Genomic DNA, 42,396 nt, shown 5'->3' with positions numbered 1-42,396 from the left:
CATTGAGGATAATTTTCGCTTCCCCTTTGGCGAGCCAGGGGTTACCGGCCACCATCCCACCGAGTTGCGTCTGAGTGGGGTTAGCGCTGTTATTGAGGATAACGCCTGATTTATCCACATCAAACTGGCGGTAGGTATTGTGCGAAACCCCGTCGGCACCGGGTGTTTGGATATTGACCTGCGGCGTGCCGTTGGCGCTGTGGATAATCGTCGGTTGCTGATGGCCCGGTGCCTGCCCATCCGCCACGATGTTCGCCTGCGCGGTGAGCGAAATGCCGCCAAGGGCTAGCAACAGACTGAATCGTAACGCGGTGAGTCGGCAACGACACGCCGGTAGCGATGGGCGACGAATGCGGCACCCGGTTCGTCCTCGTCCGGCACGCGCTATCTCGGCCACCACCATCCACATCTGGCGGGCCTGATTAAAGATAAGACGATACAACTGCTTGTTCATGACGTTTGCTCCACTCACACGCTACACGCTGGCAGCCTGGTTATTTGAATTAATACTGCCAATACAGGTTGAATCCGGCAGAGACGGGGGAGGTTTGGAAACCGGCGGGTTTGGACAGCGGAACACCAATAAACAGGTCGTAGCTCACGCCTTTCAGGCTGCCGCGCCAGCCCAGGGCACTCCCCGCCAGGTGTTTACCGAGTAAGGCTTCACTGCCCCGGCCGCCCACTTCGCCATAATCCATTGCCAGATACAGCGACTGCCCTTTCTGCTTCTGCGGGGTTTGCCAGTCCAGACGCGGGTGATGGGAAAACAGGGGGTTTCCACTGGGAATGTGGAGGACACCGCTTTTTCGGGCACAGACAGGCGAACATCCGCAGGGGGTGGCGCCAATTGAGCCTCCAGCGCTTGCTGACGTGCCTGTTGATGGATCAGTTGTTGATCTGCCATGTCTGCGGCCTGACTGCCTGGCATCACGCTACAAAAAACCGCAAACACTAAAATACTGCTTTTCATTGTCTTTCTATCCCACAATTTCGAAGCAGCATTAACCCTAAATTTAATTTAGAGATCAATGTTAATAGGTTATTATTAGTCAGGTAACTAAAATAGGCTGGGTGGTTAAGATATCAGCAAAAACAAGGTGTTATAGTGTATTGCAAAAAACAGACCAATGTTATTATTGTGTTGCGAATTGTATAAAAAACAGATTAATATTAATCATTTAATAACCAACACTAATAATTTCAAAATAATTTCATTTTTTGTTTTAATTTCGTGATACACGTCACATTTTTTCTTTTAATTTCGAAATGAAACTACATTGAAATGTGACATTTATCGTTAATTAGTGATTGGGTATTACCTTTTATGATTAGGTCAGGTGATGACTTTTAGCTCAGTTAGCAGAACAGGCACTGTGTTATTGCGGATTGGGAGACATCTATTTTAGGTAGAAAAAAGGCTTCATTTATGATCTGATAATCGTCGCCAAACAAACCATCAAAACCACGGATGAAGCCTGTGACGATTATTCCCCGCTGTTTCGCTGCTCAAAGCGGCTCAAAATACGGAGATTTGGCTCTGGCCAATAATAGATAATCTTCTCCAAAGCGCCTGGTCGGAAACCTGTTTTTGGCTGGAAAAAGCCCCAGCGTATTTATGCCAGAACGCGTTCAAAACACCGTAAAGAAAATCATGTAAAAACAAAACATTGGATGCCTGTTCTGAAAGGCTTAATGCTTAAGATCCTGTATATGATTGATTAAATAAGATTTCAAAAGAGCAGATCACTGGAGGGAACTCAGTCCGATTTTGACGATCTGATTAATCGTCAAAAATCACCAAACGGACTGCGTTATGTCTATCATCGCATCGATACTCCGAAATGAACGACGTGACACGGAACCACTGTTGTCAATTTATGTGGCAATGGCTTCAACATGTAAAGGTATTCATGGAAGCAGTATCATGACAACAGCAAAAATCGGGAAGGGTAAAAATGGGTGTATCACTATTATGAAAACCTATTTATTGCGTTTGGTTTTATTCTGTTAAATTATTTACATGATTATTATCTGAATTTTATTTTTTTAAATATTATGGTTTTTTATCTGTAAATATATATTGCACCGCAAGGTATAATAATCGCATGTTAATATTTCAAGACAATAAATATGATGTGGAAATAATCATTTCATGTTGAATAATTAACTTGTGGTGGAGAAGATATAATTTGTGATCTGCTTATAAGAATGTGACGATATCATGGCCTTTCATTATTTTATTGACGTGAATCAATGCTATTGTTACCCGTATCGTTTAATAGATACATTACTTCAACAAAACTAACGGATATGCCATGTCATTAAAAATAACTGTACTCCTTGAAAATAAAACATCTGACTCATATTTGATAGCTAAACCTGGTTTGAGTCTTTTACTTGAGGATGGTGAAGAGAAGATAATTTTTGATACCGGCCCGGATGGCAGTTATCTCGAGAATGCGAACCGGATGGGCATATCTATTGATGATATATCCAAGATTGTTATCTCTCATGGTCATTCTGATCATATCGGAGGTGTTAATTATTTTCCTCATAATGCCAAATTAATATGTCATCCTGATGCATTAAATGAAAGATATTATGGCGTTATGTTTAAAAGGCTTGCCTTAAAATTTAAAAAAATATCGGGTAAAATTAATAAAAGAATCAAGAAGAAAGTTTTATTTCGTTTGACGAAATCGCATTTGAACATAAGTGATCGATTTGTTTTTTCAGGAGAAATAGCTAGTGATCATCGAAAGTCCTATGGTTTAGTAAGACGAAGTTCCTGGGCTAATGATTATATATTTGATGATAGCGCTTTAATTTGGAAAAGTGATCAGGGGCTTGTGATTATCGTTGGATGTGGTCATTCTGGTATTTGTGAAATAATTAACCACGCTAAAGCGATTACAGGTGTGGATAAAGTATTTGCAGTAGTCGGTGGATTTCATTTGAGGAGAGCGTTACCTACAGAGTTATTGAAGATCAGAGAATTTTTCATAAAAGAAAATATAAAAGAAGTCTATGGCTGTCATTGTACCGGTAGCTGGGGAAGGCTTTGGCTACCCAATGCTAAAGGATTAAAAACAGGGCAAGTATTACAGGTAGGGTAATATGATGAAATTGATTCAGAAAACGGTTTTTCATTGTTTCCTAGTATTGGATGTTAAATTTTTATTTTCTAAACCATTTGGTTTATGAATAACGATTAATGAATGTTTTCATTAATGATTTTATTTGCATTATTTTATCATAGAGGATTTTTCCGGTATTTTATCGGAATGGTTTATAGAATTACGGTTTCGTATACATCATGATTGCCACTTTTAATAGTAAAAAAGTGGCATGATGCATTTTCATATTATACTTTATCTTAATGTTTCCTATATTTAATATTGATATTTCAATTCTATTGACTCGGTTTATTATTAATTTTATCTTTTACTGATTCCTGTTTTAGGTTATTTTACTTCCTATTAGGCTATCGGGAAAAGTAATTTAATAAAGGGCTTTCCTGATCGTTCAGCCAGGCCATAAGGCTTTTTACTAAAATATGCTTTAAGATTTATAGAGTTCTTTCTAAAAGAATAAGAAGATAAATGCAGATTTATTTACCGTATTCCGTGATATTCAATTTGTTAAAATAAAGGATTATTATATGAACTTAATGTTGGTATATTGTCTATAAATAAGTAGTACTCAGTTGTTTATATTTGTTTGATTGGTTTTAATGTATTGATTTATAAAGTTATTCATTAAATCCTACCACTCGTTGGTTGAGAGTAAGACAGGGGCTATGGTTATGAATCAAGGTCAATTCTGGCAACGGCCAGAAAGAAAAAAACGTTATTTTTCAGTAATTTTTGCTTCTTTGCTGATGCTTGCGGGCTGTGACCAGTCTGACAGCGCTGATAATAATAAAGCTGCTCAATCGCAGTCCACAGAAATTCAAAGCGAGAAAGCACCTCAACAGTCAAATACTCCACCAAAATCAGTAAAACAGAAAGATGCGGCATCACTGGCTGAACTGGCAAAACGTTATGCCGGTAAAGAGGTGACAATTCTGGATGCCTCGGAAGTTCAGCTTGATGGTGCCAGCGCGATGGTGGTGACATTTTCTGTTCCTTTAGATCCAAATCAGAATTTTGCTCAAAATGTTCGTTTGGTAGATGTAAAACAGGGCAAGCTTGATGGTGCGTGGGAATTGTCAGATAACATGATGGAACTTCGCCTGCGCCATCTGCCGCCATCTCGTAAACTGCAACTGACCGTGGATAAAGGCGTTAAAGCCATTAATGAGCGTCAACTTGAAACGGCGTATGAGAAAATCCTGACAACTGAGACGATTTCTCCGTCTGTTGGTTTTGCCAGCAAGGGCTCTTTGTTGCCAAGTAAAGTCGCCGAAGGTTTGCCAGTGTTAGCGCTCAATGTGAATAGTATTGATGTTAATTTTTTCAGGATAAAAGAGACGGCGTTACCCTCTTTTATTGCTCAGTGGCAATATCGCAATAATCTGAACTCCTGGGAATCTGAAGATATTCTCAAAGATGCGGAATTGGTTTATACCGGTCGTTTCGATCTTAATCCAACGCTAAATACTCGCGAAAAATTATTGTTGCCATTAAATAACATTAAAACATTGCAGCAAGACGGCGTTTATATGGCTGTCATGCAGCAGGCGGGTAAATATACCTCTACTAATCCGGCGACAATGTTCACGCTAAGTGATATCGGTGTCTCTATGCACAGCTATCTGGATAAGATGGATGTGTTTACCCAATCTCTGGAACAAGGCGACAGCCTGAAAGGGGTCGAAATTCGTCTGCTGGATGAGAAAGGGCAATTATTGTCAAAAGCAATGACAGACGCTAATGGACACGCCAGCCTGGAGAAAAATACGAAAGCCAAATTATTACTCGCTACCCGTGACAACCAAACCAGTATGGTTGATTTGGTATCACCGGCGCTGGATCTGTCTGAGTTTGATATCGCCGGTCCACAAGGATACAGCAAGCTGTTTTTTGTTTTCGGGCCGCGTGATCTCTATCGCCCCGGTGAGACGTTGATTGTGAATGGGCTATTGCGTGATGGTGACGGCCGTGCAATCAAAAGCCAGCCAGTCAAAGTGGATGTATTAAAAACAGATGGTCAGGTTGTCCGTAGTTTTGTTTGGCAATCTGAAAACGGGTTGTATCAGTATCGCTACACTATTCCTCAGTCAGCGGCTACCGGACTCTGGTCGTTACGTTTTGATCTGGGCGATAACAAACCTCGTTATTACAAGTTCAATGTAGAAGATTTTATGCCGGAGCGTATGGCGCTGGAAATTAGCAGTGAGTCGCAACCAGTGATGAAAAATCACAGTGTCGATTTTGCTATCAAAGGGCGTTACCTGTATGGCGCACCCGCTGCGGATAATCGCCTGCAAGGGCAACTATTCTTGCGCCCAGACCGTGATGCAGTCGCCAAATTACCGGGTTATGAGTTTGGGGCTGCCACTGAAGAAAATCTCAGTCGTACATTGGATGAATTTGATTTGACGCTAAACAGTGGTGGTGAGGTGGCGCTGAATGTCAGTGCAGACAACTGGAGTTCAGTCTCTTCGCCGGTAAAAGTGGTTGTTCAGGCCAGTCTGCTTGAATCTGGTGGCCGCCCGGTGACACGTCGGGTTGAACAAGCGGTTTGGCCAGCAGAAAAACTGGTTGGTATTCGTCCGCTGTTTAAGCAGAAAGCGGTTTATGACTATCGTACAGGTCGTGACCAAAGCCGTTACAATGTGGATGAAAATTCACTGGCTGAATTTGAGCTGGTCTATGCGGATGCCAATGGCAAAAAATATGCCGCGAAAGATCTGACCGCCCGTCTGGTTTATGAACGCCGCGATTACTACTGGCGCTGGTCGGATGGTGAAGGTTGGCAGTCAGGCTATGATCAGAAAGATCTGGTGATGGCGGATGAACATATCCAGATTGCACAGGATGGTACTGCAAAGGTCAGTTTCCCGGTTGATTGGGGTTCGTACCGTATTGAGGTTGTCAATCCAGAGAATCAACTGGTTACCAGCGTTAATTTCTGGGCTGGTTATTCATGGCAGGATAATACCGGTGGCACCGGTGCCGTTCGTCCTGATCAGGTGAAACTGTCTCTGGATAAACCGGCTTATCGAGTGGGTGAGAAAGTCAAACTACATATGGCCGCACCACAGGCAGGTAAAGGTTATCTGTTGGTGGAATCCAGTGAAGGGCCGCTCTGGTGGCAGGAGATTACTGTACCGGCACAAGGTCTGGATGTGGAAGTTCCGGTTAATAAAGAGTGGCGCCGTCATGACCTTTATTTGACTGCCGTAGTTGTACGTCCGGGTGATAAGTCCCGTCAGGCGACACCAAAGCGCGCCATTGGGGTGTTGCATCTGCCGTTGGCGGACGAAGGCCGTAAGTTGGATCTGATGTTATCCGCACCGGAAAAAATGCGGCCAAATCAGAACCTGACAGTTAAAGTCAAGGTTACACCACAGCAAGGGCAGCAATTGCCTAAACAGATTAATGTGCTGCTTTCTGCGGTAGATACTGGCGTACTCAATGTCACTAACTTCAAAACCCCAGATCCCTATGAGGCTTTCTTTGGTCGTAAACGTTACAGCGTTGATCAATATGATGTGTATGGTCAGTTAATTGAGGGTGAAGGTCGTCTGGCAAATTTGCGCTTTGGTGGTGATGGTGATGAGAATGCACTTGATCGCGGTGGTAGAAAGCCATTGACCGAAGTAAAGATTATCGCTGAACAGGCACAACCCGTGACATTGAATGAAAAGGGGGAAGGAGAGATCGTTTTGCCAATTCCTGATTTTAATGGAGAACTGAGGCTGATGGCTCAGGCGTGGAGTGAAGATGAGTTCGGTCATGGTGAAAGTAAAATTGTCATTGCCGCACCCGTGATTACCCAGATGGCGTTACCTCGCTTTATGGCGGGGGGGGATCGTTCATCGTTGTCGTTGGATCTGACCAACTTAACCGAACAGACGCAAAATTTGACCTTAAACTTTACAGCTAATGGACTGATTAAATTAGAGGATGCGGCCAGCAAGGCAATAACCTTGGAAAAAGGTAAACGTACAACAGTGGAAATTCCGGTCACGGCTGATCAGGGTTTTGGTCAGGGAGAAGTTTCCCTGACGATTAATGGCCTGAATTTGCCCGGTGAAGTGCTGAAACCGTATAAAAATAGCTGGAAGATAGGAGTACGTCCGGCACAGCCAGCGGAAACCAGGCTGTTTGCTGAGGTTATCCGCCAGGAAGAAAATTGGCAGTTGCCGTTAGATGCCATATCGGGTTTAGCGCCAGCAACGCTTGAAGGCCAGTTGTTACTGACCAGTCGCCCGCCGTTACAGATTTCACGCTATATTCGTGAACTATACGCCTATCCGTATGGCTGCCTTGAGCAGACTATCAGCGGACTTTACCCGTCGCTCTATTCAAATGAAGCGGAGTTGAAAAAACTGGGTATCAAAACCGACAGTGATAGCAAACGCCGGACCAGTATTGATGAGGGGATTACTCACCTGTTGAGTATGCAACGTCATGACGGGGGTTTTGCCTTGTGGGACCGAACCGGTGATGAAGAGTACTGGCTGACGGCGTATTCCACAGATTTCTTGTTCCGTGCAAGCCAGCGAGGTTATAGCGTCCCCAAGGAAGCGCTGAATTCTGCCAATAACCGTTTGCTGCGTTATTTACAGGACAAGAATGTCATTAACTATCGCTACAGCCAGAATCAGGAAGCTATGCGGTTCTCGACTCAGGCTTATGCCGGTCTGGTGCTTGCCAGCCAGCAGAAAGCGCCGCTGGGTGCTTTAAGGCAAGTTTATGAGCGTCGTTCTCAGGCAGGAAATGGTTTGTCGCTGGTACAACTGGGGGTTGCATTGAAGCTTATGGGTGATAATACCAGAGCAGATGAAGCTATCCATTTGGGGATCAATAAAAACCGTAATGATGATGTTGGGTTGGGAGATTATGGCAGTTCCATCCGTGATAATGCACTGATTGTCGCACTGTTGACGGAAAACAAGATGTTGCCAAAAGATCGTGATGAGAAATTACTGGCTCTATCTGATGAATTGATATCCCGTGATTATTTCTCAACTCAGGAGAGTAATTCACTCTATCTGGCTGGGCGTTTCTTTATTGATACCTCAGAACAACCGTGGGAAGCGGTGGTTAATCAGCAGGTTCCACCGTTGAGTCGTGACAAGCCATGGGATCAGGTGATGGATGCAGAACAGATTTTGCGAGGCGTTGGTATCAGCAACCGTGGCAACAATACGCTCTATTCTCGCCTGAATGTCGTGGGTTACCCGCTGCATTCGCCGAAACCTTACACTAATGTGCTGAACATTCAGCGTAGCTATTTGGATATGAAGGGTCATCCGGTTTCCATTGACCGTCTGAGAAGTGGCGAAATGGTGGTGGTGAAGCTGGTGGTCAGCTCAGATAAATCGGTACCGGATGCGTTGGTGGTTGATTTACTGCCTGCCGGTTTAGAACTGGAAAATCAGAATCTGGCTAACAGCAGTGCCAGTTTGAGTGAGAGTGCCGCTAATCTCCAGGAATTGATCGGTGATATGCAACAGGCGACGATTCGCCATACAGAATATCGTGATGACCGATATGTGGCAGCAGTTGCGGTTGATCCATCTCGGCCTGTGACGTTGCTCTATCTGGCTCGTGCTGTGACACCGGGTGTCTACACTATTCCGGCTCCACAGGTTGAATCTATGTACGTGCCTTACTGGCGTGCAGTAGGTGCGACCCCTGAAAAACTGGAAGTTGTCCGCTAAACCCAGTCAGCCCTTATGCTCAGGCGTAAGGGCTGATTGCTCGTCAGGTATTCTTGCATGAAAACTTGCATGAAAAAAAGGCATCACCTTATTTGGCTGATTGTGCTGTTGCTGTTTCTGATCCCGGCGGGTTTATGGCTGGCAGATAAAATTTGGCCTCTGCCACTGCGTGAAGTCAAAATGGCGCGTATTGTCGTCGGTGAAGATGGGACTCCGCTTTGGCGTTTTGCCGATGATGAAGGGGTTTGGCGCTATCCGGTGACATTGGATCAAGTGTCACCGGAATATATTCAGGCATTGCTGACTTATGAAGATCGCTGGTTCTATAAGCATCCAGGGATTAATCCGATTTCGCTTGTCAGAGCGGCATGGCAGGATATCCGAGCCGGTAAAATTTTGTCCGGGGGGAGTACGCTTTCAATGCAGGTGGCTCGGTTGATTGATCCGCATTCACGTACTCTGGGCGGGAAGTTAAAACAGATTTGGCGCACTTTACAGCTTGAGTGGCACTATTCCAAAGATGAAATTCTCGGCATGTATCTCAACCGTGCGCCATTTGGTGGCACATTACAAGGTGTTGGTGCGGCGAGTTGGGCTTATCTGGGCAAACCGCCATCTGAACTTTCTGCGGGGGAAGCTGCTTTGTTGGCTATTTTGCCACAGGCACCCAGTCGTTTGAGACCGGACCGTTACCCTGAACGCGCACAGGCTGCCCGTGACAAAGTTATGCAACGGTTGGCGAAATACAAAATCTGGTCGGAAGAGAAAGTGGCTGATATTCGTCAAGAGACGCTGTGGCTGGCTCCCCGGCAGGTGCCACAACTTGCTCCGCTTCTTGCCAGGCGAATGGCTAAAGGTCAGCGTCAGGAAATTATCAACACAACCATTGACGTAGGATTACAGCGCCAGCTTGAGGATATGGCGGTGAATTGGAAATACCAGTTACCGGAGAAAACCTCGGTTGGGGTATTGGTGGTTGATCACACCGATATGGCGGTGAAAGCCTATATTGGCTCGCTGGATTTTCGGGATGACAGCCGTTTTGGTCATGTGGATATGATAAGTTCATGGCGTTCACCGGGATCAACTTTGAAGCCTTTTTTGTACGCAATGGCGTTGGATGATGGGTTGATTCATGGGGAATCACTGTTACAGGATGTGCCTCGTCGTTTTGATTATTACCGTCCGGGAAATTTTGACAGTGGCTTTAACGGGCCGGTCAGTGTCAGTGAAGCATTGGTTCGTTCCTTGAATTTAACCGCAGTGCAACTGCTCGAAGCATATGGTGCCAAGCGGTTTACAGCCAATATGCGTAATGTGGGAACAGTATCGCGTTTTCCTCCCGGCAGTGAACCCAATTTATCATTGATTCTTGGGGGGACGGCAACCCGGATGGATCAATTGGTGGCGGCTTACACCGCGTTTGCCCGTCAGGGGAAGGTTTCCCCCCTGAGATTTACACCGCAGCAGAAATTGCGGGACAGGCAGCTGTTTTCCCCTGGTGCCGCGTGGATAGTGAGGCGGATTATGGCTGGAGAAGGTCTTCCACAACCCGATGATATATTGCCGGCACAAGTACCACTGGCCTGGAAAACCGGTACCAGTTATGGCTATCGTGATGCTTGGGCTATTGGCTTAAATGCCCGCTATACTATCGGTGTTTGGGTTGGCAGGCCGGATGGAACGCCAGTTATCGGACAGTTTGGTTATGCCACGGCGGTGCCGATAATGTATCAGGTCAATAATCTATTGCTGGCAAATATGCGAAATGGGGCTCAACGTATCCCCTCTGATCCACGTCCGGCAAGTGTGAGTCAGGCAACCATTTGCTGGCCGGGAGGTCAGAGTCTGCCAAAGGGAGACAGTAATTGCCGCCAGCGTCGTCTGAGTTGGATCCTGGATAACACCATTCCGCCTACGTTGCCTTCGGTGGGGCAAGAAGGCATTTCGGGTATTAATGAACAGGTATGGCGGGATAAACAGGGGTTGCGTGTCGCGCCTGATTGTCCTGATGCTCAACCAGAAAATATTGCTTTATGGCCGATTAGCCTAGAATCATGGTTACCGGCGGAAGAGCGACGGGCACAACGCTTGCCTCGGGTTAACCCTCAGTGTCCACCGCTGAAATCAGATGAAGCTCCGCTGTTGATCGTCGGCATTCATAACGGAGATGTATTGAAACGGCTCCCCGGTCTTGGCAGCCTTGATTTACGTATTACGACGCAGGGCGGTAGTGGTGGGCAACAATGGTGGTTTCTCAATGGAGAACAGATTATGACTACAGAAAATAATCAAAAGCTTGTCCAGACATTGACTCAACCGGGGAAATATCAGCTTAGTGTTTTGGATTTGGGTGGGCAGGTTGATTCTGTTAATTTTACCTTGAAGTAAACGATTCAGGTAAAAGTGTGATTTGTACGAAAAAATGGTAATTTTCGCTAAGAAAAATTTAATGGAATGTTATGTTTTCTGTAGGCAACTGCTATTCAGGCCCCTATAATCAACGCCTCTTTTATCCCCGCTAGGGTTGCGGGATAAGTATTAGCCGGTTAACTTATCGGGATAAAAAATTAAAATTATCAGTTGCTGAAAGAAGAACCAAGAGGTTATCCATGACGGTTGAACGTACTTTTTCGATTATTAAACCTAACGCAGTGAAGAAAAATGCCATCGGGTCTATTTATGCCCGTTTTGAAAGCGCCGGGTTTAACATTATTGCCGCCAAAATGCTTCACTTGACCCGTGAACAGGCTGAAGGCTTCTATGCAGAGCACAAAGGCCGCCCTTTCTTTGATGGTCTGGTGGAATTTATGATTTCTGGCCCCATCGTGGTTCAGGTATTGGAAGGCGAGAATGCAGTACAACGTCACCGTGACTTGATGGGTGCAACCAATCCTGATAACGCATTAGCAGGCACTCTGCGTGCTGATTACGCAGACAGTTTTACTGAAAATGCAGTCCACGGCTCTGATGCCGTTGAATCTGCTAACCGTGAAATTGCGTATTTCTTCACAGAAGATGAAATTTGCCCCCGTAATTGATTTGTCGTTACCCGTAGCATCATCGCATTAAAGTTTGTACAATGCCGCGCCCCGTTGTTAACTCAACGGGGCGCTTATTATTTGTCACTAGGCTAAACTGATAGTGATACCCGAATTGAAACTTCGTGCGTTGAATTCATCAACACAGAGCCGAAAGTGTAACAACGAGGCGATATAAAAAAATGTCCCAACCAAATACTGTGGCACAATTTGCTGCTGCTGTCGTGTCTGAAACCCCAGAAAAGAAAAACGGGAAAATTAACCTGTTTGATCTGAATCGCAAACAAATGCGTCAATTCTTCACCGATATGGGGGAAAAACCCTTCCGTGCCGATCAAGTGATGAAATGGATGTATCATTACTGCTATGACGATTTTGAGCAGATGACGGATATTAACAAAACCTTGCGGGCGAAATTGCAGCAGGTTGCTGAGATCTGTGCACCTGAGGTAGCAGAGGAACAACGTTCAGCTGATGGCACGATTAAATGGGCTATCAATGTTGGCGATCAACAAGTTGAAACGGTTTATATTCCGGAAGATGATCGGGCTACGTTGTGTGTCTCTTCTCAGGTAGGCTGTGCACTGGAATGTAAATTCTGTTCTACCGCTCAACAAGGGTTTAACCGTAATTTACGGGTTTCTGAAATTATTGGTCAGGTTTGGCGGGCAGCGAAAATTATTGGCTCACTGAAATCCAGTGGTCGCCGCCCGATTACCAACGTGGTTATGATGGGAATGGGTGAACCTCTGCTTAACCTGAATAACGTGGTTCCTGCAATGGAAATCATGATGGATGATTTTGGTTTCGGTTTGTCCAAGCGCCGTGTAACGCTATCCACATCCGGTGTCGTGCCTGCGCTGGATAAACTTGGCGATATGATTGATGTCGCTTTAGCGATTTCCCTGCACGCACCGACAGATGATGTGCGTGATGATATCGTTCCTATCAACCGCAAATATAATATTGAGCAGTTCCTTGCGGGGGTGCGCCGTTATTTGTCGAAATCGAATGCAAACCAGGGGCGTGTGACAGTGGAATATGTCATGCTTGATCATATTAATGATAGCGTGGAACAGGCGCATCAATTGGCTGAATGTCTGAAAGACACACCCAGTAAAATCAATCTGATCCCGTGGAATCCGTTTCCGGGCGCGCCATATGGCCGCAGCTCCAACAGCCGGATCGACCGTTTTGCCAAAGTGCTGATGGGATATGGTTTTACAACTATTGTCCGCAAAACCCGTGGTGATGATATTGATGCCGCATGTGGTCAGCTTGCGGGAGATGTGATTGATCGCACAAAACGGACATTGAAAAAACGTCAGGCAGGTGAACCTATCCAGGTAAGAACAGTCTGAATGTTGGTATGTCCTGTCATGCAGTAACTGAAATTATTGCGACAATTACGTATCCTTGATGAAGTGGGGATGGAATGATAAGGAAATCGTTATCGGGAATGCTTGTTGCCGCTGTATTATTGGCTGGGTGTTCCAATCAACCGGTAAACGGAAATAAACAGCGAAAAGTCGCAGCAGAAACCCGGATCCAACTGGGGATGGCCTATTTGGCAGAAGGTCATTTACCGGCTGCCAGATATCATTTTGATAAGGTGTTACAGGCACAGCCAGACCATTATCAGGCTCAGTTGGGTATGGCGCTGTATGAGCAATATTCCGGCCAGCCGGAAGCTGCTCGTCAGCGTTACAAAATGGCGATGCAGTATGCGCCAGGAAATGATACGGTATTGTATCATTACAGCGTTTTTCTCTGTGAGCAGGGGCAGTATGAAGAAGCCAAAATTCTGTTGACCGGGAATAATGCTGACAGGCGTATTTGTTATCAGTGATTTGCCGCTAGTAAAATAGCAAATCTATTTCGCCGCGCAGGCCATTGTATAATGTAAGGATTATAGCAAAGAGCCAGCGCGAAGTTTTTCACAACTTGGACAGTACCGCGTCTTCTTGCTAATGAATACTGAAACGACTCCAGAACAAGCTCATTTGACAGCAGGTCAGCTCCTGCGTCAGGCTCGTGAACAGCACGGGCTAACTCAACAGACGGTGGCTGATCGTCTGTGTCTGAAACTTTCCACTATCCGTGATATTGAAGAGGACAATATACCGGCCAACATGGTGCCCACTTTCCTGCGAGGTTATGTTCGCTCTTATGCTAAATTGGTACAAATTCCAGAAGCGGAAATTCTGGCGATTCTGGATAAGCATACCCCGGCAAAAACCGCGAAAGTTTCACCAATGCAGAGTTTTTCATTGGGTAAGAAACGTAAAAAACGTGAAAGTTGGTTGATGTGGATTACCTGGCTAATTATTCTGGTAGTAATTAGTCTGACGGGAGCATGGTGGTGGCAAAACCACACAGCTCAACAGAAAGAATTGATTTCGATGGCTGATCAGTCTGCGGCGCAGGTTGCTCAGAAGAAAGTCCATGTGGCGGATCTAGCCACCGGGAGCAACGATCAGGCGACACAGTTGCCGGCCAGTGAGCAGCCATTATCTGCTGCTTCAACCGAAAATGCGGTGAAAGCGAATAATGCGAACACGCATCATGTGAATAATAGTGGGGAAACGGTTCAGCCTGTAGCATCAGCTCAACATCAGGCGCTGGAAACACCTAAAATTCAGCCACAGACTGTGCCATTACCTGCGAATCAGCGTACAGCTCAAATATCGAGGGTTGTGGAAAATACAGCCCCGGCAGTGGCCGTTAGTGATAAATTGGTGATGAATTTCAAAGCATCCTGTTGGTTACAGGTTGCGGATGCTAATGGAAAAACGCTGTTTAGCGGAACTAAACATAAGGGTGATAGCCTGAACCTCTCTGGCTCATTACCTTACCAATTAACTATCGGTGCCCCGACAGCAGTGGATGTGCAGTTTCGGGGGCAAGCCGTTAATTTAAGCAGCTTTGTTAAAACGGGTCGTATTGCGCGTCTTAAAGTACCAGGAACACAATAAATGCCTTTGTAATACGGCATTGTTCTCATTTATAAGTAAGCACATGGAAGTATGGGAGAAACACCAGTATGCATAATGAATCGCCGATAAAAAGACGCAAATCTACGCGTATTTATGTAGGGAATGTGCCAGTCGGGGATGGCGCGCCAATTTCGGTGCAGTCAATGACAAATACACGCACTACAGATGTGGAAGCCACTGTTAAACAGATTAAAGCGCTTGAGCGTGTTGGGGTTGATATTGTCCGTGTATCAATACCAACGATGGACGCGGCAGAAGCGTTTAAATTGATTAAGCAGCAAGCTGGTATTCCCTTGGTTGCAGATATCCATTTTGATTACCGTATTGCACTTAAAGTTGCAGAGTATGGTGTCGATTGCCTGCGTATTAACCCCGGTAATATCGGTAATGAGGCGCGTATCCGTGAGGTTGTGGCGGCTGCCCGCGACAAAAATATCCCAATCCGTATTGGTGTGAATGGCGGATCACTGGAAAAGGACATTCAGGAAAAATATGGTGAGCCAACCCCGGAAGCACTGTTGGAATCGGCTATGCGCCATGTGGATATTCTTGAAAGACTTAATTTCGACCAGTTTAAAATCAGCGTAAAAGCGTCAGATGTCTTTCTGGCGGTTGGCGCTTACCGTTTGCTGGCCCAGAAGATTGATCAGCCATTACATCTTGGTATCACAGAGGCCGGTGGCGCTCGGGCCGGTTCTGTAAAATCAGCCATTGGTTTGGGTATTCTTCTGTCGGAAGGTATCGGTGATACCCTGCGTATTTCTTTGGCTGCCGATCCAGTCGAAGAAGTTAAAGTGGGTTTTGATATTCTGAAATCATTACGGATTCGTTCCCGTGGTATTAACTTTATCGCCTGTCCAACTTGTTCTCGTCAGGAATTTGATGTTATCGGCACCGTTAACGCATTGGAACAACGCTTGGAAGATTTACTCACCCCGATGGATGTTTCAATCATTGGTTGTGTGGTTAACGGCCCGGGTGAGGCGGAGGTTTCCACTTTGGGTGTCACTGGTGCCAGAACAAAAAGTGGTTTTTATCAAGACGGAGTACGGCAGAAAGAGCGTCTAGACAATGCTGATATGATTGATCAACTTGAGGCCAAGATCCGCGCTAAGGCATCCATGCTGGATGAAAATAAGCGTATCGACATAAGTCAACTGGATAAATAATATATCCGATACTGGTTCATCGTTATTGATGAGCCAGTATTGTTTTGGTTTGTTAATTGAAGCTCGTCCGTATTCGCTTCTATAATCAACATCATTTTTGAATTATTAACAGGATAAGACGTGGCAAAAAATATCCAGGCTATTCGTGGCATGAACGACTGCTTGCCGGCAGACACTGCGATTTGGCAGCGTATTGAAAGCGTTTTGAAACGCGTATTGGCGAGTTATGGTTATAGCGAGATCCGCACACCGATTGTAGAGCAGACCCCGTTATTTAAACGGGCTATCGGGGAAGTGACTGATGTGGTCGAAAAGGAAATGTACACCTTTGATGATCGCAATGGTGAAAGTTTGACCCTGCGTCCTGAAAATACCGCAGGCTGTGTCCGGGCAGGTATTGAACATGGTCTGCTGTACAATCAGGAACAGCGCGTATGGTATTTCGGGCCTATGTTCCGTTATGAGCGCCCACAAAAAGGCCGTTACCGCCAATTTTACCAGTTAGGGGCTGAAGTCTTTGGTCTTCAGGGACCTGATATTGATGCTGAACTTATTTTATTGACCGCCCGCTGGTGGCGTGAGCTCGGTATTGCTGAACATGTGACGCTTGAACTGAACTCAATTGGTTCATTGGCAGCGCGGGCCAGTTACCGCGAAGCGCTGGTTGCTTTCCTTGAGCAGCATAAAGATAAGCTGGATGAAGATTGCAAACGTCGCATGTACAGCAATCCATTGCGTGTTTTGGATTCAAAAAATTCGGAAGTTCAGCAACTTCTTAATGATGCACCGGAACTGTTTGACTATCTTGATGCCGAATCAAAGGAACATTTTGACAGCCTGTGTGCACTTCTTGATGCGGCTGGGATCAAATACCGGATGAATCAGCGTTTGGTTCGTGGTCTGGATTACTATAACCGCACGGTATTTGAATGGGTAACAACGGCTTTGGGGGCTCAGGGAACTGTCTGTGCCGGTGGTCGTTACGATGGGTTGGTTGAGCAACTGGGTGGCCGTGCGACTCCGGCTGTGGGTTTTGCTATGGGCGTGGAGCGTCTGGTTTTGCTGGTGCAAGAAATGAACCCGGCATTTTTGGCGGAGCTATCAGTGGCGGAGGTTTATCTTGCTTCCTTCGGCGAAGGCAGTCAGCAGGCAGCATTGATTCTGGCTGAACAGATACGTGATGTCTTGCCGCAATTGCGCCTGGTGACTAACCACGGGGGAGGGAACTTTAAGAAGCAATTGGGGCGTGCGGATAAACAAGGCGCTAAAATTGCGCTGATTTTGGGTGAAGATGAAGTCCGTTCTGGTCAGGCAGCGATTAAAGATTTACGTACAGGCGAACAACAAACGTTGCCGCAAAGCGAAATTGCAGCTCGTTTGGCTGAATTGTTAGGTTAAGGAGAGACTCCGTGGAAGTCTATACCAATGAAAACGAACAAGTTGACGCGATCCGCCGCTTTTTCGCCGATAATGGCAAAGCGTTGGTTTTCGGGCTGGTGCTGGGCGCTGGCGCGCTGATTGGTTGGCGTTATTGGCAATCTCATCAGACAAATCAATTGCAGGGCAGTGCGGAAGCTTTTGAACAGGTAAATCGTGGATTAACTTCCGGTGCAAAAGAGAGTCATGCTGCTGCTGAGAAGTTTGCCGTTGAAACTAACAATAGTTATGGCGTGATGGCTCATATGCATTTGGCTCAACTGGCTGTTGAAAAGAATGAGTTAGCAAAAGCGGATCAATTTTTATCTGCGGCTGTTGGTCAAACAAAAAATGAAGATTTGCTGGCTCTGGCTAATATTCGTTTAGCCCGGGTTCAATTGGCGGAAGATAAGGCGGATGCCGCATTGAAAACACTGGAACAGGTGAAAGGTTCCGGTTGGGTTGCCATGGCAGAAGATATCCGCGGCGATGCGCTATTGAAAAAAGGTGATATTGCGGGTGCCCGTGCAGCTTATACCAAAGGTCTGGGATCAGATTCACCGCAGGCGATCAAATCGATGTTAAATCTTAAATTGAATAATTTATCCAGCTAAGGGGATCCTTTCAATGCAGTTGCGTAAAACACTCTTGGTTGGTCTGGTTGCTTCTGTTCTGTTAGCGGGTTGTTCAAATGAGCAGGACACAGTAACTATGTCACCGTTGCCACAGGTTGAGAATCAATTTAGCCCAAAGGTTGTCTGGGATAAATCTGTAGGTGATGGTGTTGGCCGCTATTACTCTCACTTGACACCAACCTGGCAGGGTTCTGTTGTCTATGTCGCTGATCGCCATGGTATCGTTAAGGCGCTGGACATTGATAGCGGTAAAGAGATGTGGTCGGTAAATCTGGCTGAAAAAGCCGGTTTTCTCTCTTCCCGTATCCCGGCGTTGCTCTCTGGCGGCCTGACCGTTTCTGGGAATCATTTATATGTCGGCACTGAACGTGCCAAAGTCATCGCGCTGAATACCGAAGACGGCCAGATTGTCTGGGGATCTGAAGTTGCCGGAGAAGCGTTGTCGCGTCCGGTGGTGACTGATGGCCTGGTACTGGTTCATACCAGCAACGGTATGTTGCAGGCATTGAATGAGTCAGATGGTAAAGTACAATGGTCTGTTAATATGGATACCCCATCATTATCGTTGCGTGGTGAATCAGCTCCGGCTGTGGCTTACGGTGCTGCGATCGTGGGGGGAGATAATGGCCGTGTCAATGCTGTGCTGATTTCTCAGGGGCAACTGATTTGGCAGCAACGTATTTCTCAGGTAACCAGTTCGACAGAAATCGGTCGTCTTAATGATGTTGATACAACACCGGTTATTTCTGAAGGCGTAATATATGCGATAGCCTATAACGGTAATCTGGTGGCACTTGATATGCGTTCAGGCCAAATCCTCTGGAAACGCGATTTGGGCTCAGTGAACGAGATGGTTGTTTCCAGCGATCATATTTACATTGTTGATCAAAACGATCGGGTGATGAGTCTGCGTCAAAGCGATGGTGTAACGCTGTGGACTCAGACAAAATTACAACACCGCAACTTGACAGCGCCTGAAATGTATAATGGCTATCTGGTTGTTGGTGATAGTGAAGGCTATTTGCACTGGCTGAATATGGATGACGGTAAGTTCGTTGCTCAACATAAAGTTGATAGCTCCGGCTTAATGAGCCGTCCGGTTGTTGCCAGTGATAAGCTGATGGTACAGGCGAAAGACGGTACGGTTTATCTGTTTACCCGTTGAGTACTTCTACACTGTCTGTTTATCGGAAATAGAGAATAAAGAGTTGTTATAATCCCACGGCTCCTGAAAAGAACAGGGGCCGTTTCGTCTTTTTAGTGTTTTGTTACGGCTAACGATGAGTAGCAAAATACTGATTTCAAATTTAGTCATGAGGCATCAACAAATGACACCTGTCGTCGCTCTGGTAGGGCGCCCAAATGTGGGTAAGTCCACGTTATTTAACCGTTTAACCCGTACAAGAGATGCGCTGGTAGCGGATTTTCCAGGTCTGACCCGCGATCGCAAATATGGTCGGGCCGAAGTCGAAGGACAGGAATTTATCATCATTGATACCGGTGGTATTGATGGCACCGAAGATGGTGTTGAAACCCACATGGCGGCACAATCTTTGATGGCAATTGAAGAAGCCGATATTGTTCTGTTTATGGTAGATGCCCGTGCCGGGTTGATGCCGGCAGATCACGCTATAGCAAAACACCTGCGCAGCCGTGAAAAAGCCACTTTTTTGGTGGCGAACAAAACCGATGGTATTGATATTGATACATCCGTTGCTGAATTTTATTCGCTCGGATTGGGAGATATATATTCTATCGCCGCTTCTCATGGGCGTGGTGTAACCCAACTTATCGAACGGGCATTGCTGCCTTTTTCCGGTAAAGACAAGGAAGAAGAGGTTGAGCTGACAGAGGAAGAAGCCAACGCAGCCTATTGGGCTGAACAGGAACGAAATGAAGCTGAAAGGGTGGAAGAAGAGGAAGAGGATTTTGATCCCTTAACGCTGCCATTAAAATTAGCCATTGTTGGCAGGCCAAACGTCGGTAAATCTACTTTGACGAACCGTATTTTGGGTGAACAAAGGGTTGTGGTTTATGACATGCCGGGTACCACCCGTGACAGCATTTATATTCCAATGGAACGTGATGGTCGCGAATATATCCTGATTGATACTGCGGGTGTGCGTAAGCGGGGTAAGGTTACTGAAACAGTTGAAAAATTCTCAGTCATCAAAACCCTTCAGGCGATTGAAGATGCTAACGTTGTACTATTGGTGATCGATGCCCGTGAAGGTGTTTCCGATCAGGATTTGTCGTTGCTAGGTTTTATTCTTAATAGCGGGCGCTCATTGGTTATTGCGGTCAATAAATGGGATGGCATGTCACAGGAAGATAGAGATCAAGTGAAAGAAATGCTTGATTATCGTCTTGGTTTTGTTGACTTTGCCAGAGTGCATTTTATCTCCGCTTTACATGGCAGTGGTGTGGGTAACTTGTTTGACTCGATTCTTGAGGCTTATGACTGTGCGACTCGCCGGGTAAATACTGCACTGTTAACCCGTATCATGCGTATGGCTGAAGAAGACCATCAACCCCCGATGATCCGTGGGCGCAGGGTAAAAATGAAATATGCCCATGCTGGCGGGTATAATCCACCTATTGTAGTGATCCACGGTAATCAGGTCGCTGATTTGCCCGATGCTTATAAGCGTTATCTGATGAACTATTTCCGTCGGTCCTTGAAAGTGATGGGGACACCTATTCGGATTCAGTTTAAAGAAGGGGCAAATCCTTTTGCTGACAAACGTAATACGTTGACACCAAATCAGATGCGTAAACGTAAGCGTCTGATGGCTCATTTGAAAAAGCGTTAATTCTAATAAAAAAAGGGGGGTGATTAACCACCCTTTTTACTGGCATCCCATATTTGAGTAATTATTTCTGGTGTATCTAACTCTGGAAATGTGAAGTGATACGCTTCATTTCCGGTAGCGATGCAGAGCAAATAATAATGTTGGTCAGGGTATGATGATAGTGGCATAGAATCAGAGAAACTCCGTTCTATAGTCTGAATAAATAGTTGTTTTTGGTGGGGAGACAGTGATTTTAAATTCACTGTTTTATCTTGCCCAAGACCAGGTGTAGCAGCAAATCCTCCTTGCAGAGAAATAGTGATTTTACTATCAGTTGTGAGCTTGATGATTTTATTATTCATGATATACCAGTTTTATACAGTTATTTTCTACGTTTCTACAGTATAGCGTGAAATTCGGCGTTAACAATTTTAGTATCTTTCATTAGCTATCTTTTTTTATTAATAGAGGCTGCCAGCTTAGGTATTATAAATAATAGAATATCGCTGGTATTAAACCAGCGATATGTTTATAGATTAAATTTTAGTTTCTCCCTTATCTTCTTTTTTATCTTCCTTTTTGTCTCCTTTCTTATCTTCTTCTTTCGTTTCCACTTTAATGCCCACTTCTTGCCAGCTGTCTATAGTGGCTTTTTCAACATCCTCATCAAATAAATCACGAGCATGTTTAACGGTTAACTTAGCGAAGGATAAGAAGGTAGTATCACGTGCAAGATCTTTATCTAGCAATGTGCTGTACCATATCTTTCCTGCTTTTTCCCAAGCATATCCGCCCAATTTTATCGCGAGATTATAAAAGGCTTTATTAGGAATACCTGAGTTAACATGAACACCACCATTGTCTCGGTAAATAGGATAGTCTTTAAAATCATCCATATGACCAGGCTGAGGATCTTTACCAAGAAGAGGATCATCATATGCCGTTCCGGGTTCTTTCATTGAACGGATCCCTATACCTTTAATACCTTTGACCAGTAATTCTTCCCCTACAACCCAGCTTGCTTCATCAGCTTTTTGTTTTAGATAATGTTGCCTTACCAGTGAGCCAAAGACATCGGCAATTGATTCATTCAATGCGCCGGACTGGAAGAAATAGATCAAATCAGCTGTTTTTTCGATAACACCATGAGATAATTCATGGCCAATGACATCGATAGATGTGGTGAAATTATTGAAAACCTTACCGTCACCATCACCAAACACCATTTGCCCTCTGCCCCAATACGCATTCATGTATTCTTTGCCGTAGTGCACGGTGGCAATCAATTTCATTCCTTTATCATCTAATGAATTGCGATTAAAAACTTCTTTGTAGAAATTGTAAGTTGCTTCCAGATATTTATATGCGTTATCAACGGCTACGTCGCCATTATCTGGATCACCTTCATCTCGTACTAAAGTTCCGGGTAATTTGGTTTCATTTTTTGCATCGTAAATACTACGATGTAGAGTATCGCTGACAACTTTATCATCGGTATTATCAATAGAGTCTGATGTTTTAATAACACTGTCCAACATTAAACTCTGGGTATGATTTAATGTCATTAATACGTTATCTTTTTCACTTTCGCTATTATTCTTATAAATATTTTGTAGAATATACGGCGGTATTAAACCTTTGTAGTTATTGTTTTGTATTTGCATAAAATATCTCCTGGAATAAATTATTAGTTATTAATTAGAGTACTCTTTAGGTACATTTTCATATTAAACACGTTTCCATCGGATAGTCATCAGGGCCAGCCTGCTTCTTTTATGTTAAAGGATTGTTAATAAATTGTTATATAATTTATGTGAGAGATTTCTGTATTGGCCGTATTAAAAATATAAATAGTTAGGAATAATTGTTTATAATATTCCTAACATGATAAAAAATCATATCCAGTTTTTTACTGGTAGAAAGTCGATATATAAAGCAGCTTCCGCAGACCCTGGTTCAGGGTGATAGTCATATTCCCAACGTACTAAAGGTGGCATGGACATTAAGATAGACTCTGTTCGTCCACCACTTTGTAATCCAAATAAGGTTCCCCTGTCCCAAACCAGGTTAAATTCAACATAACGACCACGGCGATATAACTGAAACTGTCGTTCACGTTCGCTCCATAATATGCTCTTCCTTTTTTCCACAATAGGCAAATAAGCAGAAAGAAAACCTTTGCCTATATCCTGAGTAAAGTGAAAGCAGTGTTCAAAATCAGGAGTATTTAAATCATCAAAAAATAAGCCACCAATTCCACGCGCTTCATTACGATGTTTAATATAGAAATAATCATCACACCATTTTTTATATTTTGGGTAGAGAGTTTCTCCATAGGGTTGACATATATTTCTGGCGGTAGTGTGCCAGTGAATAGCATCTTCCTCAAAACCATAATAAGGTGTTAAATCAAAACCTCCACCGAACCACCATACTGGCGCTTCACCTTCTTTTTCCGCAATAAAAAACCGGACGTTAGCATGGCTGGTTGGGATATAGGGATTTGAAGGATGAATAACCAGAGAGACGCCCATGGCCTGATAATTACGTCCGGTCAATTCAGGGCGATGAGCTGTTGCTGATGAGGGAAGCATGGTTCCTGACACATGGGAAAAATTAGCGCCGGCTTGTTCGAATATAGCGCCTTCTTTCATAATTCGACTGCGGCCACCACCGCCATCTTCCCGTTGCCAGCATTGCTCAATAAATTTCCCTTTGCCATCTGCCTGTTCCAGTTGCTGGCAAATTTCATTCTGTAATGAAAGGAAAAAAGATTTAATCTTATTGACATTTGGTGTGTTCATGATTCTTTTCTCATTATAATGCAGTGATTGCCATATTATACCTATTGGTGATAGAGAACACATTTTCGTATTGATTCCGGTGCTAAAGCGAAGATAATGTAAAATAGTTATTTCAATAAAAACAGGTTGGTTAGGAATGGAAATTCGAGTTTTTCGACAAGATGATTTTGAAGCTGTGATCACCTTATGGGAACGCTGCGATTTACTTAATCCTGGTGTTGATCCTGAAATGGATATTGAGCGTAAGCTGACCCATGATCCTGACCTGTTTTTAGTCGCAGAAGTGGCGGGTGAAGTGGTTGGGACTGTTATGGGTGGTTATGACGGTCACTTTGGTTCAGCTTATTATTTGGGTGTTCATCCTGAATTCCGAGGACGGGGAATTGCGAATGCATTAATTTCCCGGTTGGAAAAGAAGTTGATTGCCCGAGGCTGCCCGAAAATCATGTTTATTGTTCCTGAGGACAATGATGCCACGCTTTATATGTGTGAAAAACTGGAATACGAAGATTGTCATCAAGAAAGTGTTGTTTTCAGCAAGCGTTTGATTATTGATCAGGACTATTGATCTGAGGCATGTGGCTGAATGAGTCTCATTCAGCCACAAATCACTAGTGCAATTTAGTCACTTTTTTCACATCAACTGTTACAGAACTCCACTCTTTATCGACTTCACCTTCAAGGCGAACTTTATCCTGAGGTGTTATTGTTTGACCATTCCAGTATTTGTGATCAATTTCGACTTCAATAACGCCTGTGTTATCACGGAATATGAAGTGATCGCCACGGATACGGGATTCGATATTTCCCTCCAGCACGACCCAACTGTCATCCCACATATTTTTAACTTGTTCAGTGGTTGAAATTCTTACATTGTTATCGATAAAACCACCTAGTGGTGCTGTCTGGGTTTGAGGTTGGGTAACATTTGGACCAGAAAAACCACCAGATTGCATATGTGTGGTTTGGGCTGTTAATGGTGCACTGAATAAAGCAATCAGGGCGACGGTTGCAAATGTTTTTTTCATCATATTGATCTCATTATGGTGACTTATTTTTAGAAAAACAGTATATCGACAAGCGATATTTAATCAATGTGATATTCACTCATTGTTAATAATTTAAACGGTTCTCTGAAACTAACAACCGTGGTGTGATGTCTCAGTACCTATTTCTGTATTTAATCAAAAGGAGCCAGTTATGCAGGAGTTTTCTTTAGCTAACATTTTGTCAGGATTACGTTTTGCCACAATAGGTTGTTCATTGTTACTGGCCGGTTGTGCGGGCTCATCTGGTCTTTCATGGTCGAGTTTGTCGCCTTTTAGCTGGTTTGGTGGCTCGTTAAAAATCTCCGCTCAAGGGGTTGGGGAAATAAATAGTCTGACAGCAATGAATAAGGACGCGATAGATAAAGGGTTAGATGGGAAGTACCACTTACGCAGCGGCATGGAAATGAAAAATGGTCAGTTGGTGACGGTATTTCAAGCGATGGAGGGTGATCAACTGAAAATAGAACTTTTTGGTCAGGCAGGTGGAAAAGTCAGCCGTATTGATGTGTTGGATAAAGATATTGAAACCGTCTGGGGGACAAAGATCGGGACACCATTCTCAGCGCTTTATAACCGGGCATTTGATACTTGCCGAAATACGGAGAATGAGTCAGAAAAGAGGGCGGTTATCTGCGTCTCTCCGCAGAGCAAAAATGTCAGTTATCTGTTTACAGGCAACTGGAATGGCCCGGAAGGTTTGATGCCTTCTGATGATGCTCTGAAAAACTGGAAAGTGGAACGTATCGTTTGGAAACGGTGAAAAGCCGTTTCTGAGTGAAAGTACAAACTGAGTCTGTTTAGTAAATTTGATGTGTTTCTTGCGGAGCCGTAACTGGCCCGCATTTTTCAATTAAAAACCTTACTATTTTTGCCATCTTATTGCGTTTCATACTTTCTAATTGCAATTTGGTATATTAAACGGCGATAGTTATCTACCCTGTTATAAATAAACTGGATACATTAGTCACCGGAGCGTTATTTGATGAAATAACGGATAAGGTGAGAAATGAAAAAGTATTCAGTAAACAATAAAATACTAAACGGACTGGTAGCAGTAACTTTATTAGGCAGCAGTAATGTCTTTGCTGTAGCGTTGTTAAACAGCTCTTATGACGTTGCGCGTGAGCTATTTTCCGCACTTAATCCTGAATTTGAGAAACAGTGGAATGAGCAACATCCACAGGACAAATTGATAATCAAGCAATCCCATGCAGGCTCCTCCAAACAAGCACTGGCAATTCTCCAGGGGTTGCGGGCTGATGTGGTGACTTACAATCAGGTGACGGATGTGCAAATTTTGCATGATCGTGGCGATCTGATACCGGCTGATTGGCAGAGTCGTCTGCCAAATAGCAGCTCACCTTACTATTCCACAATGGCATTTTTGGTGCGTAAGGGTAATCCCAAAAATATCCGTAACTGGCATGATTTAGTCCGTAAGGATGTCAAATTAGTCTTCCCAAACCCTAAAACTTCGGGTAATGGCCGTTACACCTATCTGGCTGCTTGGGGAGTGATTCAACAGGAAAATGGTGGAGATCAGGGTAAAACTCGCGAATGGATGAAACGTTTCCTGAAAAATGTCACCGTGTTTGATATCGGAGGTCGCGGAGCAACGACTTCATTTATTGAACGTGGTTTGGGTGATGTGCTGATAAGTTTCGAATCTGAAGTAAACAATATCCGCAAACAATATGGTGACGACAAATATGAGGTGATTGTCCCGCCAATAGATATTCTGGCAGAGTTCCCTGTTGCTTGGGTTGATAAAAATATTGTGAGAAACGGCACTGAAAAAGTGGCGAAAGCTTATCTGAATTATCTCTATAGCCCACAGGCACAGCAGATCATCACTGGCTTTAATTATCGTGTCTGCGATAAAAACGTAATGGATCAACAAAAAGCACGTTTCCCAGAAACAAAATTGTTCCGACTAGAAGATCAGTTTGGTGGTTGGTCACAAGTGATGAAAACCCACTTCAATACAGATGGCACATTGGATCAATTGCTGGCGGAAGGGCATAAGTAATGTTTGCGGTATCCAGTAAGCGAATATTGCCTGGCTTTGGGCTGAGTTTAGGTAGCAGCTTGTTCTATACCTGCTTGATTTTATTATTGCCCCTGAGTGCATTGGTTGTGCAGCTTTCCAGTATGACCTGGGAACAGTATTGGCAGGTTATTGCTAATCCTCAGGTAGTGGCGGCTTACAAAGTGACATTACTGGCGGCAGCGGCTGCCAGTTTGTTCAATGCGGTGTTTGGTATGCTGATGGCATGGGTCTTAACCCGCTATCGTTTCCCTGGACGGAGCTTACTGGATGGCTTGATGGATCTCCCCTTTGCGTTGCCTACCGCAGTAGCTGGGTTGACACTGGCAACGCTGTTCTCTGCTACAGGTTGGTATGGTTCATTTCTTGGGCACTTTGATATGAAAGTGGTGAATACCTGGTTGGGCATTGCGGTGGCAATGGCGTTTACCAGTCTGCCATTTGTGGTGCGAACTATTCAGCCGGTACTTGAAGAGTTGGGGCCGGAGTATGAAGAAGCCGCTCAGACATTAGGCGCTAGCCGCCGGCAAACTTTCTGGCGTGTAATCATGCCTGAATTATCTCCGGCTTTAATTGCTGGTGCTGCACTCTCTTTTACCCGCAGCCTGGGGGAGTTTGGTGCCGTGATTTTTATTGCAGGTAACATCGCATGGCAGACAGAAGTGGTATCACTGATGATTTTCATTCGCTTGCAGGAGTTTGATTACCCAGCTGCTAGTGCCATTGCATCGGTCATATTGGCGATATCCCTGATATTACTGTTTAGTATTAATACCTTGCAAAGCCGCTTTGGTAAGCGGATTGGAGGGCGCTAATGGCAGAATTATCGCAATTTTCTGTTGCGCAACGACCGCCTGTCAATTGGGGGAAATGGGGGCTTATCACAACAGGAGTTCTGTTTTCAGTCTTGCTGTTAGTGATCCCAATTGTATGGATATTTATGACCGCCTTTTCCAAAGGAATTGGGGTGGTCACTCAGAATCTTTTAGATCCTGACATGTTACATGCCATCTGGTTAACGGTACTGATTGCATTGATCACCGTTCCGGTAAACCTGATTTTTGGTGTGATGATTGCCTGGTTGGTGACACGTTTTCAGTTTCCGGGACGGCAATGTTTGCTGACGTTAATCGATATCCCGTTTGCTGTGTCGCCGGTCGTGGCGGGTTTGCTCTATCTGCTGCTTTATGGTTCGAATGGCTGGGCAGGAAATTTGCTGGAATCTTATGATATTCAACTGATGTTTTCCTGGCCGGGCATGGTGTTAGTCACGGTGTTTGTGACTTGCCCGTTTGTTGTCCGGGAGCTGGTGCCGATGATGCTTAGTCAGGGAAGCCAAGAAGATGAAGCGGCAATATTGTTGGGGGCGTCTGGTTGGAAAATGTTTTGGCGGGTGACATTACCCAATATCCGCTGGGCGTTATTATATGGTGTGGTTTTGACCAATGCCCGGGCAATTGGTGAATTTGGTGCGGTGTCAGTCGTATCCGGTGCGATTCGTGGTGAAACTTATACATTGCCGTTGCAGGTTGAATTATTGCATCAAGATTACAATGCCGTAGGGGCATTTACTGCGGCGGCACTACTGGCGTTGATGGCAATGATCACATTGGTTGTTAAAAGTGCTTTGCAGTGGCGGTTAAGCCGCCAGCATAGTTAAGGTAGGAGCACAATATGAGTATTGAAATTAGTAATATCAGTAAATATTTTGGTCGGACTCAGGTTCTGAGCGATATCACTTTGAATATTTTTTCTGGGGAAATGGTCGCTCTGCTTGGCCCGTCAGGCTCTGGTAAAACAACCTTATTAAGGATTATTGCTGGTCTGGAACAACAGACTGCGGGGAAGCTGAGTTTCCACGGTCAGGATGTGAGTCGCGTACATGCCAAAGATCGTCAGGTTGGGTTTGTTTTTCAGCATTATGCGTTGTTCCGGCATATGACCGTATTCGATAACGTTGCTTTCGGATTGACCGTGTTGCCACGGCGTAAGCGTCCTGATACGGCGGCTATTCGCCGTAAAGTTATGGCGTTGTTGGAAATGGTGCAATTGACTCATCTTGCTGAACGCTATCCGTCACAGCTTTCGGGTGGGCAAAAACAGCGGGTAGCGCTGGCGAGGGCATTGGCTGTTGAACCACAAATTCTGTTACTAGATGAGCCATTTGGTGCACTGGATGCTCAGGTAAGGATGGAACTACGCCGCTGGTTACGCAGGCTTCATGAAGAACTGAAATTTACCAGTGTCTTTGTGACTCATGATCAGGAAGAAGCGATGGAAGTGGCTGATCGGGTTGTTGTTATGAGCCAGGGGAATATTGAACAGGTAGGCACGCCACAAGAGGTATGGCGTTATCCGGCCAGCCGTTTTGTGATGGAATTCCTTGGTGAGGTTAACCATCTTCGTGGTGAGATTAAAGGATCCCAGCTTTTGATTGGCGGGCAACATCTGCCTCTTAAGGTAACACCAATCCATCAGGGGAATGTTGATGTATTCCTGCGACCGTGGGAAGTCATGATTAATTCGCAACCTACACCATCCAGTCCACTGCCTGTACAGGTGACTGAGGTGAGTCCTCGTGGGCATTTCTGGCAGCTTTCCGTCCAGCCACTGGGCTGGCATCAAGAGCCGGTTGCGATTGTTTGGTTCGATGAAACGTCAGTACCGACAAGAGGCAGCCGTTATTTTATTGGTGGTACTGAAGCCCGTTTATATGCGGGTGATAAACAACTGCAAACCCTGAGCTTAGCTCAGACCGCCTGACAATGATTTAAAATTTTGGTTGGTACCGATTTGCTCATCTTCTTACCGTCTGGAGATGGGCATTTTTTATTTAAAGTCTTGCGATATATTTCTGAATATGGTTATTTCGCTGTTCTATTAAATAAAAATAGGTAATAGCTGTGGCAAGCTTGGAACATTTTATAGGCAACACTCCGCTGGTAAAACTACAACGAATGACCGATAAGCTGGGTGTGGAAATATGGGTAAAACTTGAAGGTAATAATCCGGCAGGTTCAATAAAAGATAGGACAGCGCTGTCAATGATTCAACAGGCTGAATTGCGGGGTGAAATTTTTCCGGGTGACGTATTGATTGAAGCCACCAGCGGAAATACCGGTATTGCGTTGGCAATGATTGCCGCAGTAAAAGGTTATCACCTTAAATTACTGATGCCTGATAATATGAGCCTTGAACGTCAGGCTTCTATGCGCGCTTATGGCGCGGAGCTTATTTTGGTGAGTAGAAACGTGGGTATGGAAGGCGCACGTGATTTAGCTCAACAAATGGAGCGTAATGGTGAAGGTAAAGTTCTTGATCAATTCAATAACCCGGATAACCCCTTAGCTCACTTTACAACGACCGGGCCGGAAATTTGGCAGCAAACACAAGGACGCATTACGCATTTTGTTTCCAGTATGGGAACGACGGGGACAATTACTGGTGTTAGCCGCTATTTAAAAAGCCAGAATAACGGTGTTCAGGTTATTGGTTTACAACCAGCTGAGAACAGCCATATTCCAGGTATTCGCCGTTGGTCGCCAGCTTATCTGCCCGGCATTTTTCGAAAGGAACTGGTGGATCAAGTGTTGGATATCAAGCAGGAAGACGCTGAAAAAACTATGCGTTTGTTAGCTCACAAAGAGGGGATTTTTTGTGGGGTTAGTTCCGGTGGCGCTGTTGCCGGAGCATTAAGCGTTGCAGCACAGAATCCGGGTTCTGTCATTGTTGCAATTATCTGTGATCGGGGTGACAGATATCTTTCTACGGGGGTATTTAATTAATCTGATTATCAATGCCAGCCAGTATTGTAATGAAGGGCAGATATCAAAAGCTGTCATTTAGAGTGAGTAGAGCAAAGTAGCGGTAAGTTCTGCTCACACTACCCGATTTCTGAATGTAAAGGTGATGTAAATCGAATACCGGAATAAAATAAAAAAACAGCCGGTATTGTCGGCCGTTTTTTTAATACAAAAAGGGTATTGTGGTAGTTAAAATATGGCTACTTTTTGATACGCATAATGGGCGTTTCACCAACAGTGACAGAACCACTCAGTTTGGACAATTCTTTAATTTCATCCATATTGGAAATAACAACAGGTGTCAGTATTGATTTCGCTCTTTCTTCAAGGAATTGAAGATCAAACTCCAAAACTAGATCACCTTTCTGTACACGCTGACCTTCTTCAGCAATGCGCTTAAAGCCTTCTCCTTTAAGCTCAACCGTATCAATACCAAAGTGGACAAATAGCTCAATACCGCTGTCCGATTCGATAGAAAACGCATGGTTGGTTTCAAATATTTTACCGATCGTCCCATCAACTGGTGCAACTATCTTACTGCCGGTAGGTTTTATAGCGATACCATCGCCAACAATTTTTTCGGCGAAAACAACATCTGGAACATCTTCAATATTGACAATCTCACCAGATAAGGGTGCGATAATTTCAATAGTGCCGCTGTTTTTTTTATCATCTGAAACCAGAGATTTCAGTTTATCAAACAGACCCATGAATCTTCTCCTAATTGTTTATACTGGACCGCGTTTTAACCGATATTGTTAGCACAGTGTTTTTTCTTTGATAAATGTATCAACCAACTCCATCACCCCCTGAGCGGTAGACTGAGAAAGGGATTGCTCAGCCAGCGCTTTTGCATCTTCGTAACGCGTATTACGAATGATTTTCTTGATGCGGGGAATAGAAATCGCACTCATACTAAACTCATCCAGCCCCATACCTAATAACAACAGTGTAGCACGTTCATCACCTGCAAGCTCGCCACACATCCCCGTCCATTTACCTTCAGCGTGTGAAGCGTCAATGGTTTGCTTAATCAGGCTCAACACTGCGGGTAGCATCGGGTTATAAAGATGAGAAATCAATTCGTTACCGCGGTCTACAGCAAGAGTATACTGAGTTAGATCGTTTGTCCCAATGCTGAAAAAATCAACTTCTTTTGCCAAATGACGAGCAATGACTGCTGAAGCAGGTGTTTCTACCATCACACCTACTTCAATTGCTTCATCGAATTTTTTACCTTCTTCACGAAGTTGGCCTTTCAGCAATTCAAGTTCTGCTTTCAGTTGTAGTACTTCCTCAACAGAAATAATCATTGGAAACATAATACGTAATTTACCAAAAGCAGATGCACGTAAAATAGCACGTAACTGAGAATGTAAGATCTCTTTTCGATCAAGGCAAATACGAATTGCACGCCAACCAAGGAATGGATTCTCTTCTTTCGGTAGATTCATATAGGGCAGATTTTTATCACCGCCGATATCCATTGTACGTATAATAACCGCCTGGCTGCCCATTGCTTCGGCAACGGCTTTATAAGCCTGGAATTGTTCTTCCTCTGTTGGCAATGTATCACGATCCATAAATAGAAATTCTGTACGGTATAAACCGACACCCTCGGCACCATTGCGTTCAGCACCAGTAACATCCCGGACGGTACCGATGTTGGCACAGACTTCAACCTGATGACCATCAAGAGTCATTGCAGGCAGATCTTTCAGTTTTGCAAGTTCAGCTTTTTCTGCCAGATATTCGTTCTTGGTTTTTTTTAGCTGTTCAATTTTTGTATCAGATGGATTGATATAAATATGGTTATTTACCGCATCCAAGATCAGGTAATCACCGTTTTGGATTACGGCTGTCGAATTAGTGGTACCGACGATCGCTGGAAGTTCAAGAGAACGGGCCATGATTGAGGTATGGGAAGTCCGGCCACCTAAATTAGTAATGAAACCAAGAATTTTTTCCAGATTGAGTTGCGCTGTTTCAGATGGGGTCAAATCGTTGGCGATCAGAATAACTTCTTCTGAAATTGAACCCAGATCAACAATGGACATACCCAGAATGTTTTTCAGCAAGCGTTTACCGATATCACGCACGTCTGTGGCACGTTCTTTCAGGTATTCATCATCCAATTCTTCGAGAGCTTGGGCCTGAGTTTCAATCACGGAATAAACTGCGGCATCCGCAGCTTTGAAATCGTTTTTAATTAACGAAATAATTTCTTGCTCAAGTTCTTCATCTTCCAACAGCATGATATGCCCTTCGAAGATTTCAGCTTTTTCTTCTCCGAGGTTTTTTGCCGCTATATTTTTGATTGTTTCTAACTGAGATGAGGCTTTTTCACGACCTTGCTTGAAATAGGAAATTTCCTGTTCGACTTGTTCTTGACTGATTTTTTTCTGATTGATAATAATTGGATCTTCTTTCAGTAATAATGCCTTACCGAAAGCAATGCCTGGTGATACTAATATGCCTGAAATCATGATGTTACCTAACTACTAATAATTATTCTTTAAAGAGCCAGCCCGCAGATAGTTTGCTGTTTTAGGAAATGCATTTAAACTGACATCCCCGGATAAGAATGTCTCCGGGGATGAGGAACGGCTAAGTGAATATCAGTTTATTCACAATCTCTGAATCTTGACTGGCGTTGTGGTCAACGGGAGATTATTCCAATTCTGCCATCAATTTAACCAGATGTTCAATTGCTGTTTGCTCATCTTCGCCTTCAGCCGAGATGGTCACAACAGTTCCTTGAGTGAGTCCTAACGTTTGTAGCTTAAACAAGCTTTTCGCACTGGCCGTTTTACCACCGGAAGTCAGTGTAATGTCGGAGGAGAAACTTTTTGCTTCTTTAACAAACTGGGCTGCGGGGCGGGTGTGTAGGCCATTTGGCGCAGTAATAGTGACTTCTTGTTGGAACATGATGTTTCCTCAATAACTTAGATTTTTGCTATGTAAGTTAAAAAATTGTAGTAAACAAATCTTAACTTGAGTATTCATTAACTGCCTATCCCAGTAGAGCGATTTTATTTGCCTAAAGTGCGAGCTCGACAATGTTCTGTATTCACGGCTCTTTCACAAGAACGGCCCGCATCAATTGAGCCTACTGGGATAGACTCTAAGATTGATAATGTGATAAAAGATTTTATCGATTATCAAAAAAATTATTCTTCTCGATGCTTCTGATTGATAGTTTGAAGTAAAGATAGATCGCAGGACTACTTAACCGAAACTACTACTTCTGTTAATTAATTTCGAGCATCGAAATAATTATTATTGGTTAAATACTAAACCCAATGTAAGAAATCATCTGGTAAAGTGTAAAAGTTTGATCTACTGCACAGAAAAAGCACCCTTTAGGTGCTTTTTTATCAATAAAACTAAGTAACCTACTTAAATACTTTTATTCATCAGATAAGTCAGTAAACAATGCACTGCTCAAATAACGTTCGCCTGATGAAGCCAGAATGACGACGATATTTTTATCTTTATACTCCGGTTCCTGAGAAAGTTTCACCGCAGCGGCAACGGCGGCACCGGAGGAGATACCTGCCAGAATGCCTTCTTTCACCATAATTTCACGCGCGGTTTTAATTGCCTCGTCATTACTGATTTTGAAAACACGATCAACCAGTTTCAGATCAAGGTTATCTGGAATAAAACCCGCACCAATGCCTTGAATCTTATGTGGGCCGGGTTTCACTTCTTCACCGGCCAGAGTTTGGCTGATTACCGGTGAGTCTTCGGGTTCTACTGCAACCACCGTGATGTTTTTACCTTTGGTGTTTTTCAGGTAACGGGCAACGCCTGTTAGTGTGCCGCCAGTACCTACGCCGGTAACAAATACGTCTACTTCACCATCGGTATCTTCCCAGATTTCCGGGCCAGTGGTTTTTTCGTGGATTTCCGGGTTTGCCGGATTGCTGAACTGTTGCAGGATGATATAGCGATCGGGGTCACTGGCCTGAATTTCATTGGCTTTCTCAATGGCTCCTTTCATACCTTTAGCGCCTTCAGTTAGCACGAGATTTGCCCCCAGTGCTTTTAGCAGTTTGCGACGCTCAATACTCATCGTTTCTGGCATAGTCAGCGTTAATTTATAGCCACGGGATGCTGCAACGTAAGCAAGAGCAATCCCGGTATTACCACTGGTTGGCTCTACCAACTCTTTTCCTGGCTGTAGGATACCGCGTTTTTCAGCATCCCAAATCATGTTAGAACCAATGCGGCATTTTACACTAAAGCTTGGGTTACGAGACTCTACTTTTGCTAGAATACGTCCATTGCCAAAGTGTTTTAAGCGAATTAACGGGGTACGGCCAATTGTTAAAGAATTGTCTTCGTAAATTTTACTCATACTCGTCTTTCAACTCCCTTTAGTGATATCTGGTCAACGATACGCCAACAATCAGGTTATGGAAATATAGTTTGAATATATTCTTATCGTCTTAAAGAATAACATTTGAGTGAATTTATTTTATAAGATGAAACCCATGTTGATCCCGATAGCGATCTACCCACATTGCAGTAGCAGCGCATACTGCGATAGGCATAATCACCAAATTGACAATAGGTATCATTGTTAAAATACTCACCAGCGCACCAAATTGCAGGTTATTCATTTTGTTTTGACGAAGGGCGCTACGCATTGTTGGAAAACTGACTTTGTGGTTATCAAATGGATAATCACAGTATTGAATCGATAGCATCCAGGCACTGAAAATAAACCAGAGCACAGGTGCGACAGTTTGCCCGATAACAGGAATAAAATAGAGAAGCAGTAAAACCAGGGCGCGTGGAATATAGTAGAGCAGTTTTACCAATTCTCGTTTCAGGATGCGTGGAACATCTTTCACCAGTTCCTTAACCCCGGTATCCGGCGCAGAGGTTCCCGTTAAATCAGCTTCCAGTTTTTCCGCCAGTAATCCATTGAACGGAGCGGCTATGAAGTTCGCTATCGTGCTGAATAAATAAGTAAAAATCAGCAAAATAGAAATCATTGCGAGTGGCCATAGAATGTAACTAAGCCATTGCATCCAATCTGGTACTTTGTTCAATATCAAGGAGATCCAGTTTTCCAGTTGCTGGTAGAGCCACCAAAATGAACCACCGAGTAACAAAATATTTGCCAATAAGGGCAATAGAACAAATCTTTTAATACCTGGGCGAGTAATTAATCTGCAACCTTGCACCAAATACTGAAAGCCGCTCAAATTTTTTGGTGATTTTGTCAAATTAAGCATACTTCCTATTCTCTCCTGTATGATTGAAACGCTATCATATAGGCAGGATTTTCGACTGACTAGTCTTGTTCTGTATGAAAAAAAAGCAAAAAGTGCTTGTCAGGCATATTTATGATAAGAAAAGTGTGTATAAGCTTGCACTTGTGTTATTTGACAAATACAGTTAATACAGAAAATGTTCCGCCGTGGTGGCATATTAATTAAACAACAGAGATAGCAATGATGCAGGATTTGCGTCTGATATTAATCATTGTTGGTGCGATAGCAATAATAGCTTTGCTGTTACATGGGTTGTGGACCAGCCGTAAAGAGCGTTCTTCGCTTTTTCGTGATCGCCCAGTTAAACGTCATAAACATGATCGTCAGGAGAGTTTCGTCGATGACAGTGATAATGAGGCGTTTGACAATCAACAAAAGACTTACACCCATAAGCAGGTAAAACCTCATCAGGAATATAAAGCTGAACCGGCTATTGAGCGCGGTCAGCCGAAGTTGACTGAAATGGATGTTGCAACGCTTGAGGAAAGTAGTGATCCGTTGCTGACGGGCCATCAGCCTGAGACCACAACCAGAAAAGCAGTAACAGAAATAGAAGAGCAGGAACCCCAGCTTGGTTTGTTTGAATCCGAAGGACAGGATGAGCCTGAGAAAAATAGGCCTCAGACGGAAGAAAAGTCTCAGAATATGGCAAAAGAGGGGGATGGTGAGAAGGAAGTGCAGGCCAAAGCAGCAAAAGAAATCGTTTTGGTTCTTCATGTGGCAGCACACCACGGTCAGGCACTGAATGGTGAGCTCTTGCTGCAAAGTATCCTGCAATCTGGCTTCCAATTTGGAGAAATGCAGATTTTCCACCGCCATTTGAATCCATCAGGCAGCGGCCCGGTATTATTCAGCCTTGCCAATATGGTGAAGCCGGGTTCATTTAATCTTGAAACAATGGCTGATTTTACCACTCCAGGGATCTCCATGTTTATGATGGTACCTTCTTATGGAGACGCTAATCAGAATTTTAAGCTGATGTTGCAAGCGGCTCAACGCATTGCTTCTGATGTTGGGGGAGTGGTGCTTGATGATGAGCGTAAAATGCTGACACCGCAAAAAATCGAATTGTATAAAGCGCGCATTCGCAGCACACTTGATGTTCAGGTATAATCAATTCATCGAATGTTCAAGCCTCCGCCAGCCGGGGGCTTTTTATCGCTGGTTATAAGTCATGAAATCAACAGCTCAACAAATAGAAAATCTCAGAATAACACTGCGTCATCATGAATATCTGTATCACATCATGGATGCCCCAGAGATCCCTGATGCAGAATATGATCGGCTAATGCAGGAATTAAAGACTCTTGAGGAACAATACCCGGAGCTGATTACATCTGATTCACCGACACAGCGGGTTGGAGCTGTTCCCCTAACTGCTTTTAAGCAAGTCCGCCATGAAATTCCTATGCTATCACTGGATAACGTATTCGATGAAGAGAGTTATTTGGCGTTTGATAAGCGAGTGCGTGACCGCCTGAAAGATGATCAGGATTTAGTGGTGTGCTGTGAGCTGAAACTGGATGGTCTGGCTGTCAGTCTGTTATATGAAAATGGTGAATTGGTTCAGGCGGCAACCCGTGGTGATGGTACAACAGGGGAAAACATTACCTCAAATGTACGGACTATCTACGCAATTCCACTGCGCCTGACCGGAGAGAATATTCCTGCTCGTGTTGAAATTCGTGGTGAAGTATTTATACCCCAAAAAGGGTTTGAGAAGCTCAATGAGGAAGCACGCCGCACTGGTGCAAAAGTATTTGCCAATCCACGTAATGCAGCGGCTGGTTCTCTGCGTCAACTTGATCCCCGTATTACCGCTAAACGGCCACTGACCTTCTTTTGTCATGGTGTTGGTGTACTGGAAGGGGGAGAACTGCCGGCCAGTCACTACGAGCGATTGATACAGTTTAAGAAATGGGGATTGCCGGTCAGCGATAAAATTAAAGTTTGTACTGATAGTCAACAGGTTATTGATTTTTATCACGATATTGAAAACCAGCGTTCAACATTAGGGTTTGATATTGATGGTGTTGTTATCAAAGTGAATTCGCTGGAATTACAGAAAACGTTAGGCTTTGTCGCCCGCGCGCCACGCTGGGCAACAGCATTCAAATTTCCTGCTCAGGAGCAGATGACGATTGTCCGCGATGTTGAATTTCAGGTTGGTCGTACTGGTGCTATCACACCGGTAGCGCGTCTGGAGCCGGTGCAGGTCTCTGGTGTAACTGTTAGTAATGCAACATTGCACAATGCGGATGAGATTGAACGTTTAGGTTTGCGTATTGGCGATACTGTTGTTATCCGTCGTGCTGGTGATGTTATTCCAAAGGTCGTGGGTGTTGTAGAGGACAGAAGGCCACAGGACAGTGATGAAGTTGTTTTTCCTGAACATTGTCCGGTATGTGGGGCGGATGTCGAGCGGATTGAAGGAGAGGCTGTTGCGCGCTGTACTGGTGGTTTAGTCTGTGGTGCTCAACGTAAAGAAGCACTGAGACACTTTGTTTCCCGGCGGGCGATGGATGTTGACGGTATGGGGGAAAAGATTATCGATCAACTGGTGGATAAAGAGTATGTCGAAACCCCGGCAGATCTTTTCAGGCTTACTGCGGGTAAATTGACTGGGCTTGATCGTATGGGGCCGAAATCCGCGCAAAATGTGGTAGATGCGTTGGAAAAAGCGAAAAAAACTACGTTTGCGCGTTTCCTTTATGCGTTGGGGATCCGTGAAGTTGGGGAAACAACCGCTGCTAATCTGGCTGCTCACTTTGGCTGCATGGATAAATTACGTGCCGCTGATGAAGACGCTCTAAAAGAGGTCCAGGATGTTGGTGAAGTAGTGGCAAAACACGTGGTTAACTTCTTCAGTGAACCTCATAATCAAAAAGTTATCGATGATCTGGTTGATAATACCGGTATCAACTGGGAACAAGTTGTCGTTACAAAGGCTGAGAAGATTGACAGCCCATTCGCAGGCAAAACAATTGTGCTTACTGGCTCATTACATCAGTTATCCAGAGATGAAGCCAAAGATAAACTTATTGCGCTTGGGGCAAAAGTGACAGGCAGTGTTTCTAAGAAAACAGATTTGGTGATTGCGGGTGAAGCCGCTGGTTCGAAACTGGTTAAAGCTAATGAGTTAAATATTCCAATTATTGATGAAGAAGAAATGATCCGTTTATTGGGCGAATAGCTTTTTGTTTGCATTTTGGGTACTGATTATTGAGGAGTTTCTCAATAATCAGTCATATTTGATAATATGTTTTTGAATTTGGTTTTATACGATTCAGCTAAACATGTGATCAAATCCATTAAATAAAGATTTAGAGAAAGAACTATTTCAGTCTAATGTGACATCTATCCCATTTAATCGCCTTTTATCACATAGAATGCATTTATATTCTGTTGTGTTTGGAGTGTAATATGTCTCAAATCCTGCATTTCCTTTTGGCTCTGATTGTCATTGGCAGCCTTGCTATTCTGGCGAGCAGTAACCGTAAAGGTATTCGTCCTCGTTATATTATTCAGTTGCTTGTTATTGAACTTGTCCTGGCGTGGTTTTTCCTGAATTCAGGTGTTGGTCAGGAATTTGTTATGGGATTTGCCGGCTTGTTTGAGCATTTACTGAAATTTGCGGGGGAAGGGACGGAATTCATTTTTGGCGGCATGATGGGAGCAAAACTGGCATTCTTCTTTCTGAATGTATTGTGTCCGATTATCTTTATTTCCGCACTGATTGGTATTTTGCAGCATATCAAAGTATTGCCAATCGTCATCCGGGTTATTGGTACTCTGCTGTCTAAGGTCAACGGCATGGGGAAATTGGAATCATTCAATGCAGTCAGTTCTTTGATACTGGGTCAGTCTGAAAACTTTATCGCTTATAAAGATGTGCTGGGAAAAATGTCTGAGCGCCGAATGTACACGATGGCCGCAACTGCAATGTCAACAGTTTCCATGTCGATCGTCGGTGCTTACATGACCATTTTGGCGCCTAAATATGTTGTGGCGGCATTGGTGCTCAATATGTTCAGTACCTTTATCATCCTGTCACTGATTAATCCATATGCTGTTGACAGCGAAGAAGACATTCAGATGAGCAATCTTCACGAAGGCCAAAGTTTCTTCGAAATGTTGGGTGAATATATTCTGGCTGGTTTTAAAGTCGCCCTGATTGTTGCTGCTATGCTGATTGGTTTCATTGCCCTGATTGCGGCTATTAATGCGCTGTTTAGCCTAATTTTTGATAAGAGCTTCCAGGAAATGCTGGGCTATGTGTTCTATCCATTTGCTTGGGTAATTGGCATTCCTGCTGATGAAGCGTTGCAGGTTGGTAGTATTATGGCAACCAAATTGGTTTCTAACGAATTTGTTGCGATGCATAGCTTGCAATCAATGGCGACAGAACTTTCTCCGCGTTCACAAGGTATTTTGTCAGTATTTCTGGTTTCTTTTGCTAATTTCTCTTCAATTGGAATTGTTGCTGGTGCGATTAAGGGCTTGAATGAGAAACAGGGTAACGTCGTTTCCCGTTTTGGCTTGAAGCTACTGTTTGGTTCAACCCTTGTCAGTTTCTTGTCTGCGGCTATTGCAGGCTTGGTGCTGTAAAAAGATAAAGTGTTATAGTGGAATATTGCATCATGGATGATACAGCTTTCTGCTTTCCTTTAGTCTATTTTTCCCATACTCCGTAAACTGGAGTTATCCTTTTTAATCAATATAAATGCACATTATGGAAAAAGAAAACCTGATAGAAATTGCTAATACTGTTATGCCATTCGGTAAATACAAGGGGCGTATGCTGATTGACTTACCAGAAGAGTATTTATTGTGGTTCACTCGTAAAGGGGAATTTCCACAAGGTAAATTGGGCATGCTGATGGAGATGACTTTAGCAATAAAAATAGAAGGATTGGATTCGCTGGTGAAACCATTGAAGAAGAATTAGCAGGAATGGATGCTATCACGATATATAGCCAAAAGGCCCTGAAAGCGTGGCTTTCAGGGCCTGATAATTTTGGTGGAGCTAAGCGGGATCGAACCGCTGACCTCTTGCATGCCATGCAAGCGCTCTCCCAGCTGAGCTATAGCCCCACGAGTGTGGCTTTTCCTAATTTTATTGCCAAACACTTTACTCTGGTAAAAGTATTTGGTGGAGCTAAGCGGGATCGAACCGCTGACCTCTTGCATGCCATGCAAGCGCTCTCCCAGCTGAGCTATAGCCCCAATCAAAATTGGTGGAACGGGGCGCATAATATGAAACCTTGCAAATACTGTCAACGGCTAACTTATCATTATCAGAGCAAGCGTCGAAAAAGCCATCAGTTCGGAGATGGATCGACAAAATAAAGGCTGAACAATGGGTTGAAATAAGATAGAAAGCGTTTAGGGCAGTTACAACGCAGTATTCATTAAATGAGATTTTTTTGAAAATAGAAGGCACCACATTGAATCGGTGATGCCTTTGTCGCATTAATTACTGCTGAGTTTCACGTTGAGCAATAAATGCCAGAGCCTGATTAATACGGGCCAGAGTACGGGTTTGCCCGATAGCATGAATAGTCACATCTACTCCTGGAGATTGACCTGCTCCGGTAGCAGCAACACGCAGTGGCATACCGACTTTACCCATACCAACTTCCAGCTCATCAGCTGTAGATTGAATAGCATGATGAACATTTTCAGGTGTCCAATCAGTAATTGAAGCCAGCTTTGTACGAACAACTTCAAGAGGCTGACGGGCAACTGGACGTAAATGTTTCTTTGCTGCATCTGCATCAAACTCAGCAAAATCCTCATAGAAGTAGCGGCAGGACTCGGCCATTTCTTTCAGCGTCTTGCAGCGTTCACCCAGCAATTTAATCAGATCGGCCAATTGTGGCCCATTACGGGTATCAATGCCTTGTTGCTCAATGTGCCATGCCAGATGAACGGACACTTTCTCTGGGGGCAGGGTATTAATATAGTGATGGTTCAGCCATTGTAGTTTTTCTGTATTGAATGCACTGGCAGATTTATTGATAGCATCCAAGCCGAAAAATTCAGTCATCTCTTCAACACTGAAAATTTCCTGATCACCATGTGACCAACCCAGACGAACCAGATAATTCAACAGTGCTTCTGGCAGATAACCATCATCACGGTATTGCATAACACTCACTGCACCGTGACGTTTAGACAGTTTTTTACCATCATCACCCAAGATCATCGAAACGTGTGCATATTCTGGAACTGGGGCACCCAGTGCTTTCAGAATATTAATTTGACGTGGTGTATTATTGATATGGTCTTCACCGCGAATGACATGGGTGATTTCCATATCCCAGTCATCAATGACAACACAGAAGTTATAGGTTGGAGAGCCATCGGTACGGCGGATAATCAGATCATCAAGTTCCTGATTACTGAATTCAATTGGGCCACGGATACTATCATTAAAAATAACAGAACCTGCTTGTGGATTGCGGAAACGGACAACATGGGGTTGATCCGGATTATGCTGACATTGATTATCACGGCA

34 protein-coding genes, 2 tRNA genes and 1 pseudogene (1 of these 37 cut by a window edge) are annotated in these 42,396 nt (G+C 44.1%); 23 read left to right on the top strand and 14 right to left on the bottom strand.

Features of this window, described 5'->3' with window-relative positions:
- The coding region (locus C5471_RS02140) for an ESPR-type extended signal peptide-containing protein (RefSeq protein WP_166295574.1) at positions 1-454 on the bottom strand (454 nt) is incomplete at its 3' end.
- A gap of 49 nt (positions 455-503) precedes the next feature.
- Positions 504-749, bottom strand: a pseudogene (locus tag C5471_RS24160) (ShlB/FhaC/HecB family hemolysin secretion/activation protein); the annotation flags it as partial.
- A gap of 1,566 nt (positions 750-2,315) precedes the next feature.
- On the opposite strand from C5471_RS24160, the gene C5471_RS02130 reads away from it, so the two are divergent.
- The 12 genes from C5471_RS02130 (at position 2,316) to der (ending at position 20,906) form a co-directional block, all read left to right on the top strand.
- Positions 2,316-3,116 carry an MBL fold metallo-hydrolase gene (locus tag C5471_RS02130; protein ID WP_133814961.1) on the top strand — a complete coding sequence of 267 codons (801 nt, stop codon included), beginning with the start codon at positions 2,316-2,318 and terminating at the stop codon, positions 3,114-3,116.
- A gap of 689 nt (positions 3,117-3,805) precedes the next feature.
- Entirely contained in the window at positions 3,806-8,836 is a 5,031-nt protein-coding gene (locus tag C5471_RS02125; protein ID WP_133814960.1) for an alpha-2-macroglobulin family protein, read from the top strand.
- 69 nt (positions 8,837-8,905) lie between these two features.
- Positions 8,906-11,227 carry a peptidoglycan glycosyltransferase PbpC gene (gene pbpC / locus C5471_RS02120; RefSeq protein WP_133814959.1) on the top strand — a complete coding sequence of 774 codons (2,322 nt, stop codon included), beginning with the start codon at positions 8,906-8,908 and terminating at the stop codon, positions 11,225-11,227.
- Between the two features lie 221 nt (positions 11,228-11,448).
- The gene (gene ndk, locus C5471_RS02115) at positions 11,449-11,877 is read left to right on the top strand and encodes a nucleoside-diphosphate kinase (protein WP_133814958.1); all 429 of its coding nucleotides are present in this window, start codon (positions 11,449-11,451) and stop codon (positions 11,875-11,877) included.
- Between the two features lie 182 nt (positions 11,878-12,059).
- Positions 12,060-13,238 carry a dual-specificity RNA methyltransferase RlmN gene (rlmN, locus tag C5471_RS02110; protein ID WP_133814957.1) on the top strand — a complete coding sequence of 393 codons (1,179 nt, stop codon included), beginning with the start codon at positions 12,060-12,062 and terminating at the stop codon, positions 13,236-13,238.
- A 74-nt stretch (positions 13,239-13,312) separates the two neighbouring features.
- Positions 13,313-13,726 (top strand): tetratricopeptide repeat protein, encoded by a 414-nt coding sequence (locus tag C5471_RS02105; protein WP_207627113.1) that lies wholly within the window; start codon positions 13,313-13,315, stop codon positions 13,724-13,726.
- A 121-nt stretch (positions 13,727-13,847) separates the two neighbouring features.
- Entirely contained in the window at positions 13,848-14,852 is a 1,005-nt protein-coding gene (gene rodZ, locus C5471_RS02100; RefSeq protein ID WP_133814956.1) for a cytoskeleton protein RodZ, read from the top strand.
- A 68-nt stretch (positions 14,853-14,920) separates the two neighbouring features.
- Positions 14,921-16,042, top strand: coding sequence for a flavodoxin-dependent (E)-4-hydroxy-3-methylbut-2-enyl-diphosphate synthase (ispG, locus tag C5471_RS02095; protein ID WP_133814955.1), 1,122 nt, complete (start codon positions 14,921-14,923; stop codon positions 16,040-16,042).
- 120 nt (positions 16,043-16,162) lie between these two features.
- Complete coding sequence (gene hisS / locus C5471_RS02090; RefSeq protein ID WP_133814954.1) at positions 16,163-17,440, top strand: histidine--tRNA ligase; 1,278 nt, start codon at positions 16,163-16,165, stop codon at positions 17,438-17,440.
- Positions 17,441-17,451: 11 nt separating this feature from the next.
- Positions 17,452-18,072 (top strand): tetratricopeptide repeat protein, encoded by a 621-nt coding sequence (locus C5471_RS02085; RefSeq protein ID WP_133814953.1) that lies wholly within the window; start codon positions 17,452-17,454, stop codon positions 18,070-18,072.
- A gap of 13 nt (positions 18,073-18,085) precedes the next feature.
- Positions 18,086-19,258 carry an outer membrane protein assembly factor BamB gene (gene bamB / locus C5471_RS02080; RefSeq protein WP_133814952.1) on the top strand — a complete coding sequence of 391 codons (1,173 nt, stop codon included), beginning with the start codon at positions 18,086-18,088 and terminating at the stop codon, positions 19,256-19,258.
- A 163-nt stretch (positions 19,259-19,421) separates the two neighbouring features.
- A complete protein-coding gene (gene der / locus C5471_RS02075) occupies positions 19,422-20,906 on the top strand; it encodes a ribosome biogenesis GTPase Der (protein ID WP_133814951.1) in 1,485 nt (494 codons plus the stop codon).
- A 23-nt stretch (positions 20,907-20,929) separates the two neighbouring features.
- On the opposite strand, the gene C5471_RS02070 is transcribed toward der, so the two are convergent.
- The 3 genes from C5471_RS02070 to hemF all read right to left on the bottom strand — a co-directional run bounded on the left by C5471_RS02070 (position 20,930) and on the right by hemF (position 23,689).
- A complete protein-coding gene (locus C5471_RS02070) occupies positions 20,930-21,247 on the bottom strand; it encodes a protealysin inhibitor emfourin (protein WP_133814950.1) in 318 nt (105 codons plus the stop codon).
- Positions 21,248-21,421: 174 nt separating this feature from the next.
- On the bottom strand, positions 21,422-22,549 hold the full coding sequence (prtS, locus tag C5471_RS02065) for a metalloprotease PrtS (protein ID WP_133814949.1): 1,128 nt from the start codon (positions 22,547-22,549) through the stop codon (positions 21,422-21,424).
- A 231-nt stretch (positions 22,550-22,780) separates the two neighbouring features.
- Positions 22,781-23,689, bottom strand: a complete 909-nt coding sequence (gene hemF / locus C5471_RS02060) for an oxygen-dependent coproporphyrinogen oxidase (RefSeq protein ID WP_133814948.1) — start codon at positions 23,687-23,689, stop codon at positions 22,781-22,783.
- Positions 23,690-23,825: 136 nt separating this feature from the next.
- On the opposite strand from hemF, the gene C5471_RS02055 reads away from it, so the two are divergent.
- Positions 23,826-24,257, top strand: a complete 432-nt coding sequence (locus C5471_RS02055; protein ID WP_133814947.1) for a GNAT family acetyltransferase — start codon at positions 23,826-23,828, stop codon at positions 24,255-24,257.
- A gap of 43 nt (positions 24,258-24,300) precedes the next feature.
- On the opposite strand, the gene C5471_RS02050 is transcribed toward C5471_RS02055, so the two are convergent.
- Complete coding sequence (locus tag C5471_RS02050; RefSeq protein ID WP_422630898.1) at positions 24,301-24,720, bottom strand: YgiW/YdeI family stress tolerance OB fold protein; 420 nt, start codon at positions 24,718-24,720, stop codon at positions 24,301-24,303.
- A gap of 169 nt (positions 24,721-24,889) precedes the next feature.
- Between C5471_RS02050 and C5471_RS02045 the strand changes: the two genes are divergently transcribed.
- From C5471_RS02045 to cysM, 6 genes are all read left to right on the top strand, one after another.
- Positions 24,890-25,498, top strand: coding sequence for an RpoE-regulated lipoprotein (locus tag C5471_RS02045; RefSeq protein ID WP_133814946.1), 609 nt, complete (start codon positions 24,890-24,892; stop codon positions 25,496-25,498).
- A 246-nt stretch (positions 25,499-25,744) separates the two neighbouring features.
- A complete protein-coding gene (locus C5471_RS02040) occupies positions 25,745-26,767 on the top strand; it encodes a sulfate ABC transporter substrate-binding protein (RefSeq protein WP_133814945.1) in 1,023 nt (340 codons plus the stop codon).
- Positions 26,767-27,600 carry a sulfate/thiosulfate ABC transporter permease CysT gene (gene cysT / locus C5471_RS02035; RefSeq protein WP_133814944.1) on the top strand — a complete coding sequence of 278 codons (834 nt, stop codon included), beginning with the start codon at positions 26,767-26,769 and terminating at the stop codon, positions 27,598-27,600. The genes C5471_RS02040 and cysT overlap by 1 nt, the downstream gene beginning before the upstream one ends.
- A complete protein-coding gene (gene cysW / locus C5471_RS02030; protein WP_133814943.1) occupies positions 27,600-28,445 on the top strand; it encodes a sulfate/thiosulfate ABC transporter permease CysW in 846 nt (281 codons plus the stop codon). Before cysT ends, cysW begins: the two co-directional genes overlap by 1 nt.
- A gap of 14 nt (positions 28,446-28,459) precedes the next feature.
- Entirely contained in the window at positions 28,460-29,548 is a 1,089-nt protein-coding gene (cysA, locus tag C5471_RS02025; protein ID WP_133814942.1) for a sulfate/thiosulfate ABC transporter ATP-binding protein CysA, read from the top strand.
- A gap of 140 nt (positions 29,549-29,688) precedes the next feature.
- Entirely contained in the window at positions 29,689-30,570 is an 882-nt protein-coding gene (gene cysM / locus C5471_RS02020) for a cysteine synthase CysM (protein ID WP_133814941.1), read from the top strand.
- Positions 30,571-30,788: 218 nt separating this feature from the next.
- On the opposite strand, the gene crr is transcribed toward cysM, so the two are convergent.
- The 5 genes from crr to cysZ form a co-directional block, all read right to left on the bottom strand.
- The gene (gene crr / locus C5471_RS02015; protein ID WP_133814940.1) at positions 30,789-31,298 is read right to left on the bottom strand and encodes a PTS glucose transporter subunit IIA; all 510 of its coding nucleotides are present in this window, start codon (positions 31,296-31,298) and stop codon (positions 30,789-30,791) included.
- 48 nt (positions 31,299-31,346) lie between these two features.
- Positions 31,347-33,074 carry a phosphoenolpyruvate-protein phosphotransferase PtsI gene (gene ptsI, locus C5471_RS02010; protein ID WP_133814939.1) on the bottom strand — a complete coding sequence of 576 codons (1,728 nt, stop codon included), beginning with the start codon at positions 33,072-33,074 and terminating at the stop codon, positions 31,347-31,349.
- A 184-nt stretch (positions 33,075-33,258) separates the two neighbouring features.
- Entirely contained in the window at positions 33,259-33,516 is a 258-nt protein-coding gene (ptsH, locus tag C5471_RS02005) for a phosphocarrier protein Hpr (protein ID WP_133814938.1), read from the bottom strand.
- Between the two features lie 481 nt (positions 33,517-33,997).
- A complete protein-coding gene (cysK, locus tag C5471_RS02000) occupies positions 33,998-34,951 on the bottom strand; it encodes a cysteine synthase A (protein WP_133814937.1) in 954 nt (317 codons plus the stop codon).
- Positions 34,952-35,066: 115 nt separating this feature from the next.
- Positions 35,067-35,837: a sulfate transporter CysZ gene (cysZ, locus tag C5471_RS01995; RefSeq protein ID WP_133814936.1), complete on the bottom strand. Its 771-nt coding sequence runs from the start codon at positions 35,835-35,837 to the stop codon at positions 35,067-35,069.
- A gap of 219 nt (positions 35,838-36,056) precedes the next feature.
- On the opposite strand from cysZ, the gene zipA reads away from it, so the two are divergent.
- From zipA to C5471_RS01975, 4 genes are all read left to right on the top strand, one after another.
- Positions 36,057-36,989 (top strand): cell division protein ZipA, encoded by a 933-nt coding sequence (zipA, locus tag C5471_RS01990; RefSeq protein WP_133814935.1) that lies wholly within the window; start codon positions 36,057-36,059, stop codon positions 36,987-36,989.
- 61 nt (positions 36,990-37,050) lie between these two features.
- On the top strand, positions 37,051-39,069 hold the full coding sequence (gene ligA / locus C5471_RS01985) for an NAD-dependent DNA ligase LigA (RefSeq protein WP_133814934.1): 2,019 nt from the start codon (positions 37,051-37,053) through the stop codon (positions 39,067-39,069).
- Positions 39,070-39,299: 230 nt separating this feature from the next.
- Complete coding sequence (locus tag C5471_RS01980; RefSeq protein ID WP_133814933.1) at positions 39,300-40,484, top strand: NupC/NupG family nucleoside CNT transporter; 1,185 nt, start codon at positions 39,300-39,302, stop codon at positions 40,482-40,484.
- A gap of 124 nt (positions 40,485-40,608) precedes the next feature.
- Positions 40,609-40,824, top strand: a complete 216-nt coding sequence (locus tag C5471_RS01975) for a DUF3820 family protein (RefSeq protein WP_133815013.1) — start codon at positions 40,609-40,611, stop codon at positions 40,822-40,824.
- Positions 40,825-40,894: 70 nt separating this feature from the next.
- Here the strand turns inward: C5471_RS01975 and C5471_RS01970 are convergent.
- The 3 genes from C5471_RS01970 to gltX all read right to left on the bottom strand — a co-directional run.
- Positions 40,895-40,970, bottom strand: a tRNA-Ala gene (locus C5471_RS01970).
- 56 nt (positions 40,971-41,026) lie between these two features.
- Positions 41,027-41,102 (bottom strand) — tRNA-Ala (locus tag C5471_RS01965).
- 250 nt (positions 41,103-41,352) lie between these two features.
- Positions 41,353-42,396: the 3' portion of a glutamate--tRNA ligase gene (gene gltX / locus C5471_RS01960; RefSeq protein ID WP_133814932.1), read on the bottom strand. It continues 375 nt past the right edge of the window; 1,044 of the gene's 1,419 nt are visible here — the last part of the coding sequence; its start codon lies off the right edge, out of view — the gene reads right to left on this strand; it ends in the stop codon at positions 41,353-41,355.

Origin of the sequence: Photorhabdus tasmaniensis (assembly GCF_011189505.1) — a bacterium.
GTDB lineage: Bacteria > Pseudomonadota > Gammaproteobacteria > Enterobacterales > Enterobacteriaceae > Photorhabdus > Photorhabdus tasmaniensis.
This window is presented reverse-complemented; position numbering and strand designations above follow the sequence as displayed.

Bases quoted from the DNA above. Each gene is read 5' to 3' on its own strand.
- C5471_RS02130 (WP_133814961.1), top strand. From the start codon at position 2,316: ATGTCATTAAAAATAACTGTACTCCTTGAAAATAAAACATCTGACTCA.
- C5471_RS02125 (WP_133814960.1), top strand. From the start codon at position 3,806: ATGAATCAAGGTCAATTCTGGCAACGGCCAGAAAGAAAAAAACGTTAT.
- pbpC (WP_133814959.1), top strand. From the start codon at position 8,906: ATGAAAAAAAGGCATCACCTTATTTGGCTGATTGTGCTGTTGCTGTTT.
- ndk (WP_133814958.1), top strand. From the start codon at position 11,449: ATGACGGTTGAACGTACTTTTTCGATTATTAAACCTAACGCAGTGAAG.
- rlmN (WP_133814957.1), top strand. From the start codon at position 12,060: ATGTCCCAACCAAATACTGTGGCACAATTTGCTGCTGCTGTCGTGTCT.
- C5471_RS02105 (WP_207627113.1), top strand. From the start codon at position 13,313: ATGATAAGGAAATCGTTATCGGGAATGCTTGTTGCCGCTGTATTATTG.
- rodZ (WP_133814956.1), top strand. From the start codon at position 13,848: ATGAATACTGAAACGACTCCAGAACAAGCTCATTTGACAGCAGGTCAG.
- ispG (WP_133814955.1), top strand. From the start codon at position 14,921: ATGCATAATGAATCGCCGATAAAAAGACGCAAATCTACGCGTATTTAT.
- bamB (WP_133814952.1), top strand. From the start codon at position 18,086: ATGCAGTTGCGTAAAACACTCTTGGTTGGTCTGGTTGCTTCTGTTCTG.
- der (WP_133814951.1), top strand. From the start codon at position 19,422: ATGACACCTGTCGTCGCTCTGGTAGGGCGCCCAAATGTGGGTAAGTCC.
- C5471_RS02070 (WP_133814950.1), bottom strand. From the start codon at position 21,247: ATGAATAATAAAATCATCAAGCTCACAACTGATAGTAAAATCACTATT.
- prtS (WP_133814949.1), bottom strand. From the start codon at position 22,549: ATGCAAATACAAAACAATAACTACAAAGGTTTAATACCGCCGTATATT.
- hemF (WP_133814948.1), bottom strand. From the start codon at position 23,689: ATGAACACACCAAATGTCAATAAGATTAAATCTTTTTTCCTTTCATTA.
- C5471_RS02055 (WP_133814947.1), top strand. From the start codon at position 23,826: ATGGAAATTCGAGTTTTTCGACAAGATGATTTTGAAGCTGTGATCACC.
- C5471_RS02050 (WP_422630898.1), bottom strand. From the start codon at position 24,720: ATGATGAAAAAAACATTTGCAACCGTCGCCCTGATTGCTTTATTCAGT.
- C5471_RS02045 (WP_133814946.1), top strand. From the start codon at position 24,890: ATGCAGGAGTTTTCTTTAGCTAACATTTTGTCAGGATTACGTTTTGCC.
- C5471_RS02040 (WP_133814945.1), top strand. From the start codon at position 25,745: ATGAAAAAGTATTCAGTAAACAATAAAATACTAAACGGACTGGTAGCA.
- cysT (WP_133814944.1), top strand. From the start codon at position 26,767: ATGTTTGCGGTATCCAGTAAGCGAATATTGCCTGGCTTTGGGCTGAGT.
- cysW (WP_133814943.1), top strand. From the start codon at position 27,600: ATGGCAGAATTATCGCAATTTTCTGTTGCGCAACGACCGCCTGTCAAT.
- cysA (WP_133814942.1), top strand. From the start codon at position 28,460: ATGAGTATTGAAATTAGTAATATCAGTAAATATTTTGGTCGGACTCAG.
- crr (WP_133814940.1), bottom strand. From the start codon at position 31,298: ATGGGTCTGTTTGATAAACTGAAATCTCTGGTTTCAGATGATAAAAAA.
- ptsI (WP_133814939.1), bottom strand. From the start codon at position 33,074: ATGATTTCAGGCATATTAGTATCACCAGGCATTGCTTTCGGTAAGGCA.
- ptsH (WP_133814938.1), bottom strand. From the start codon at position 33,516: ATGTTCCAACAAGAAGTCACTATTACTGCGCCAAATGGCCTACACACC.
- cysK (WP_133814937.1), bottom strand. From the start codon at position 34,951: ATGAGTAAAATTTACGAAGACAATTCTTTAACAATTGGCCGTACCCCG.
- cysZ (WP_133814936.1), bottom strand. From the start codon at position 35,837: ATGCTTAATTTGACAAAATCACCAAAAAATTTGAGCGGCTTTCAGTAT.
- zipA (WP_133814935.1), top strand. From the start codon at position 36,057: ATGATGCAGGATTTGCGTCTGATATTAATCATTGTTGGTGCGATAGCA.
- ligA (WP_133814934.1), top strand. From the start codon at position 37,051: ATGAAATCAACAGCTCAACAAATAGAAAATCTCAGAATAACACTGCGT.
- C5471_RS01980 (WP_133814933.1), top strand. From the start codon at position 39,300: ATGTCTCAAATCCTGCATTTCCTTTTGGCTCTGATTGTCATTGGCAGC.
- C5471_RS01975 (WP_133815013.1), top strand. From the start codon at position 40,609: ATGGAAAAAGAAAACCTGATAGAAATTGCTAATACTGTTATGCCATTC.